We start from the raw sequence: 57,671 nt of genomic DNA, 5'->3' as shown, positions 1-57,671 counted from the left end.
CCGACCCTGCTCGCGCGTCTGCCCGACGGGCGGTTCGTGGTGTGCCTGCCCGGAAACCCCCTTGCCGCGATGATGGGCATGCTCACCGTGGTGCACCCGCTCCTCGCCGCGCTGTCCGGTCGCCCGGCGCCGGCGCGCACGCGGGTGACTGTCGCATCGCCGGTCGAGGGTCGCGATGAGACAACGTTGCTGGTGCCGTTCCGTCTCAGTGACGGGCTCGCCGTACCAAATCCCTGGCGGGGCTCGGGAATGATGCGCGGCCTCGCCTCCGCCAGCGGGGTGCTCGTGGTCCCCGCAGAGGGATTAACCGAAAACGGGAGCGCCGAAGCGCTCCCGTTGCCGTGGGTAGGTGTGACGGCGGTCTGAACCGACGCCACACCCACCGGTGTTGCTTATCGTTACTTGACGCCCAGCAGGTCGATCACGAAGATCAGCGTGCGGCCGGAGAGGCGGTGACCTCCGCCGGCGGGGCCGTAGGCAAGGTGCGGGGGCGTGATGAGCTGGCGGCGTCCACCGACCTTCATGCCGGGGATGCCCTCCTGCCAACCCTTGATGAGTCCCTGCAGCGGGAAGGTGATCGACTGGCCGCGTCCCCAGCTGGAGTCGAACTCCTCGCCGGACTCGAAGTCGACTCCGAGGTAGTGCACGTCAACGGTGGCTCCGGGCGCGGCTTCCTCGCCCGTTCCCTCTTCGATGTCAATGATGACGAGCTCGGTGGGCTCTTCGCCCTCGTAGAACTCGATCTCTGGCTTGGTCTTGGGTGAATCAGTCATGGGACTATCCAAGCACTAGTGACCGGCGCGTGTGGCCAATTCACGTGCTGCCCTGGTCGCGGCCGCGGCAACCGTTGGCTCATCGACGCGGGTGAGCTCGCCGTTCTCCACGACCGTGCGGCCGTGCACGAGGAGGCGGGTCAACGGAGGCTGGGCGCCCAGGGTGAGCGCGGCAACCGGATCCGCGATTCCCGCGTGCTCCACGCCGTCGACCTTCCACAGGGCGATGTCGGCGAGTTTGCCGACCTCGATGGAACCGATCTCGCCGTCGCGACCGAGTACGCGGGCGCCGCCCATCGTCGCGATGTAGAGGCCCTGGCGCCCGGTCATCCCGTCCGCGCCCGCACGGAGTCGGTTCATGAGCACCGCCTGCCGGATCTCGCTGCCGAGCTGGCCCGACTCGTTGGACGCGGAGCCGTCGACTCCGAGACCCACCGGAACGCCCGCGGCCAACAACTGCGGCACGGGGGCGATGCCGGCCGCCAGTCGGGCGTTGGACGACGGGCAGTGCGCGACGCCGGTGCCCGTTGCCGCGAAACGCCCGATTGCCTCGTCGTCGAGGTGCACACAGTGCGCCATCCACACGTCGTCGCCCAGCCAGCCGAGATCCTCGAGGTACTGGGTCGGGGTCTTGCCAAACTTCTCGAGGCAGAACGCGTCTTCCTCGACAGTCTCGGAGCCGTGCGTGTGCAGGCGCACGTTCTTCGAGCGGGCCAGCACGGCGGCTTCGCTGAGGAGATCGGATGTCACGGAGAACGGCGAGCACGGTGCGATGGCGATCTGCACCATCGCCTCCCGCGATGGGTCGTGGTAGAGGTCCACGGCGTCGGCGCTGGCCTGCAGTGCTGCGGAGGTCGTCTCGACGGCGAAGTCCGGCGGGAGTCCGCCCTGGGAGCGACCGAGGTCCATCGAGCCGCGGGTGCCGTGCAGGCGCACCCCCACGCGGGACGCCGCGGCCACGATGCCCCCGAGGATGTCGCCGGAGTCTTTCGGGAAGACGTAGTGGTGGTCGGCGACGGTGGAGCAGCCCGAACGGGCGAGCACCGAGATCGCTGCCTCCGCTCCCGCCTCCACGAGGTCGGCGTCGATCATCGACCACGCCGGGTACAGCGCCACGAGCCAGTCGAAGAGGATGTTGTCCTGCGCCCAGCCGCGCGTGAGCCACTGGTACAAGTGGTGATGGGTGTTGATCAGCCCGGGCGTCAGCAGGTGGCCCGTGCCATCGATGACCTCGATGTGCGGCGGGGTGGCGTAGACCTCGCCCGCGGCGCCTCCCCCACGCACCGCCCACTCCGGCGGAATTCCGGCGCCGACGGCGACGATCGTCGCGTCGTCAATTACCACGTAGCCGTCCGGATGCTCCGTGCCGAGGGCGTCCACGGTGGCGATGGTCGCCCCGGAAATGATGGTGCGTGCGGTGGGGTCGGTCATCGGGGGGCTCCTGACGTGCGGGTAGACGGGGACGGGCGCGGGACTCAGAGGGTGAGCAGCGCCGCGAGCAGGGTGGGGGCGAAGTCCTGCTCGAGGGAGAGCACCACGCGGCAGTGCGCGCCGGGTTGCTCGGGGAAGCCCACGAGATAACCGCGCAGGTCGCAGATCGTCTGGCCACGGCCGGGGCCATCGGTGTCGTCCACGAGAACACTCACGACCGGGGCGGACTTCAGCGCGATGTCGCCCACGGCGATGGCGGCGGCCAGCGGGTCGTGGAGGGCACTTGCCCGCTCCCCGTAGGTGCCGACGTAGAAGTCGAAGTAGAAGTCGAGCATCTGCCCGAGGGCGACGGGGACCGTTTGCTCCGACTCGACGAGCGCCCGCTGGTCGGACTCCTCGAAGCGGTGGCTGATGGTCACGTCAAGGGGCACGAGGGTGACGAACCAGTCAGCGGCGAGCACCTCCGCCGCGGCATCCGCATCGTTGCCAATGTTGGCCTCCGCGACCGGGGTGATGTTTCCGGGCGCCATGGCGGCGCCGCCCATGATGGTGACGGTCTTGACGAGGGTGGTGAGCTGCGGCTCGAGGCGCAGCGCTTCGGCGATGTTGGTGAGGGGCCCGATTGCTACGAGGTGCAGCTCGCCGGCGTACTCCCGTGCCATGCGCACGAGGAGCTCGGCCGCGGTCTCATCGACGACCGGTGTCGCGGATTCCGGCAGGAGCACGTCGCCGATTCCATTGGCGCCGTGCACGTGGAGGGCACCGCCGTCGAAGGTTCCGCGCTGCGGCTCGGCGTTACCGATCGCGACGGGGATATCCGCGCGGCCGGAGAGTTCCAGCAGGTCGAGGGTGTTGCGCGCGCCGCGTTCCGCGGACACGTTGCCGCTCACGGTGCCGATGCCGACCAGATCGACGGTGTCGCTGGCCAGCAGGTAGCCGAGCGCAAGGGCGTCATCGATTCCCGTGTCGCAGTCGAGGAAGAAGGGGCGGCGGGGTTCGAGGGATGCGCTCATGATGCTCCGGTGGTGAGGTGCGGCTAGTGCTGCAGTGCGGGGGTGAGAGGTGGTGCGTTAGCGGGCTGCGGCGACACCGGCGGCGACGCAGCGAGGGTGGGGCGAGGTGTCAGTGCGCGTGGACGTGCGCGCGCGCGGTTTCGCGCAGCAGGTCGATCTGGGCGGCCGGGTCATCCGCTTTAAAGACGCTGGAGCCGGCCACGAAGGTGTCGGCTCCCGCCTCGGCAGCGATGACGATGGTCTTCTCGGTGATGCCACCGTCGACCTGCAGCCAAACATCGAGACCGGTGGATGACACGGCCTCCCGCAGCAGGTGCAGTTTGGGCATCGTCGACTCGATGAAGCTCTGGCCACCGAAGCCCGGCTCGACGGTCATCACGAGCACCTGGTCGAACTCAGCAAGCAGTTCGAGGTAGGGCTCGACGGGCGTGCCGGGCTTCAGTGCAATGCCGGCGCGGGCCCCGATGTCACGGAGTTTGCGGGCGAGTGCGACCGCGTCCCGTGCGGCCTCGGCGTGGAAGGTGACCGAATAGGCGCCGAGTTCGGCGTAGCCGGGGGCCCAGCGGTCGGGGTCGTCGATCATCAGGTGAATGTCGAGCGGGATGGTGGCGAGCTCCTGCAGTCGCTCCGTCATCGCGGGTCCGAACGTGAGATTCGGAACGAAATGGTTGTCCATGATGTCGACGTGCACGAGGTCGGCGGACGCGATTCTGCCCAGCTCCCGCTCGAAGTTCGCGAAATCGGCGGCAAGAATACTGGGGTTGATACGCACAGACATGGTCTAGACCCTACCGAGTAGCTGGATGAACATGGCGTCGGTGCCGTGGCGGTGCGGCCACAGCTGCACGTGCTCGCTCTCGGGCAGGTCGAGGGGCTCGTTGGTGACGGCGCCGAGCACCTCCTGAGTGTTGATCTTCTCCATCGGGACGCCGGAGCGACGCAGGGCCGTCTGAACGATGACCTTCGTCTCGCCGAGGTGCGGTGAACAGGTCACGTAGGCGAGAATCCCACCGGGCTTGAGCGCCTTCATGGCCGACTCGATGAGCTTCTGCTGCACGTCGGCGAGCTGGGCGACGTCCTTCGGCTGCTTGCGCCAGCGGGCTTCCGGACGGCGACGGAGGGCGCCGAGGCCGGTGCACGGGGCATCCAGCAGAATGCGATCGAAGGTCTCGGGATACCTGTCGCCGATCGTGGTGCCGTCGAGCTCCCAGACCTCGGGCGCGGGGGTGAACACCGCAAGCGCCTTGCGCACCAGTTCGGCGCGGGCGGGCACGAGTTCGTTGGCGATGAGGGTCGCTCCCGCGGCGCGGGCTTCCGCCACCAGCAGGGCAGCCTTGCCGCCGGGGCCCGCACACAGATCGAGCCACACCTCGCCTTCGGTGGCCGGACGGGCACGGCTGAGGGCGAGGGCGGCGAGCTGAGAGCCCTCGTCCTGCACCCGGGCGGCGCCATGGCGCACAGCGTCGAGCTTCATGGGATCCCCGCCGTCGAGTGTCGCCCCGACCGGGGAGAACGGGCTCGGGTACGCGTCGAGCTCGGCGATCGTGGACTTGCCGGGTAGCGCGACGAGGCTGACGCGCGGCGGAACGTTGTCCGCCGACAGCAGCGAATACAGCTCTTCCTCGCGACCCTCGGCGGTCAGTGCCTGGCGGAATGCGCGGATGACCCACTGGGGGTGAGAGAACTCGAGGGACAACCGCTCGTCATCGCTCTTGGCGCTGTCGAGGACACGGACGCGCCAGTCATCCGCTTCCGTCCTCGTGATCGTGCGCAGCACGCCGTTGACGAAGCCTGTCGCCGAATTCGACCCGACCGTCTTGGCGAGCGAGACTGCCTCGTCGACGGCGGCGTGCTGGGCGACGCGCATCGAGAGCAGCTGGTGGCTGGCAAGGCGGAGCACGTCGAGGATGGCGGGGTCGATCTTGTCCGTCGAGCGCCCTGCGGCGAGCTCGATGACGCGGTCGTAGTAGCCGCGCATGCGCAGCGTGCCGTACGTCAGTTCGGTCGCGAAGCCGGCGTCGGCCTCGGAGAGCTTCGCGCGCTCGAGGCGCACGGGAAGCAGCAGGTTGGCGTACGCGTCGGATTCGCGCACCGCCATGATGACGTCGAGCGCGATGCGGCGCGCCGGCTGGATCTTCAGGTCGTTCATGAGGCTATTGATTCACTTCCCGCGGGTCGCCCGCGCCACCAGTCTGCGGCCGCCATGGCCTTCTTGCCCGCGGGATGAACCGTGAGCACGTGTATCGGATCGGTCGAGGTCCCGACGAGCAGGGCCTTTCCCGAGAGGGAGAATTCTCCGGGGGCAAGGCGCGGGGTGTCCCGCGCGATGGAGGCATCGAGGATCTTCAGTCGCGCGCCATCGAGTGTCGTGTACGCGCCCGGCTCCGGCGTCACGCCGCGGATGAGGTTGGTCACGGTGTGTGCGTCACGCGTCCAGTCGATGCGGCCGTCCTCGAGGGTGAGTTTGGGAGCGAGGGTGACGTCACCGACCTGCGGTTCCGCACGCGCAGTGCCATCCGCCATGGCGTCGACGACCCGCGTGAGCAGCTGGGCGCCGGAGTCGGCAAGCGACTCGAGCAGGTGACCGGCGGTCTCGAGCTTTCCAATGGACTGGGTCAGCTGGCCGAAGGAGTCGCCGGCATCCAGCTCCGGCACCAGCTGGAACACCGTGGCGCCCGTGAGGTCGTCGCCGGCCATGATGGACCGCTGCACGGGAGCGGCGCCTCGCCAGCGCGGCAGGAGCGAGAAGTGCAGGTTGATCCAACCCAGACGCGGGGCCGACAGCAGCGGTTCGCGCACCAGCCCGCCATAGGCGACGATGACGCCGAGGTCAGGGTTCAGGGCCGTGATGGCGTCGGTGGCCTCGCCGGCGAGGCGGTTGGCCTTGATGACGGGAAGTCCGAGCTCGTCGGCGGTGTCGGCCACGGGCGTCTGTGTGAGAATGGCGCGCCGACCCTGGGGCGAGTCTGCCCGGGTGAGTACGGCAAGCACCGTGTGCTCGCTGGCGGCGAGGGCGCGGAGGCTTGGCACTGCTGCCGAGGGGCTTCCAGCGAAGACGAGCGACAGGGGAGGCATCCGTCTATTCTCCCGCAGCGAAGTGTCGTCCGCGTGACACGGGGCGGAGCCGCCTACTCGCCGAACGGTTCGACGTCGTCAAACCGCACCCGCAGGCTCGGGGGCAGCGGCGGGCGGGGACCCTTGACCCCCGCGGATTTGCGCCGCGTGGTGGCGTTGCGGATGACCTCCGCCCGCAGTGTCGCCGCAACTTCGGCCCCATGGGAGTAGTCGAACCGCACGATGGTGCGTACCGATCCCGGGTCGGTGTCGACGGGCCCGAGAAGGTCTTCGCCGGCGACTGGGAGGGCGCCGAGCGCCGTGGTGACGGCGTCCAGGGGTCCGGTGACGGTCGCGACCCGCACGGCGGGCGGAAAGCGCAGGCGGCGGCGGTCGCCGAGTTCGGAGCGCGCATAGTCCGCGTGCCGCCAGGTGGCGAGGGTGGATGCCAGTGCGCCGCCGACACCGACGAGCACCGAGGGTGCCCCGCGCCGGGCAAGAGCGATGGCATTGGACCACCAGCGCAGGCAGTCTTCTCCCACCCGCAGGCTCTCGCGGGCGACCATGCGTTCCCCGTCGAGCAGCAGGACTGCGTGGTACCCGCCCGCCGCGATGGGTTCGGCCCCGCGCGTGGCGATCACGAGAGCGGGCTCGGACCCCACGGTGAGGATCGGACGTTCCCCGTCGGCGATGATGATCCGCACCCCCGGGAATGCCCGACCGAGGTCTTCCGCCGTGCGGCTGGCTCCCGCGCCGACGAACCGGAGCTTCGTGCCATCGCAATTGGTGCAGTGCCAGTTGGCCGCCAGGGCCCCGCACCAAGTGCAGGCGGGAGTCGAGTGTTGGGTCTTCTGCCCGAGCGGCCCCTCGCAGATCATGCACCGGGCGGACTGGCGGCAGTCGGCGCAGGCCAGCCGCGGCGCATATCCGGGTCGGGCCACCTGCACGAGCACCGGACCGTGTTCGAGGGCCGCCCGCGCCTCGCGCCACGCGCTGGAGGGGATGCGTGCCTGGGCCGCGAGCCGGTCGGTCGACTGTTGCTGCGCGGTCGGGATGACCTTGGGACGATACGTGGGAACGGGAGACACGGATGTGAGCCAGCCGAGCTCCACGAGGCGCTCGACCTCGGTGCTGCGCGAGTGACCGAGAAAGATCAGCGAGGCGCCCTGCTGTTCCTGACGGAGAAGAGCTGCATCGCGGGTGTGCACATAGGGACTGAGGGGTTCGCTGTGCAGGGGGTCGCCGTCGTCCCACACCGCGATCAGGCCGAGTCGCGCGGCGGGGGCGTACATGACCGACCGGTTTCCGACGATCGCGAGCGGCACATCGCCGAGGCACCGCAGGAATGCGCGGTAGCGATCGGGATTGGACTGCTTGGCGTCCAGTCGCACAATACGGTCCGCGGGCAACACTGCCCGCAGGGCGGACATCAACTGCTCCTGGTCGCGGTAGTCGGGCACCGCGAGTATCGCCGACTTGCCTGCCTCCAGGCTCAGCGCGGCCGCGGAAGCCATGGTGACGGCCCAGGTGCCCACCCAGACGTCCGGTTCGACCTCGTGCACAAGCGGCACCGCGTCGAGCGCGAGCCGACCGCCGGTGAGCACCGCGTGTTCGACCACGCCCGTCTCGTAGTGTTCGACCGCGGCAGCGACGACGGGTTCCGGCAGGAAGGCGTCCGCCTCCGGCGCATCGTCCGCCGCGTCCTCGGTCGGTGGGGGGCTCGTCGCGGCCAGATACGCCTTCTCGACGCGCACCTGGCGCTTGGGGATGGCGAGACGCACGATGTCGGTGGCGGAGCCGGCGGCCCGGTCCGCGGCCTTGCGCGCGAGACGGGCGATCTCGGGCGTGAGAACGGGGATGGGTGACACCACCGAGTCGAGGTCGCTCAGGACGCCGGTGTAATCCCCCGCGTCGACGAGCTCGACCAGGTAGCCGTCAGCCACCCGGCCCGCCGAACGCAACGGTACCTTGACCCTGACGCCCGGCTGGGCCGCGTCACGAAGCTCGTCGGGGACACGGTAATCGAAGAGCCGGTCGAGCTGCGGCAGGGGGGAATCGACGAGCACCCGTGCGATGGATGCTGAATGCATGAGGGGGGCCGTGCCCGCTAGAGCCTGGCGGCGGTGCGCAGCGCCTCGACGCGGTCGAGCCGCTCCCACGTGAAGTCGGGAAGCTCCCGACCGAAGTGACCGTAGGTTGCCGTCTGCGCGTAGATGGGGCGCAAAAGATCGAGGTCGCGGATGATCGCGCCGGGGCGCAAATCAAACACGTCCTTGATGGCCGTGATGATCGTCTCATCGTCGGTGTGGCCGGTGCCAAAGCTTTCGACGTAGAGACCGACCGGCGATGCCTTGCCGATGGCGTAGGCGACCTGCACTTCGAGGCGGTCGGCGAGACCCGCGGCCACCGCGTTCTTCGCGACCCAGCGCATTGCGTACGCGGCGGACCTGTCTACCTTCGACGGGTCCTTACCGCTGAAGGCGCCACCACCGTGGCGGGAGGCTCCGCCGTAGGTGTCGACGATAATCTTGCGTCCGGTGAGACCGGCATCCCCCTGCGGTCCGCCGATGTGGAAGACACCCGTGGGGTTGATGAGAATGCGCGCGTCGTTGGAGTCGAGGCTCACGCGATCCAGGACCGGGCGGATGACAAGTTCTTCGATCTGGCGGCGCAGTTCGTCCGTCGAGATCGACGGGGAGTGCTGGGTGGAGACCACCACGGTCTCGATGGAGCGGGGAACCGCTCCCTCGTAGCCGACGGTGACCTGGGTCTTGCCGTCGGGACGCAGGTAGTCAACCAGTCCGCTCTTGCGGACCTCGGCGAGGCGTTCGGCCAGTCGGTGGGCAAGCCAGATCGGAACTGGCATGAGCTCCGGGGTCTCGGTCGTCGCGTACCCGAACATGATGCCCTGGTCGCCGGCGCCCTGAAGGTCATCCGCGTCGACGCTCGAACCCTCGCGGGTCTCGATGGCGTTGTCCACGCCCTGGGCGATGTCGGGCGACTGTCCCCCAATAGACACGGACACACCGCAAGAGCGGCCGTCGAACCAGACATCGGACGAGTTGTAGCCGATGTCGGAGATGCGCTTGCGCACGATCGAGGGGATGTCGACGTATCCGCTGGTGGTGACCTCACCGGCAACGTGCACGAGACCGGTTGTTACCAGCGTCTCGACGGCAACACGGGCGTGCGGGTCGACCTCCAGCAACGCGTCGAGGATGCTGTCGCTGATCTGGTCACAGATCTTGTCGGGATGACCTTCGGTCACCGACTCGGACGTGAACAGGCGCAACGGGGTACTCATGCGGTAACTCCAACGGGTATTTCGTGGTGGTGTGATGTGCCGGAACGCGGAGGGTTCACGACACCAGATCGAGAATACGGTCGGCCACCGACAGCTTGGACCCTGAGGCCTCGCCCACTATATCCCCGGCGCTATTGAGAACGACGACTGCGTTACCCTCTGTGGCAAAACCCACCGTCCAGCCCACCGTGTTGAGGACAAGATAATCGCTTCCCTTGCGCGCGATCTTGGTGCGACCAAGCTCCAGCAGCGCGTCGCGGTCACTCTCGGTCTCCGCGGCGAAACCAACGATTACCTGTCCGTCGGGACGCGTCAGCGCCAGGTCGTGCAGGATGTCGGGGTTCTTGACGAGCGAGAGCGTCATGCGGTCGCCCGTGGAGTCCTTCTTGATCTTGCTCTCCACCACCGTCTCGGGACGGAAGTCGGCTACTGCCGCCGCCATGATGACGAGATGGGCGGATGGCGCGGACGAGTGCACCGCGTCGGACAGCTCCAGTGCCGACCCCACGTGCACGACGGTAACGCCGGCCGGGGCATCCACTTCCAGATTGGCGCCGACCAGGGTGACGTCCGCGCCTCGTGCGGCGGCGGCCGCGGCAAGCGCCACGCCCTGCCTTCCACTGGAACGGTTGCCGATGAAGCGCACGGGGTCGAGTGGTTCGCGCGTGCCGCCGGCGGTGATCAGAACACGACGGCCTGCGAGGTCGCGCGTGCGGCCGGCGATAGCCAGGGCCGCGTCGACGATGGCGTCGGGCTCGGACATGCGGCCGATACCCGAGTCCTTGCCGGTGAGCTGACCGGATTCGGGTCCGACGAGGTGGATGCCGCGGGACCGCAGCAGGGCGACGTTGGCGACGGTCGCGGGGTTGCGCCACATCTCGGTGTGCATCGCGGGAGCAAGCACGATGGGCGCGGTGCTGGCGAGAATCGTGTTGCCCAGCAGGTCGTCGGCGATGCCGGCGGCGAGCTTCGCCATGAAGGAGGCGGTGGCGGGCGCAACGACAATGAGGTCCGCCTCCTGGCCCATGGCCACGTGGCGAACCTCAGAGACCCCCTCGTAGAGGTCTGTGTTGACGGGATTGCGGCTGATCGCCTCAAACGTCGGCTTGCCGACGAAGCGAAGAGCCGCGTCGGTGGCGATCACACGAACGGAGTGACCGGCGAGTACGAGGGAACGCACAACGCCCACTGCCTTATAGGCCGCGATTCCGCCGGTGACGCCAACGACGATGTTCAGTGACGGAACCGAACTACTCGGTTTCCATCAGCGACGTGATGACGAGCTTGTCGTCGTTGATCTCACGCAGCGCGACGGAGAGCGGCTTGTCGTCGATGGTCGAGTCGACCAGCGGTCCGACGTTGTCGAAGAGGCTTCCCTCGTGCAGGTCGGCGTAGTAATCGTTGATCTGGCGGGCACGCTTGGAGGCGAAGATCACCAGGGCGTACTTCGAGTCAACCTTGGTGAGGAGCTCGTCGATGGGCGGGTCGATGATTCCGGTCTGCTTGTCAGCCACGTAGGACTCCTTGCGATAGAGCGATGCGAAAAGAAAAAAGCGAAGATTGGGCGCCGGTTCAGCCGACGGCTGTGGGCACCGTCGTCAATTCTACGACTTCTTGAGCCGCAGTGGCGACGTCACTGTTCACAACCTTGTAATCGAACTCATCCTGCGCCGCCAATTCGACGCGAGCGGTCTCGAGTCTGCGGGTCTGTTCGGCGGCGGATTCGGTGCCACGACCGATGAGCCGGCGAACGAGTTCCTCCCAGGTCGGCGGCAGCAGGAAGACGAGAACTGCCTCCGGCATTGCCTGGCGCACGAGACGCGCGCCCTGCAAGTCGATCTCGAGCATGACGCGGCGACCGGCGGCAAGGGCCGCGTCGATCGGAGGACGGGGCGTTCCGTAGCGGTAGGAATTGTGAACGATAGCCCACTCGAGCAGCTCGTTCTGCTCGATCATGCGGTCGAACTCCTCGTCGGAGACGAAGTAGTAGTGCACACCGTCGATCTCCCCCGGGCGCGGCGACCGGGTGGTGGCCGACACACTGAGGTGAATGTCCGGGTAGTTCTCGCGAATGTACGCGGAGACCGTGCCCTTGCCGACGGCGGTGGGACCGGCAAGCACGACGAGCCGACGCTGTTCCACGCCACCCTCGCGCTGCACGAGGTAGCTGCGGAGCTTCGCGCGCTGACGCACGCCCAGGCCGCCGACCCGCTTGGACTCGGCGATGTCGAGTTGGGCCATCACGCGGGCGACGCGGGTGGGGCCGAGCGTCGGGACACTGGTCAGCAGCTCACGCACGCGCAGGCTCGCCTCGGGCGAGGCGGCATCCGCCCAGCCGACGGCGAGAACGTCGGATGCGGTGCGTTCCTTGCTGGCGACGGCGTTCTTGACGGCCGCGCGCGCCCGGCGGGCGGCGATGGCCGCCCGGGAGGCGGCAACGCGGTCGACCTCCGGAGGTGTTGGTCGGGGGCTCATGCGGCGAACACCGCCGCGAGCTCGCGCGCCTGCACAGTGACCTGGTCGGCGATCCCGTAGGGACCCGCCTCCAGGATGGCGCGCGAGGAGCTCACCACGACATTGCCGGCGGCGGAGCCGTAGACCCTGTGCAGCGCATCGAACCCGATGCCCTGGTGCCCGAATCCGGGAGCGAGAATCGGCGTCACCGCGAGGTCCTCGTCGGTGATTCCGTAGTCGGACAGCCGAACGGTCGCACCGATCACCACGCCGATCGATCCAAGGGGGGCGGCGTTCCAGCTGTTCACCCCAGTAACGATACCGGCGGAGACGGATGCTCCCGTCAGTTCTCCCCGGGTGATGGTCGCGGTCTGCAGCGCCACCGATTCGGGGTTGGAGGTCGCTGTCAGCACGAACAGGCCCTTTCCGACCCGGGCGGCGAGTTCCGCGGGCTGTGTGAGCGAGCCGACTCCCTGAAAGGCACTCACCGTCATGGCATCCGCCTCGAGCGGGCTGCCCGGCGTCAGCCAGGCCTGGCCGTACGCCTCGACGCTCGTGCCCAGGTCGCCGCGCTTCGCATCGGCGATCACGAGGAGGCCGGCTGCGCGAGCCTCCCTGAGCACGTCCTCCAGCGCCGCGAATCCCGCGGATCCGTGACGCTCGTAGAAGGCGACCTGCGGTTTGACAATCCCGGCACGGCCGGCGGTGGCTTCGACCACGCGGAGCCCGAACTCGCGGACACCGGCGGCCGAGTTATCCAGCCCCCAGTCCGTCAGGAGGTACGAGTGCGGGTCGATTCCGACACAGAGGTGCCCGGCGGACGCGAACGTCTGCTGCAGCCTCTGCCCAAAACTCGGCACCGCCACCGGCGAGCCGCTCACAGGCGTGCCGCCCGGTCGAGGGCGTAGTCCTGCAGGCTGCGGACGTCGAAGCCGTGCTGCGTCGCTTCGATGGATGCCACGGCCGCCGCCACCTGCGCGATGGTGGTGAACAGCGGCTTGTCCGCCGCGACCGTCGCCGTGCGGATCTCGAAGCCATCGGCGCGCGCGGAGCGGCCGGACGGGGTGTTGATCACGACGTCCACCTCGCCGGCGTTGATGAGGTCGACGATGGACGGCTCCCCCACCTCCGAGGTCTGGCCCTGGTCGTACTTACGCACGACGCGGGCGGCGATGCCATTGCGCCCGAGGATCTCGGCGGTTCCCTCGGTGGCGAGCAGGGTGAAGCCGAGCTGCTGGAGACGGAGCATGGGAAGGATGACCGCGCGCTTGTCGCGATCGGCGACCGAGACGAACACGGCGCCGGAGGACGGAAGCCCGCCGTAGGCAGCTTCCTGGCTCTTGGCAAAGGCGCGCGGGAAGTTGGAGTCGATGCCCATGACCTCGCCGGTGGACCGCATCTCCGGGCCGAGCACCGAGTCGACGACCTGCCCCTCCTTGGTGCGGAAACGCTTGAACGGGAGGACGGCTTCCTTGACCGCGACGGGCGAGTCGATCGGCACGACGGAGCCGTCCTGCACGGGCAGCAGGCCGCTGTCGATCAGGTCGCGGATGGAGCGGTGGACCATGATGAGCGACGCGGCCTTGGCCAGCGGGATTCCCAGTGCCTTGGAGACGAACGGCACCGTGCGGGAGGCGCGGGGGTTGGCCTCGAGCACGTAGAGCACGCCCTGGCCGATGGCGAACTGCACGTTGAGCAGTCCGCGCACACCGATGCCCTTCGCGATGCCGAGGGTGGCCTCGCGCACGCGGTTGATGACGTCGCGACCGAGGGTAACGGGCGGGAGCGTGCACGCAGAGTCACCCGAGTGAACGCCTGCCTCCTCGATGTGCTCCATGATGCCGCCGATGTAGAGGTCGGTGCCGTCGAAGAGCGCGTCGACGTCGATCTCGATGGCGTCATCGAGGAAACGGTCGACGAGCAGCGGGGAGCCGGGCGCGATGATCGCCTGGTCCTTGACGCGATCGAAGTAGTCGAGCATCGTCTCGGTGTCGTAGACGATCTCCATGCCGCGACCGCCGAGTACGTGCGACGGGCGCACGAGCACGGGGTAGCCGATGTCTTCCGCGATGGTGACGGCCTCGGAGACATCCGTCGCCGTCCCGTTCTTGGGCGCAAGCAGCCCGGCGTCCGCGAGGATCTTCGAGAACAGCCCGCGTTCCTCGGCGAGGTCGATGGCCTCGGGCGAGGTGCCGAGGATGGGGACCCCGGCGTCCTTCAGGCCCTGGGCGAGCCCGAGTGCCGTCTGGCCGCCGAGCTGCACGACGACGCCGACGAGCTCGCCGCTGCCGCTCTCGGCGTGGATGATCTCCAGCACGTCCTCGAGGGTGAGCGGCTCGAAGTACAGCCGGTCGCTGGTGTCGTAGTCGGTCGAGACCGTCTCCGGGTTGCAGTTGATCATGATGGTCTCGAAGCCGGCGTCGGACAGCGCGAAGGACGCGTGCACGCAGCTGTAGTCGAACTCGATGCCCTGGCCGATGCGGTTGGGGCCGGAGCCGAGGATGATCACCTTGCGGCGGTCGCTGGGGGCGACCTCGGTTTCGAGGTCGTAGCTCGAGTAGTGGTACGGGGTCAGCGCGGGGAATTCCCCGGCGCAGGTGTCGACGGTCTTGAACACCGGACGAACACCGGCGGCCCAGCGGATGCTCCGGACCTCCGCCTCGGGAAGCGACCGCAGTTCGCCGATCTGGGCGTCGCTGAAGCCGTGGTCCTTGGCGTACCGGAAGAGGTCCTCGTCGAGCGCGGGGGCCGCAGCGATCTCGGCGGCCACCTCGTTGATGAGGATGATCTGGTCGATAAACCAGGGATCGATCTTGGTCGACTCGAACACCTCTTCGTTCGTTGCCCCGGCGCGCAACGCCTGCTGGACGGTGACGATGCGGCCGTCGGTGGGCACCGACGCGATGGCGAGCAGCTCGGCCTTGTCGCCGACCTCGCCGTTCCAGTGGAAGCTGCTGCCGCGCTTCTCGAGCGAGCGGAGTGCCTTCTGCAGCGCGGTCGAGAAGTTGCGGCCGATAGCCATGGCCTCGCCGACGGACTTCATGGTCGTGGTCAGCGTCGCGTCTGCGGAGGGGAACTTCTCAAACGCGAAGCGGGGAACCTTGACGACCACGTAGTCGAGCGTCGGCTCGAAGCTCGCGGGAGTCACCTTGGTAATGTCGTTCGGAATCTCGTCGAGTCGGTAGCCGATGGCGAGCTTCGCGGCGATCTTCGCAATGGGGAATCCCGTTGCCTTCGACGCGAGGGCGGACGAACGCGAGACGCGCGGGTTCATCTCGATGACGATGACGCGACCGTCGGCCGGGTCGATCGCGAACTGGATGTTGCAGCCACCGGTGTCGACGCCGACGGCGCGGATGATGTCGATGCCGATGTCGCGCAGGTTCTGGTACTCGCGGTCGGTCAGCGTCAGCGCGGGCGCGACGGTGATCGAGTCACCCGTGTGCACGCCGACGGGGTCGACGTTTTCGATCGAACACACGACGACGGTGTTGTCGGCCGTGTCGCGCATGAGCTCGAGCTCGTATTCCTTCCACCCGAGGATTGACTCCTCGAGCAGCACCTCGGTGGTGGGGCTCTGGTGCAGGCCATCGGTGACGATGCGCACGAGCTCCTCCACGGTGTACGCGAATCCCGATCCGAGGCCGCCCATGGTGAAGGACGGGCGCACCACCAGCGGGTAGCCGAGGTCCTCGGCGTAGCTGATGGCCTCCTCGACGGTGTGGGCAATGTAGCTGCGGGCGACGCCGGCTCCGGCATCCAGCACCAACTGCTTGAAGATCTGGCGATCCTCGCCCTTGTTGATCGCCTCAAAGTTGGCGCCGATGAGCTCGACGTTGTACTTCTCGAGAATCCCGTGGTTGTGGAGGTCGATCGCGGCGTTGAGCGCGGTCTGGCCACCGAGGGTCGGCAAAATCGCGTCGGGCTTCTCCTTGGCGATGATGGTCTCGATGACCTGCCAGGTGATCGGCTCGATGTACGTGGCGTCCGCGAAGTCGGGGTCGGTCATGATCGTTGCCGGGTTCGAGTTGACGAGGATGACGCGCACGCCCTCCTCGCGCAGCACGCGGCAGGCCTGGGTACCTGAGTAGTCGAACTCGGCCGCCTGGCCGATCACGATCGGGCCCGATCCGATGACCAGAACGGAATTGATATCGTCGCGCTTCGGCATTACTTGCTGTCCTTGTCCGTGGTGCGTGCCTGGTTTGCGAGCACCATGTCGCGGAACCGGTCGAAGAGATAGTTGCTGTCGTGGGGTCCGGCCGCGGCCTCGGGGTGGTACTGCACCGAGAAGGCGGGGATGTCGAGGGCGTTCAGACCCTCCACGACGTTGTCGTTGAGGTTGACGTGGCTGACCTCGACGAGGCCGAACCCGGCGGGAGACTCGGTGGGCTCCCCCAGCGGTGCGTCGACGGCGAAACCGTGGTTGTGGCTGGTGATCTCGGTGCGTCCCGATGTCACGTCAACGACAGGCTGGTTGATGCCGCGGTGGCCGAACGGCAGCTTGTAGGTGCCGTAGCCGAGCGCGCGTCCGAGCAGCTGGTTGCCGAAGCAGATACCGAAGAACGGGAGACCCTCGCGCAGCACCGACTGCAACAGTTCGACATGGCGGTCGGATGCCCCGGGGTCGCCGGGTCCGTTCGAGAAGAACACCGCGCTGGGCTGGGTTGCCAGCAGTTCCTCGAAGGTGATGGTCTGCGGCACGACGTTGACGTCGAAGCCGCGGGCCGACAGGTAGTTGAGGGTGGAGTTCTTCACTCCGAGGTCGAGGACGGCAACGGAACCGATCCGGTCGCCCTCGGCGGGAATTGTGTAGGCGACGGCCGTGGACACGGTGCCGGAGAGGTTCTGTCCGGTCATCGTTGCGGAGTCACGGATGAGCGCCAGCTGGTCGGCCTCGGGCAGCGAGGCATCCGCCCCGGAGAAAATCCCCGCGCGCATCACGCCCGCGTCCCGCAGACGGCGGGTGACGGCACGCGTGTCGATTCCGCTGATGCCTACGATTCCGTCGGTGACCAGCTGGTCGTCGAGGCTCGCGGTGGCGCGGTAGTTGGAGACGACGCGGGAGGGATCGCGCACGACGTAGCCGGAGACCCAGATGCGGGCCGATTCCGGGTCTTCCTCGTTCACGCCCGTGTTGCCGATGTGTGGGGCTGTCTGCACCACAATCTGGCCGGCGTAGCTCGGGTCGGTGAGCGTCTCCTGGTATCCGGTCATGCCGGTGGCGAAGACCGCTTCGCCAAAGGTGCGTCCGCGGGCGCCATAGGCACGTCCCGTGTAGCGTGTGCCGTCCTCCAGCACCAGTACGGCGCGGGTATCAGCTGCAGTGTCGAGGGCCACTAGGCCTTCCTTCCATTCGTAACGGGCAACAGTGAGTTCAGCGCGGTGATCAGCGGCTGAGACTCGGCAAGGCGGAGGTAGCTGTCCACGGGCGTGTGCCCGAGGTTCCAGCCCACGCGCACGAGTCCTCCGGACTCGACGACGCGATCGATGGTGAGGTTCGCGGTTCCCACGGAGCGGAGGGCGTCCCGCGGGATGAAGACGTCGGCGCCACCGTCGAGGGACAGGACGACGCCGGTCTCGGCCACCGTGACGACGGCGGTGGCCCGGAAGCCGAGGCCGCGGACGGCGATGCGGTTGAGCGGTTCGTCGACCACGGTGGTGGAGACGTACAGCAGGTCGAAGGTGCCGAGCACCTCGCCGAGCTGGGCGGGAACGCTCTCCGGGGCGGCGATGGATGCCTGGCGTCGCTTGCGGGCGCGCCATCCGGTGTACATCAGGAGGAACAGCACCAGCAGGAAGACGATGACGATCGTCATGAGGGTGGGTCTATCCACGGTGCACCCGCGCGCTTTCCGCGACAGTCGGTGCGTCGAGGAGTTCTCCGTCGAGCACTGTCGCATATCCATTGTGAATCGTGGCCATGACGCGGCCCGGCAGGGTGCGCTCGAGGTAGGGCGAGTTGACGCCCTTGCCGTGCAGGTGTTCGGTGCCGAAGACGCGGCTGGCACTGGCGTCATACAGGGTAAAGTTCGCGGGGCTGCCCACGACGAAGGCCGCGTCGTAGCCCGACAGCCGTCCGATCTCGGCGGGCTTGGAGGACAGTACCCGGGCGACATCGGACCAGTCGAGCTGGCCGGACGCGACAACAGAGGCGTGCACGACGCTGAGGGCCGATTCGAGCCCGACCATGCCGTTGGCCGCCTCGTCCCAGGCGCACTCCTTTGCCTCGACCGGATGCGGCGCGTGATCGGTCGCGATGATGTCGATGGTGCCGTCCGCGAGACCCTCGCGCAGCGCCATCACATCCTCCGTGCGGCGCAGTGGCGGGTTTACCTTGTACCGGGAGTCGTAGGTACGCACGAGGTCCTCGGTGAGCAACAGGTGGTGCGGCGTGACCTCGGCGGTGACCGCGATGCCGCGTGCCTTGGCCCAGCGGATGACGTCCACCGAGCCGGCGGTCGACACGTGGCAGACGTGCAGGCGCGCACCGACATGCTGTGCGAGCAACACGTCGCGGGCGATGATGGATTCCTCGGCGACCGCGGGCCACCCGGCGAGCCCGAGTTCGCCGGACAACGCGCCCTCGTTCATCTGTGCGCCGAGGGTGAGGCGCGGGTCCTGGGCGTGCTGGGCGATGACGCCGTCGAAGGTCTTCACGTACTCGAGCGCCCGGCGCATGAGGAGCGAGTCGTGCACGCAGCTGCCGTCGTCCGAGAACACCCGCACCTGCGCGCGGGACTGGGCCATGGCGCCGATCTCGCTGAGCTGTTCACCCTTCAGGCCCATGGTGACGGCGCCGATGGGGCGCACAGTCACGTACCCGGCACGAACACCGAGGGACGCTACCTGCTCGACCACCCCGGCGGTATCGGAGACGGGAGACGTGTTGGCCATCGCGAAGACGGAGGTGAATCCGCCGATCGCGGCGGCGCGGGAGCCGGTCAGCACCGTTTCGCTCTGTTCGAACCCCGGTTCGCGCAGGTGCGTGTGCAGGTCGACGAGGCCGGGAAGAGCGGTGAGCCCCGCGGCGTCGATGACGGTGGCGCCGGACTGGGAGAGGGACGAGCCTGTCTCGGCGATCACGCCGTTGTCGACGAGCAGGTCGGTGGTGGTTCCGTCGGGAAGCGTTGCCCCGGTGATTAGGTACGTCATATCAATCCTCGCTGGAGTGCGTGCTCGCTCGTCTGGCCCTGGTGTGCGGTTCGTGTCCGCGTCATAGTTCTGCCGAGCCGGACAGCAGCAGGTACAGCACAGCCATCCGCACCGAGACCCCATTGGCGACCTGTTCGAGAACCGTCGACCGACTCGAATCCGCGGCGTTCGCCGAGATTTCCAGCCCGCGATTCATGGGTCCCGGGTGCATGACCATGGTATCCGGGCGCAGGCGGGCGAGGCGTTCGTCCCCGAGCCCCCACTGGCGTGAATACTCGCGCGCGTTCGGGAAGAATGCCGCGTGCATGCGCTCCGCCTGGATGCGCAACATCATCACCACATCGGGATCGGCATCGACCGCGTCATCCAGGTCGAATCCGGCGGTCACCGGCCAGGTGCTGATGTCTGCGGGCAGCAACGTTGCCGGAGCGACGAGGCGCACCGTCGCGCCGAGGGTGTCGAGCAGCCAGACATTGGAGCGGGCGACCCGGCTGTGCAGGATGTCGCCGACGATCGTGACCGTCAGTCCGTCGAGGCTCTTGCCGCGCGAGGCGGCACCGTGCAGACGTCGGCGCATCGTGAACGCGTCGAGCAGTGCCTGGGTGGGGTGTTCGTGCGTGCCATCTCCGGCGTTCAGCACGGCGGCATCGATCCAGCCGCTCGTCGCCAGCGTCTGGGGAGCACCGGATGACGCGTGCCGGATGACAACCGCGTCGGCTCCCACCGCCGCGAGGGTCTGCGCGGTGTCCTTGAGGCTCTCGCCCTTGGACACGCTCGATCCCTTCGCACTGAAGTTGACGAGGTCGGCGCTGAGGCGCTTCGCGGCGAGCTCGAACGACGTGCGCGTGCGCGTGGAGTCTTCGAAGAACAGGTTGATGACAGTCTTGCCGCGCAGGGTCGGCAGCTTCTTGACCTCGCGGTTCGCGACATCCGCCATGTCCTCGGCGACATCGAGAATCTGGATGGCCTCGTCCCGGCTCAGGTCACGGGTGGACAGCAGGTGTCTCATGATTCGATCGTCACCTCCTCGATGCCGTCGATCTCGGTCAGGCGCACGCGAATGCGCTCGTCGGCCGAGGTGGGGAGGTTCTTGCCGACGAAGTCCGCTCGGATTGGAAGTTCACGGTGGCCCCGGTCCACCAGGACCGCGAGGCGCACGGCACGCGGTCGCCCGTGGTCGCCGAGCGCGTCGAGGGCCGCGCGGATCGTGCGCCCCGAGTACAACACGTCATCGACCAGCACGACGGTGGTGCCGTCGATTCCGCCGGCGGGGATGTGGGTGCGTGCGGGTGCGCGCGTGGGCTGCCCGGCGAGGTCATCGCGGTACATGGTGACGTCGAGTTCGCCGACGCGGCCCGACCCCGGCTCGATTGACTCGAGGATGGCGCCGATGCGATGGGCAAGCGCTACCCCGCGGGTCGGGATGCCCAGGATGATGAGGTTTTCACCTCCGCGATTGGACTCCAGGATCTCATGGGAGATCCGAGTCAACGCTCGCGTGATGTCAGCGGGCTGCAAAACGGTGCGTGCAGTCAATCTGACCTCCTTCCCCGCCTCTCTGGACGGAATTTAAAGGATGCCTAAGTTAGGTACGGGGCAAGCTTAGCGTGCCGACGCTCCGGGAATGCCCGCTGGTCACCCGGCAATCCTGCACACGCTAACGTCACGGTATGAGTTTCCGTCGTGCCGGCCGCGTGGCCGGAGATTTCGCTGTCGATTCCGCCGGATACCGCTGGTGGCTCCTCCACCCGGCTCTCCCCGCGCCCCGCCTCGTCGAATCCGCCGGGGACACCGTGATTCACGCGCGCGACGAACGGGACGAATTCCGCGCCCTCGACCGGGCGGCCCAGCACGACCTGCTCGACCGGCTGTGGACGCGCGTCGTCGACTGGGCGGGAACGCAGGGTCTCAGCGGGGCGAGCGCCGAAGCGATGGACACCCCGGGCTTCGCGCGGCTCACGCAACTCGGGTTCGACCTGCGCGACGTACGCACGTACCCGGACGGCCCGTCGTTCCGCGCCGGCTCCCGGATGGTGGACGGGGATGCCACGTCCGCCGCACTCCGCGGCGCGTTCGACATCGACGCGGTCTATCTCTGCGCCTTCTCCGCCACGCGGGATCTCGTGGTCGTGTACGACTCGACGTGGGACGCGATCCTGGTCAGCGCGGTGGCAGCTCCGACCGAGCTGCTCTGACGCGGAGCATCCGCCCCTCACACACAACAATGGCCCCCACCGATCGGTGGGGGCCATTGCGCGTGAAAATGGTGCTAGGCGGAGATCTGCGCGATCCTGCCGAGGAGTCCGTTGACGAAGCCGGCGGAGTCCTCGGTGCTCAGCACTGTCGCTGACTCCACTGCCTCGGAAATCGCCACACCGTCGGGGATCTCCGGGTTGTGCAGGAGTTCCCAGATGCCGATGCGGATGATCGCGCGGTCGACGGCGGGCATACGGTCGAGCGTCCAGCCCTGCGCGTAGGTCTCGATCATTTCGTCGATCTCGTCGCCGTGGGCGACAACGCCCTCCACGATCTGCTTGGCATAGCTCCACGAGTTTTCGCGGCGCGGGTCCGCCAGGTGACGGTTCTCCTCCGCGAGCAGCACAACGTTGATCGCTTCGCCGCGCACGTCGGCGCCGTAAAGAACGTCGAGGGCGCGCTTACGCGCCTTGCTCCGGGCGCTCACTAGGAAACGCGGCCGAGGTAGCTGCCGTCACGGGTGTCGACCTTGACCTTGGTGCCCTGCTCGAGGAACAGGGGAACCTGGATCTGGTAGCCGGTCTCGACGGTGGCGGGCTTGGTGCCGCCGGTGGAGCGGTCGCCCTGCAGACCCGGCTCGGTGTAGGTGATCTCGAGGATCACGGACGCGGGAAGCTCGACGTACAGCGGGTCACCGTTGTGCAGCGCGAGGGTGACGTTCTGGTTCTCCAGCATGAAGTTTGCGGCATCGCCGACCTGCGCCTCGGTGAGGCTGATCTGGTCGTAGTCCGAGACGTTCATGAACACGTAGGCATCGAGGTCCTTGTACAGGTACTGGAACTCGCTGCGGTCAACGACCTCGGTCTCGATCTTGGCGCCAGCGTTGAACGTGCGGTCGACGACCTTGCCGGTCATGACGTTCTTGACCTTGGTGCGCACGAAAGCGCCACCCTTGCCGGGCTTCACGTGCTGGAAGTCGATGACGGTCCAGAGCTGGCCGTCCATGTTGAGAACGACGCCGTTCTTGATATCGCTGGTGGAGGCCATGCTATTCAGTTCCATTTCGTGGGGGTTTGCGAGCGCGATTGCGCGGCCCGTACTCAACAGGCACCGTCGAGTGTACTTGCCTACGGGGCGATGCGCCCAATAGCCCAGAGGGCGAGCACGTACGAGTCGAACCCAAAACCCGCGATAACTCCGGTAGCGATGCCCGAAATAACGCTCGTGTGGCGGAATTCCTCCCGGGCGTGTGGATTGGAGATATGCACCTCAATGAGCGTGCCGCCACTCTTGGTGACGAGCGCCGCGGCATCCCGAAGCGCGTACGAGTAGTGGGTGAACGCGGCGGGGTTCAGGATCACGGGAGTCGCGCTGTCGACAGCACCGTGCAGCCAGTGGATCATCTCGGCCTCGTCATCGGTCTGACGCAAATCGATGGTGTAGCCCTCGCCGGCCTCGGCCTGGAGCAGGGCGCGCAGGGCTGCCATGTCCTGATGGCCGTACACATCGGGTTCGCGGCTGCCAAGGCGGCCGAGGTTGGGTCCGTTCAAAACCAGCACTGTAGTCACAGTCGCCCAGCCTATAGATACAGATGCGTGAGGGACGACGGATGACCCGCCGTCAGGCGCCGTCGTGGGCGCGCTGCAGCCCGGCGATGTCCAGCTTGGTCATCTGCAGCATCGCCTGCATGGTGCGGCCGGCCTTCTCGGGGTCCGGATCGCTCATCAGCTCACCGAGGATCGGCGGCACGATCTGCCAGGACAGGCCGAACGGGTCCGTGAGCCAGCCGCACTGGCCGGGTTGCCCGCCATTCGCGGTGAGCTGTTCCCAGAGGGAGTCGATCTCGTCCTGGGTGTCCGCGCGGACGGACAGGGAGATCGCTTCGGTGAACGGGTGCCCAGGTCCCCCGTTCAGCAGGATGATCTCCTGCCCATCGATCTCGATGGTCGCGGTGAGGATCGAGCCGGGCGTCCCGGGGCCCGCCTCCCCGTAGTGCGCCACGTTGGTCACCCGGGCGGCGGGAAAGACCGCCGTGTACAGCTCGACCGCGTTCTCGACGTTGTCGTCGAACCAGAGGAATGGGGTGATCGTGTTCACGGGTGATCCCTTCGATCTGCGTCGTTGCAATCCGGTCAATCCACGCTACCCGCGCACCGGTGCGCGGCGAAAGCCGCACGGGCCGCACAGACCCGGCCCCGGCTCGCGACCGCGCGAGCTGGCCCGTCAGGCGTCAGTCGCCGATCTCCTGGTAGGCAAGGAAGAGCAGTGACTCGTCCGGACCGGTCAGCACCGATGGCTTGGCGATGTCATCCAGCACGATGAAGCGCAGCATGCCTGCCCTCGTCTTCTTGTCGCGCTGCATGGTGGCGAGCAGCGTCTTCCAGCGACCGACCGGGTAGGTGGTCGGCAGGGTGAGGGATTCGAGGATGCGTCGCTGCCGATCCACCGCGGCGTCGCTGAGCGACCCCGTGAGTCGCGACAGTTCCGCGGCAAACATCATGCCGACGGACACCGCCGCTCCGTGGCGCCAGGAGTAGCGCTCCGCGTGCTCTATGGCGTGCCCGAGGGTGTGGCCGTAGTTGAGCATCTCGCGCAGGCCGGCCTCCTTGAAGTCCTCCCCCACGACCCGGGCCTTCATTGCGATGGCCAGTTCGATGAGGCGACGGAACTCGGGGGTCGTCGGATCGGTGGCGCGGTCGACGTCGGCCTCGTAGATGTCGAGGATCTCGGGCTCGGCGATGAAACCGGCCTTCACGATCTCGGCGGAGCCGGCGAGAATCTCGTTCTTGCCGAGGGAGTCGAGCATGTCGAGGTCAACGAGCACGGCGGAGGGCGCGTAGAAGGCACCCACGAGGTTCTTGCCCTCGGCGGTGTTGATGCCGGTCTTGCCTCCGATGGCCGCGTCAACCATTCCGAGTACGGTGGTGGGCACCTGCACGAGCGGTACTCCCCGCAGCCAGGTGGCTGCGACGAATCCCGCGAGGTCGGTGGTCGCTCCTCCGCCGAGACCGACGACGACGTCGGTGCGGGTGAAATCTGTCTGCCCCATGACCTGCCAGCAGAACGCGGCGACCTCGACGCGCTTTGCCGCTTCGGCGTCGGGGACCTCGGCCAGCAGCACCTCATACCGGTCGACGAGCGACTCGCGCATCGCGGCCGCCTGCGCGCCCAGGGTGGGCGCGTGCACGATCAACACCTTGGTCGCCTTCGTGCCGATCTGCTCCGCGATGCCGGCGACGAGACCGCGCCCGATGGTGATGTCGTACGGGTCCGCGCCGGTGACGGTGATGACGGTGTTCTCCGTCGCGCCCGGTGCTGTTGTCTCTGTCACTGCGCTGTTCCCGTTTCGTCTGATGTCGGTGCCGCACTGTCGGTGGCGTCGGTTTCGCGGACCCACTGCACGATCTCGTCGGCAATCTTGTCGAGTGGCCGGTGGGAGGTGTCGAAACTGCGGGTCGCCAGGGATTCGTAGATCGCCGTGCGGGCGCCAACCAGCGTCTTCCACGACTCGATACCGCTGACCAGCGGTCGCTTGCCGGAGTTGATCCGCGCCTCGACGGCCTCGGGTGTCACGGTCAACAGCACGACCCGGTGCCCGGCAAGGTCGCGCTGCGTGTCTGCATCGAGCACGGCGCCGCCGCCCAGGGCAACGACGGCAGTTTCCGTGAGTGCCTCGGCAACTGTCATCCGCTCGAGTGCCCGAAAGTGCGGTTCGCCGTGGTCGGCGAAGATCTCGGAGATGACGCCGTGGCGGGCAACAATGCGCTTGTCGGTATCGACGAACGGCGCCCCGAGGAGCTTGGCCACGCGCTTACCCAGACGGGTCTTGCCGGCTCCCGGTGCGCCGATCAGGACGATGACCGGACGCCCGTCAGCCACGGTCGTCGGCCGCCCGCGCCGTGGCGAGGTTGCTCGGAATGGCGGCGAGGTAGCCCGCGAGGTTGCGCGCGGTCTCCCCGATGGAGTCACCGCCGAACTTCTCGAGCACCGAGTTGGCGAGCACGAGGGCGACCATGGCTTCGGCGACGACCCCAGCTGCCGGCACGGCGCACACGTCGGAACGCTGGTGCTGGGCCTCGGCAGCCTCTCCGGTGGCGACGTTCACGGTACGCAACGCGTGGGGAACCGTCGCGATGGGCTTCATGCCCGCGCGCACGCGCAGAACGGTACCGGTGCTCATTCCACCCTCGGTACCGCCAGCCTTGTCGGACAGCCGTGAGATGGTCTCGCCGTCGGTCACGAGCTCGTCGTGTGCCTCGGATCCACGGCGGGTGGTGGTGAGGAAGCCGTCGCCGACCTCGACACCCTTGATCGCCTGGATGCCCATGAGCGCCGCGGCCAGCTGGGAGTCGAGGCGACGGTCCCAGTGCACGTACGACCCGAGTCCCGGGGGCACGCCGTAGGCGAGCACCTCAACGACACCGCCCAGGGTGTCGCCGTCCTCGTGAGCTTTGTCGACCTCGGCAACCATGAGGGCGGATGTCGCGGGGTCGAAGCAGCGCAGCGGGTCGGCGTCGAGGGTGTCCACGTCGCTCGGGGCGGGAAGGGTCGATCCCTCGGGAACCCGCACGGGGCCGATGGACAGGGTGTGACTGACCAGCGTGATCCCGAGCTCGCCGAGGAACGCCCGCGCGACGGCACCGAGGGCGACGCGCGCGGCGGTCTCGCGGGCGCTGGCGCGCTCGAGCACATTCCGCGACTCCTCGAAGTCATACTTCTGCATGCCGACGAGGTCGGCGTGGCCGGGGCGTGGACGGGTAAGGGCGGCGCCGCGACCCTTGGGAAGGGTCTCGAGGTCAACGGGCGATGCGCTCATGACATCGACCCAGCGGGGCCATTCGGTGTTGCCGATCCGCAGGGCGACCGGGCTCCCCATGGTGAGGCCGAAGCGCACACCACCGGAGATGTTCAATTCGTCTTCCTCGAACTTCATGCGTGCCCCGCGACCATAACCGAGCTTGCGGCGGGCGAGATCAGCGCGGATCTGATCGAGGCTCACGGGCACGCCCGCGGGCATCCCCTCAATGATGGCCACCAATTCGGGGCCGTGGGATTCACCTGCGGTCAACCAACGAAGCATGTTCAGAATTCTCCCACAGCGGTCACAGGCCGACGGCCGCGAACATCGCCGCGAGCACCACGGGCTCCTTGTCGAGCGCGGACGCGGGGTTACCGCCGACGAAGATCCGCACCTGGGCGAGCGCCTGCAGAACGAGCATGTCGAGACCCCCGATGACGGCTCCGCCCGCGGCATTCCACTCGCTCGCCAGTGCCGACGGCCACGGGTGGTAGGCCACATCGAGGAGCACGGCGGTCGAGCGGGTGTCCTCCGGGAAGACGATGCCTGTCTCGACGCCGTTGGGGATGGTGCTGATGACCGCGTCCGGACGCTTGGCGGCGGTCGGTGCATCCGCCAGCGAACCAATGATCACCGTGACACCGGCAGCCTTCCCGACATCGAGCAGTCCGGTCGCCTTGTCGGGGGTGCGCACCGACACGTGCACGGTGTGCGCGCCGAGCTGGCCGGCGGCGACGATCGCCGAGGCGGCGGTGGCGCCCCCACCGAGGATCTGCACGATCCCCAGCTTCGTGGTGCCCTGACGCCGGAACGCCTCGGTGATGCCGAAGACGTCGGTGTTGAAGCCGTGGAGGTAGCGCTTGTTGCCATCCCCACGGAAGAGCACGGTGTTGGCCGACCCTGTCGTCTGCACCAGCAGGTCGCGGCGGTCGAGCAGGGCAAGGATGTCGCGCTTGAGCGGCATCGTCAGGGACAGGCCGCGCCACGCGTCATCCCGCGACTCGACAAAGTCGGCGAGCGTGTCGTCGGTGACCTCGACGGCGCTGTACTGCCAGTCGAGACCGAGAACTCCGTAAGCCGCCAGCTGCAGGGCCGGGGATTTCGAGTGGGCGATAGGCGAACCCAGCACCGCAAGGCGCCTGGCGGGTGCGGAACTCAATTGTCGAAGTCCGGGTGGGCAGCGAGCCAACTCTGCCACTGCGCCACCGCCGCTTCATGCTGCGCGAGGGTTGTGGAGAACTTCGTCTCCCCGGTGTCGCCATTCACAAGCACGAAGTAGAGCCAATCTCCCGCTACGGGATGCAGTGCCGCGTCGATCGCGTCGTCGCCGGGAGCCGAGATCGGCCCCACCGGCAGTCCGAGGTGCACATAGGTGTTGTACGGGTTGGAGGCGTCCGCCCGTTCGGCGTCGGTGGTGCTGATGGAGGTACCGCCCGAGCCGTAGCTCACGGTGGCGTCCGACTGCAGCAGCATCTTCTGGTCGAGACGGTTCTGGAAGACGCGCGCCACCTTGTAGAAGTCCTTGGTGCTGCCGCCCTCCTTCTGGATGAGCGCGGCCATCGTCAGTACGCGCAGGCGGTCCTTCGGCGCGACGCCGGCCGCATCGAGTGACTCGTACATGCGGTCGACCATGCGCGTGAGGATCTGCTTCGCGGTCGAGCCGGGCTCGAAGGTGTACGTCGCCGGGAAGAGGAATCCCTCCGCGCTGGGGGCGTTGGCAGGAACCCCGAGCGAGACGTAATCCTTGGCAGCAGCGGTGAAGTCGGCAAGCGGCACACCCGTGCCCTTCGACAGGCGCTTGAGCGTATTGGTGATCGTGGTGCCCTCGGGGATGAGCACGTTAGAGACCACGAGGTTCTTGGGATCCAGAAGCGCGGTGAGGGCGGATGCCGCGCTCTGATGCTTCTGGAGCTTGTAGGTGCCCGGCTGGAAGACGGGCTGCTCACTCTTGGCGAGCAGGAGGTTGTAGAACGCCTCCTTCGTCATGGTGACACCCGCGGCGTGCAGGGACTCCGCGATGGTTTCGCCGACGTCTCCGGAGACGACGGTCACCGTGGTGTCCTGGCCGTTGCCGGTACCGGTGTAGTCGATCGGCAGTTCAATATTGAGAACCTTGCGGATCGGGCCTTCGAAGTTGGCCCAGGCATACGCCGCGGTTCCGCCGGCCGCACCGAAGACGACCAACAGCACCACGAGCCAGATCCAGCCGCGACGCCGGCGACGCTTCACGTCACCGCGGTCGCGCTTCGACGTTCTCGGAGGCTTCGGTGGTTTCGCGCTCCTGGTCGGCTTTGCGTTCTTGGGAGCAGCGACGTCGCGCACGGGCTCCTGACGGGCGGCCTGTTTCGGGATGCGTCCGGTCTCGGCGGCCGTGAGACGCGCTTCGCTCTCCCGCAACTGTCGGCGCGTGGGCTGCGCCGCAACCACGGGGGTAGCCGGAATCGGTGAAGCGTCGGTCACGGGCGCGGCGCTCGTGGGCAGGTCCGCGGGAACCGGGGCGGCCGGCTGCGTCGACGCTGCCGGAACGGCGTCCACCGGAGCGGCGGAGGCGTGTCCTGTCGGGGGCGGGGACGCCGCGGGCGTGGTGGCTGCGGTTGCCGCGGGAGTGATGGGGTCGTCAGCGGGCGGCGTCAGTGCCGAGGCGGGCGCGGGGGGCTGCCGCAGCGGCCAGACACCGTCATCGGTCGGCTTCGGCGCGACGGGACGCTGGGTCTCCCGGGGTGCTGGACGGGTGGCCTCGCCAAAGAGGTCTTCCCAGGTGGGCTCGTCTGCCACGATCTACTGTCCTTCGTCGGGATCAACGACAACGCCAGGGGGGCGGCCCGCTGTGCGCTCGAAGTCGAGGGCATGTTGCACGATTATAACGGCGGCAACCTGGTCAATCACAGATCGTGAGGATTTAACCGTGCGCCCCGAGGCACGCAGGGCCGCCTGTGCGGACACGGTCGACAGTCGCTCGTCAACCATCCGCACGGGCAACGGGGTCGCGTTCGCCAGCGCCTGAGCGAAACCCTGCGCGTCTTCGGTCGACGGTGTGCGTCCCCCGGACAACGACAGTGGAAGGCCCACGATCAGCTCCGTGGCATCCACTTCCGCAGCGATCGCGAGGATGCGTGCAACGTCGCCGCTGCCGCGGGGCACCGTCTCGACCGGCGTCGCCAGCATGCCGTGGAAGTCGGTGCGCGCAATGCCGATGCGCACCTTCCCCACGTCAACGCCGACGCGAACTCCCGATCGCACTATCCGGCGACGCTCGCGCTAATGGCGTCCAGCGCTGTCGGGATCGCGGCGAGGTCGGAACCGCCACCCTGGGCGAGGTCGTCCTTGCCGCCACCACCGCCACCGAGGATCCCGGCAGCAAGCTTGGCAAGCACGCCCGCGCGAACTCCCGTGGAGCGCGCGGCATCGTTCGTGGCGACGATCACGGCGGGCTTGCCCGCAACGTCCGCAGCCAGGGCGATGACCGCGGCGTCGGAACCAAGACGGTCACGAACAGTTGTCGCCAGGGAGCGCAGGTCATCGGGCGTGTTGACGCTGCCGACGTTCTGAACAACGAGGCGCACGTTTCCGACCCTGGACGCGGTCGCGACCAGCGCGGGCACGCGGTCGGCCAGTTCGGCCGCCTCGTACTGCGCAATGCGCTTCTCGGCAGACTTCAGGTTCGCAACCAGGTCCGCGATGCGGTCGGGCAGCTGCTCACGCGGGGTCTTCAGGGACGAGGTGAGCTGCGACACGATCGCGCGCTCCGTCGTGAGATCACGGAACGCGTCGAGACCCACGAGGGATTCGATGCGCCGCGCGGTCGACCCGATGGAGGATTCGCTCGTCAGGCTGATGAGCCCGATCTCCGCCGAGCGACGCACGTGGGTGCCGGCGCAGAGTTCGAGCGACCAGGGGCTGCCGATCTCCACGACACGAACGGTGTCGCCGTACTTCTCGCCGAACAGCGCCATTGCGCCGAGTGACTTCGCCTCCGCCAGCGGAAGAATGCGCGTGGTCACCTCGAGGTTGTCGCGCACCGCGTTGTTTGCGATGTTCTCGATCTCGCTGCGGGTCGCCGGAGACAGCGGCTGGTTCCAGTTGAAGTCGAGGCGCGCGTATCCCGCCTTGTTGTACGAGCCGGCCTGGTGCGCGTCATTGCCGAGCGTCTGGCGAAGTGCCGCGTGAATGAGGTGGGTCGCGGAGTGAGCCTGGGCAGCGGCGTGGCGCCACACGGGGTCGACAACGCTGGTGGCGTCATCCCCCACTCCCACTTCGCCGGACCGCACCTGCACGCGGTGGCTGACGAGTCCCTTGATGGGTCGCTGTACGTCGAGAACCTCGAGGTCGAAGCCCTTGCCGACGATGCTGCCGGAGTCTGCCTCCTGACCACCCGACTCGGGGTACAGGGCGGTCTCCGCGAGGATGATCTCGGCGATGTCGCCGACGACGGCGCGATCGACGGACGCCCCGTCCACGATGATTCCGAGGATGGTGCTGTCGGTGGTGAGCAGTTCGTAGCCCGTGAAGACCGTTTCGCCCTGCGCGCGGAAGTCGCCGTACACGGACATGTCCGCCAACGCCGTCTTCTTCGCCTTCGCGTCGGCCTTCGCCATTGCGCGCTGCTCGGACATGAGGCGGTCGAACGCGTCGCGGTCAACACTGAGTCCGGCCTCCTCCGCCATTTCGAGCGTGAGGTCGATCGGGAAGCCGAACGTGTCGTGCAGCTGGAACACCGTGTCGCCGGGAATCTCGGTCGCGCCGGAGTTCTGCGTGGACGCAACCGCGAGGTCGAGGATGCTCGTGCCGCTGGCCAGGGTACGCAGGAAGGTTTCTTCCTCGCCCAGCGCCAGTCGTGAGATGCGGTCGAAGTCGGTCTCGACCTCCGGGTACGCGGCCTTCATGGCATCGCGCGACGCGGGGAAGAGCGATCCGAAGGTGGGGTCTTCGACGCCGAGAAGACGCATGGAGCGGATGCTCCGGCGCAGGAGCCTGCGGAGGATGTACCCGCGGCCCTCGTTGCTGGGGCGAACACCATCGGACATCAACATCAGGGACGACCGGACGTGGTCCGCGATGACGCGCATCCGCACGTCGTCGTCGTGGTCGGCGCCGTACCGGCGGCCCGACAGCTCCGCGGCCATGTCGAGGACCGGGCGCACCTGGTCGATCTCGTACATGTTCTGTACGCCCTGCTTGAGGAACGCGACGCGCTCGAGTCCCATGCCGGTGTCGATGTTCTTCTTCGGCAGGTCGCCGAGGATGGGGAAGCTGTTCTTGGTTCCCTCGCCGCGCAGATACTGCATGAAGACCAGGTTCCAGATCTCCACGTAACGGTCGTCATCGGTTGCGGGACCGCCATCGACGCCGTACTCGGGTCCGCGGTCGAAGAAGATCTCCGAGCAGGGGCCGGCGGGGCCGGGCTGGCCGGTCGACCAGTAATTGGTGTCCATGTCGAGGCGCTGGATGCGCTCGTCGGGCAGTCCGGCGATCTCTTTCCAGAGCAGAGCAGCTTCGTCGTCGTCCTTGTAGACGGTGACCCAGAGGTCCTTTTCGTCGAATCCAAAGCCACCGGATGACTCGGATGACGTCAGCAGCTCCCACGCATACTCGATCGCCTCGCGCTTGAAGTAGTCGCCGAACGAGAAGTTACCGTTCATCTGGAAGAACGTGCCATGACGGGGCGTCTTGCCCACTTCTTCGATGTCGTTGGTGCGGATGCATTTCTGCACGCTGGTCGCCCGGGGGTACGGCGCGGGCACGAGACCCGTGAGGTACGGCACAAACGGCACCATGCCGGCGACGGTGAAGAGCAGGGTGGGGTCGTCGCTCACGAGTGAGGCCGATGGCACCACCGTGTGTCCGCGGTCGCCAAAGAAGTTGAGCCAGCGGCTCTGAATGTCTGCGGTCTGCATGAGTTCCCGATTGTGTTGCAGGTGGTACGGCCGTTCAGGCCGCAGGGTGTTTCGTCTCTCGGCGCGGAGCGCGGAGTTACTTGATCTTTTTTGCTGCCTTTGTGGCGGCGTCTTCGATGTCCGATACGGCGGAGCGCAGCTCGGCCTCGCGCTGCTTGTAGCCGTCAACGATCGCGGAGGCGAAGTCGTGGGACTTACCGTTCACGTCGTCGAAGAACTTCTTGCCACCGGGAGTCTTCGATACCTCGTGAGCCACGACGAATCCGACGGCAATTCCGACGATGAGCCAAAATACGTTCTTCATGACGTCTCCCTAACCTGTGGCGAGCAATTATCCGATCCAGCTTACTTGCTGGCACGCGCGCGCGATGTTGCCGGGCCATACGCAAAATGCGGGCCGCCCGAAGGCGACCCGCATTTTCCGTGCTGCGTGCTAGTGACTAGCGAGCTGCGTAGTACTCAACGACCAGCTGAACTTCACAGGTCACGGGGACCTCTGCGCGCAGCGGACGACGGATGAGACGAGCCTGCAGCTTGTCCAGCTCCACCTCGAGGTACGGCGGCAGCTTCGGAAGCAGGTCGACGTGACCGCCGGCAGCTGCAACCTGGAACGGCTCGAGGCCCTCGCTGGAAGCGTGAACGTGAACGAGCTGTCCCGGCTTGACGCGGAACGACGGGCGGTCAACGCGCTGTCCGTCAACAAGGATGTGACGGTGAACGATGAGCTGGCGAGCCTGAGCCGTGGTGCGGGCGATGGCGGAGCGAACGAGGATGGCGTCGAGACGCATCTCGAGCAGCTCAACCAGGTTCTCACCGGTCAGTCCCTGGGCGCGACGCGCTTCCTGGAAAGCGATCTTCAGCTGGGCCTCGCGAATGCCGTACTGGGCGCGCAGACGCTGCTTCTCACGCAGACGGACGGCGTAGTCGCTGTCCTGCTTGCGCTTGGTGCGGCCGTGCTCACCCGGAGCGTACGGACGCTTCTCGAGGTATTTGGCCGCCTTCGGCGTGAGGGCGATGCCCAGCGCGCGCGAAAGGCGGGTCTTGCTACGTGTACGTGACTTGGTAGACACAGTGTCCTTATTCTCTAAGTTAATGAATGGCAGCCCGGCCTCTCGCGCTCACGCATGAACGCGCAGCAGGATGCCCGGATTAATTCAGAGGGATTTGCCGCGGAACCTGGTCGGCTACAGACCTGAGTTTCCTTGACCGGATTCCCGCAGCAGCCGTGCGCGGTAAACCAGTGTTTGGCAGCGTCTAGGTTAGCACGACGAGGAACGGTTCCGGCCAACGATTTCTCCGCGGGTCGCCGCACCGCCGAGCGACCGATGACACCCATTACTTGCCGCGGATGATCCGGCGGAGCTTCTCCCACCGCGCCGACACATCCCGCTCGTTCCCGTGCTCGGTCGGACGGTAATAGGCGGTGTTGCGCAGCTCGGTGGGGAGGTACTGCTGTTCCACCACACCGAGGTCGGAGTCGTGGGAGTACTTGTATCCCTTGCCGTGACCGAGGCGCTTCGCCCCGGGATAGTGGGCATCGCGCAGCGGCTTGGGGACGCGACCGAAGTTTCCCGCGCGAACATCGGCGATCGCGGCATCCAGCGCCATATACGACGCATTCGACTTGGGAGCCGAGGCGAGGTAAACGACTGCCTCGGCGAGAGGAATCCGCCCCTCGGGCATCCCGATGAACTGCACCGCGTCGGCCGCGGCCACGGCGATCACGAGCGCTTGGGGATCGGCCATACCGATGTCCTCCGACGCACTGATGATGATCCGCCGAGCAATGAACCGCGGGTCTTCCCCCGCCTCGATCATGCGGGCGAGGTAGTGCAGGGCGGCATCCACGTCCGAGCCGCGCACCGACTTGATGAAGGCACTGATCACGTCGTAGTGCTCGTCCCCCTGGCGGTCGTACCGCAGGAGGGCCCTGTCCACCGCCAACGCCACCGTGTCGTCGGTAACGACCGGCTTGCCATCATCCGCCGTCGATGTGGCAGACAGCGCGGCTGCCTCCAGCGCGGTCAGCGCACGCCGGGCATCGCCCGAGGAGAGGCGAATGAGGGCGGCGCGGGCCTCGGGCGCCAGGGTGATCGCGCCCTTAAGTCCCCGCGGATCGGCGACCGCCCTGTCGATGACGATGCCCAGGTCGTCGTCGCTCAGCTGTTCCAGCGTGAGAAGAAGGGAGCGGGACAGCAGCGGCGAAATGATGGAGAACGAGGGATTTTCCGTTGTCGCTGCGATGAGAATGACCCAGCCGTTCTCCACGCCGGGCAAGAGCGCATCCTGCTGGGCCTTGCTGAAGCGGTGGATCTCGTCCAGGAACAGAACGGTCGTCGTGCCGTAGAGGTCACGGTTGGACAGCGCCTGCTCCATCACCTTGCGCACATCTGCAACGCCCGCGTTGACGGCGCTGAGTTCCACGAAGTTACGACCGGAACTGTGGGCGATCGCCTGGGCGAGCGTCGTCTTGCCCGTGCCGGGCGGCCCCCAGAGGATCACGGAGACCGAGCCCTGCTCCCCCGACTTATCGGAGGCGAGGCTCACCAGGGGGGAACCCGGGCCAAGGAGATGACGCTGGCCCGCGACCTCATCGAGTGACGTCGGGCGCATGCGGACCGCCAGCGGCGTCGCGCCACCGCGCAATCCCTGCCGCATCTCCATCCCGCAATGCTAACCGCGACCCACGACACCGCCGGGCACCCGGTCACGAAGCTCGTGCGCATTTGGCCCGCCTCACGGCGGCACCGTAAAGTTCATCAGGGCATCCCGCACCGCACTTACGGAGGACACGTGGCACCGAGCAAGAACACTGCACGCGAGGTACGCGAGGCGCGAGAGCGACTTCGTCGGTACAACGCGCGACAGGCCGTGCACACGCAGCAGGTGACGCGCCGCAAGCGCGACAACATCATCGCCGTCATCGGCGTCGTCGTCATTGTCGCGCTGGCCACCCTCACGCAGGTCTTCTACTTCACCGGTGGTCCCGGCAAGCCTCTGCCTCTGCCGTCCTCGTCGGCCTCGGCTACCCCGACGCCGACGGCGACCCCCACGCCAACGCCGACCGCCGACGCGAACGTGGGCGCCATTCCCTCCCCGTCCGTCGCGGAGAACCGCACGTGGACGGGTGACCTCACCCTCAACAAGGTGGCGCTCGGAATCTCGCTGGACGGCGCCGCTGCCCCGCAGGCAGTGGCATCCTTCGTCACCGACACCAAGTCGGGCTACTACACGGGCAAGACCTGCCACCGGCTGACAACCGGTGCCGGCCTCCTGGTGCTGCAGTGCGGTTCCCTGACCGGCGACGGCCAGGGTGATCCCAACTACAGCTACGGCCCCGTCGAGAACGCGCCGGCCGATGGCGTCTATCCCGTCGGAACCATCGCCCTGGCGCGGAGCGACTCGCAGTACTCGCAGGACCACCAGTTCTTCATCGTGTACGGCGACACCACGCTCCCCACGGACGGCGGCGGCTACACGGTCATCGGTAAGGTCACGAGCGGACTCGATGCGCTGCAGAGCCAGATCATTTCCAGCGGCGTGGCCGCATCCGCGACAACTCCCACCGATGGGCCTCCCGCCATCGCGACGACGATCACCGCCGTCAGCGTCAAGTAACTTTCCCAAGAACTCCTCTTTACCCAAATCGAACGAGCTCGCCGATTGCGGCGTGCAATAGGCTGGTGCCCGGTCGGTTAGAGGCAATCGGCCCGAGCAGCAAGGTGAAATTAACGTGGCTACAGACGATCAGACCCCATGGGGACGCGTCGACGAGACGGGAACCGTTTACGTCCGCGAGGCGACAGGCGAGCGTGCCGTCGGTCAATACCCCGACGGAACTCCCGAAGAGGCGCTTGCCTACTTCGAGCGCAAGTTTGTTGAATTGGCCGGACAGGTCACTCTTCTCGAGCAGCGCGCGAAACGTGGCGCACCCGCCAGCGACATCGCCAAGACGGTGGCGAGCCTCACGGCGACGCTGGCCGACGCTAACGCCGTTGGCAATCTCGCAGCGTTGCGAACGCGACTCGAGGCGCTGGGTGGCGCCGTCACCGAGTTGACGGAGAAGCAGACCGAAGAGGCCAAGGCGGCAGTCAGCGAGGCCCTCGCAGAGCGCGCGGCCCTCGTCGCGGAAGCTGAGGCGCTTGCGGCCCAGGACCCGGCGAAGGCTCAGTGGAAGCAAGTCACCGCCACACTCGATGACATCTTCGCCCGCTGGCAGAAGCACCAGCAGGAAGGCCCACGCCTTCCGAAGAACGAGAGCAACGAGCTGTGGAAGCGATTCCGTGCCGCGCGCAGCACGATCGATACGCACCGCAAGGCGTTCTTCGCCGAGCTGGACAGCACCCACAAGGACGCCCGCACCCGCAAGCAGGAGCTCGTCGCCAAGGCGGAGGCGCTCATTCCCAAGGGCGTCGACGGCATCCCCGGCTACCGGTCACTTCTGGACGACTGGAAGTTGGCGGGCCGCGCCGGAAAGAAGCTGGACGACGCCCTGTGGGCGAAGTTCAAGGCGGCGGGCGACGTTCTCTACTCGGCGAAGTCCGAGGTGGAGGCGATCGACAATGTTGAGTTCGAGGCGAACCTCGCCCTGAAGCTCGAACTCCTCACCGAGGCGGAGCCGCTCCTCACCGAGACCGATCGGGTCAAGGCGAAGGACACCCTCCTGTCGATCCAGCGCCGCTGGGACAAGATCGGCAAGGTTCCCCGCGACAAGGTCAAGCCCATCGAGGACCGCCTGCGCAAGGTCGAGACCGCGGTTCGCAAGCTCGACGAGGATCACTGGCAGAAGAGCAACCCCGAGAAGCAGGCGCGCAGCGAGGGACTGGCCAGCCAGCTCCACAACGCCATCGCCAAGCTCGAGGAAGAACTGGCGGAAGCCAAGGCCAGCGGCAACACCAAGAAGGTCAAGGACGCCCAGGAAGCACTGGACGCCCGCAAGATCTGGCTGGACGCCCTCGGCTCCTAGGTTCGCTCCCCCTCCACAGGGGGCCCGCGTCCACAAATAGCTGTTTCCCGCATCGGGGACGGTCGTGCTCGTCGCACAATTGCGACATGGCGCGGCTGTCCCCGATTTTGCGTACCGACGACTTTCCCTCGACAGAGCTCAGCGCCCTCCGTCTCGACGGGGTCGTTTACCCGCTCGGGGACAGCTACTGCGTGATCGACGAGGTATCCGATGTGCGTCTTCGCGCGACATCCCTCGTGCCCGTTCTGTCTACCCGTCTCATTGCCGCGCGGCTGTCGGCAGCGTGGGTGTGGGGCGCCATCGCGTCCGCGCCCGCTCGCCCGCAGGTGTGCGTTGCGGCGCACGCGCGTCGTCGTCCGGCGGCAACGGCCCGGGTCACCGTGCACGAGGCGGTGCTCACCGCGGCGGACGTAGTAACAGTCGCGGGAATCGGCATCACGACGCCGCGACGAACCGCGATCGACATCGCCCGATTTTCGCTCCGTTTCGGGACACCCGAGGCGACGTGCGGGGCACTGTTGATGAGACTTGCGGGGTTCTCCGCCGCCGAATGCATCGATGAGATGGAGCGCAACAGGAACCTGCCCAACAAGATCCGCGCGGCCAGGCGACTGCGGTCTGCCGAACAACTGCTTCTCGGTGACCTGCGGGAAGAGGAACTATCCGGAGCTGACGCGATACACGTCGTAGACCGCGTCAATCCGCCGTACGGCATTGAGCACACGGTCGAGGTGAGTGGTGTCGCCCATCTCGAAGACGAACCTGCTGAGCGCAAGGCGGTCGCTTGAGGTCGACACGGACGCGGAGAGGATGTTGACGTGAGACTCGCTGAGTACCCGGGTGACGTCCGACAGCAGTCCCGCACGGTCAAGCGCCTCGACCTGGATCTGGACGAGGAACACGCTCTTGGAGGAGGGCGCCCACTCCACGTCGATCATGCGTTCCGGCTCGGTGAGCAGGGATGCCACGTTGTGGCAGTCCGCGCGGTGCACCGAGACACCCGAGCCGCGGGTAACGAATCCGACGATCTGGTCTCCAGGAACGGGCGTGCAGCACTTGGCGAGTTTGACGAGGATGTCAGGAGCGCCGCGCACCAGCACACCGGAATCGCTGTGCCGAAGCTGGCGGCTCTGGCCCTTGGGAGTGAAGGGGATGTCAGCGTCTTCGGTGTCCGCTTCGGACTGCAGCGATGACACAACCTTTTCCAGCACGGACTGGGTGGACACGTGGCCCTCGCCGACCGCGGCATAGAGTGCGGATACGTCCTCGTAGCGCAGCTGGGCCGCGACCTCCGAGAAGGAGTCCTGACTCATCAGCTTCTGTAGCGGGAGGTTCTGCTTGCGCATCGCGCGGGCAATGGAGTCCTTGCCCTGCTCGATCGCCTCCTCGCGACGTTCCTTCGTGAACCACTGGCGAATCTTATTGCGGGCTCGCGGCGACTTGACGAAGTTCAGCCAGTCCTGGCTGGGGCCGGAGTCGGGGTTCTTCGAGGTAAACACCTCGACGGAGTCACCACTCTGCAGCTCGCTCTCCAGCGGCACGAGACGACCGTTGACCTTCGCGCCCATGGTGCGGTGGCCGACCTCGGTGTGCACCGCGTAGGCGAAGTCGACGGGCGTCGCGCCCGACGGCAGGCCAATCACCTTGCCCTGCGGCGTGAAGACGTAGACCTCTTTCGCGCCGATCTCGAAGCGGAGCGAGTCGAGGAACTCTGCGGGGTCGCTCGTGTCGGCTTCCCAGTCGGAGATGTGGGCTAGCCACGCCATGTCGGAGTCTTTTTGCGTAAACGAGTCGGCTCCCTTGCCGCCGTTGACACGCTGCTTGTACTTCCAGTGCGCGGCAACGCCGAACTCCGCACGCTGGTGCATCTCCGGTGTACGGATCTGGATCTCGACGGCGCGACCTTGGGGACCAATGACCGTCGTGTGCAACGACTGGTACAGGTTGAACTTCGGGGTGGCGATGTAGTCCTTGAAACGACCGGGAATCGGATTCCAGCGTGCGTGGATCGATCCCAGCACGGCGTAGCAATCGCGCACCGAGTTCACCAGCACTCGAATGCCGACCAGGTCGTAGATCTCGTCGAAGTCGCGACCTCGCACGATCATCTTCTGGTAGATCGAGTAATACTGCTTGGGACGTCCGACGACGGAGCCGCGGATCTTCGAGGACTTGAGGTCATCCTTGACCGCATCGATGACCTGCTGCACGAATTCTTCGCGCTGCGGGGTGCGCTGGCGAACCAGCGACTCGATCTCCACATACAGCTTCGGATAGAGAACCGAGAAGGACAGGTCTTCCAGCTCCCACTTGATGGTCTGGATACCCAGCCGGTGCGCGAGGGGCGCGTAGATCTCGAGGGTCTCCTGCGCCTTGCGCTCAGCATTGGCCGTGGGAACGAAGCCCCACGTGCGTGCGTTGTGCAGGCGGTCGGCGAGCTTGATCACCAGCACGCGGATGTCCTTCGACATCGCCACAACCATCTTGCGCACGGTCTCCGCCTGCGCGCTGTCGCCGTACTTCAGCTTGTCGAGTTTGGTGACGCCATCGACGAGCATGGCGACCTCGTCGCCGAAGTCCTTCCGCAGCATCTCGAGCGTGTAGTCGGTGTCCTCGACGGTGTCGTGGAGGAGTGCGGCGGCGAGGGTCTTAGAGCCGATGCCGAGGTCGGCGAGAATCTGGGCCACCGCAACCGGGTGCGTGATGTACGGCTCGCCACTCTTACGCTTCTGACCCCGGTGCGCCTTCTCGGCAGCGGCGTACGCACGCTCGATCAGGGCGATGTCGGCCTTGGGGTGGTGCAGCTTGACGGTCTTAATCAGACGATCGACGGCCCCGGCCGGCTGGGCCTTCGAGAAGATGCGAGGGATAAGAGTGCGCAGCGACGACGTGTTTTGCGTCGTCGTTTCCGTCATCTACAAACCCTTCCGAGTTCAGTCTAAACGAGAGCGGAGCCGGTGCCGTCGACGACGACTACGCCTCCAGCGGACTGCCACCCCATCATGCCGCCGGCGACGTTGACCACGTCGTATCCCTCCTGCGAGAGGAAGTCCACGACCCGGGCGGAGCGCGCGCCACTATGGCAGATGACCATTACCGGCTTGTCGGCAGGGATCTCGTCGACGCGGGACTGCAGCTCGGACATCGGGATCAGGTGCGCGGTGGGGGCATGGCCCCTGTCCCACTCATCCTGCTCACGTACGTCCAGCAGCCAGCCACCGTCGGCGGTGGCGGCGATCGCCTCCGCTGAAGTGAGCTCAGCGGAGGCGGACGCAGATGATTCGGCCACGGTGACTACTTGGCGATCGTCGCGGCGGAGCGAGCCGTGTTCAGTCGCAGAGCCTGCTTCTTGAACTGTGGCTCACCCTCGCGCAGCTGCGAGTAGAACGGCGCAGCGATGAAAATCGTCGAGTAAGTGCCGACAAGGATTCCGATGAACAGCGACAGCGAGATGTCAACAAGGGTGCCGGCTCCCAGCAGGGCTGCGCCGATGAACAGGATCGCGCCGACCGGGAGGGCGGCGACGATACCGGTGTTGATGGAGCGCACCAGTGTCTGGTTGACGGCGAGGTTGACCGATTCGGCGAACGTGCGACGCGACTCAGGCCCGTTCTCGGCGGTGTTCTCACGGATCTTGTCGAACACCACCACGGTGTCGTAGAGGGAGTAACCGAGGATGGTGAGGAATCCGATGACGGCGGCCGGCGTGATTTCCAGCCCCAGGATGCCGTACACACCCGCGGTAATGATCATGTCGTGGGCGAGTGACACGATGGCAGCCAGCGACATCTTCCAGGTACGGAAGTACAGGGCCATGACGATGGCGGCCAGGATCACGAACACCACGAGGGCACGGATCGCGGAACCGGTGATGTCCGCACCCCACGAGGGTCCGATGAACGACGCCGACACGTTGTCGTTGGAGACGTCAAAGGTCTTGGCGAGAGCCGATCGAACCGCGTCCGAGTCAGCCTCCGACAGCTGCGTGGTCTGGACACGCAGTCCGTTGCCACCAACGACGGACACGCGCGGGGACGCATCAGACACGGTCGCGTCAACGGCGTCGGACGCCTCGTTCTGGAACTTCGCGCTGTTATCCGCGAGATCTGCAATCTTGGAGACGTTGAATTCGGACCCACCACGGAACTCGATACCGAGGACAAACCCTCCGCGGGCGATCGGGATGATGATCGCCGCAGCAAGCATGATCGCCGCGATGATGTACCAGAGGCGGCGACGGCCGACGAAGTCGTAGGAGCGGGCTCCCGTGTAGAGGTCATTGCCGAACTTGGCGAAGCTAGCCATCAGGAGTCCTTCCCGTCAACGGTGGTATCGGAATTCGGCGCGGACTGGCCGGACGCCTTGCGCTCGGCGATGGTCTGGCGACGCGCAGCCTCGCGGCTTGCACCGGCCTTTGCACCCGCTGCCGGTGAACGGAACTGCGCGCGGCCGCGGTAGATAGCACCGAGGGCGTTCGGGTCAAGGCCACTCATCTTGTGACCGCTCGAGAAGTACTTCGTCGTCGCGAGAAGCTGCAGCACGGGGTGGGTGAAGAGCACCACAACAATGACGTCGATGATCGTGGTGAGACCAAGCGTCAGCGCGAAGCCGCGGACGTTGCCGATGGCGAGGATGAACAGCACCGCGGCCGACAGAAGGTTGACCGACTTGGCGGCGTAGATGGTGCGCAGTGCGCGCTTCCAGCCGGCTTCGACGGATGACACGAGGCCGCGCCCATCACGCAACTCATCGCGTATTCGCTCGAAGTAGACGATGAAGGAGTCGGCAGTAAATCCGATTGCCACGATCAGACCCGCGACACCGGCGAGGGAGAGACGATATCCCTCCCGCCACGACAGGATCCCGATGGCCAGGTAGGTGATGACCGCGGCGACCACGAGGGATGCCACCGTGACCAGGCCGAGCAGGCGGTACTGGAACAGGGAGTAGATCACGACGAGCAGCAGACCGATGAGGCCCGCGATCAGGCCGCTGGCGAGCTGCGTCTGGCCGAGTGTGGCGGAGATGACCTGCGAGCTCTGCACCTGGAAGCCGATCGGCAGCGCGCCGAACTTCAGCTGGTCGGCGAGGGTCTTCGACGACTGCTGCGTGAAACTACCGGTGATCTGCGGCTTACCGTCGGTGATGATCGCGTTGGTGGTCGGAGCGGAAATTACCGTGCCGTCGAGGACGATGGCGAACTGGTTCTGTGCTCCGGTCAGTCCGTGCAGTCGCGTGGTGACAGCGGCGAACTGCTTGGTTCCCTCGGAGTTGAAGACGATGTTGACGCCCCACTGGCCGGTGCTGACGCCCTGGCTGTTGGACACGAGCGAGTTGGTCGCGTCGCTGATGGTCGAACCGGCGACCTCAACGGGTCCGAGGATGTACTTGTACTGCACTCCCCCGGCGGCCGTGGTGTCACAGGTGACGAGGGGCTGGTCGGCGGGAGCGACGCTCGCGGCACCGTTCTCGACGTCTTTACAGTCGAAGTTCGTGTACTGGTAGGCCAGTGCGTCGGTGACGTAGTTCAGGTCGCTGGCGTCGGTCGGCTTTACCGTCGGCGTGGCATTCAGCGATGCCGTCGCAGTCGGCGTGGGAGTCGGGGTCGCGGTCGGCGAATCTCCGACGGCACTGGTCGCGGTCGCTTCGGTGACGAGCACCGGGCGGAACTCGAGCTTTGCCGAGGACTTGATGCGCGCGAGCGTCTCCGCATCGGGAACACCGGGGATCGAGACAACGATGGTCTCGTTCGCGCCGCTGCCCTGCGTGGTGATCTCCGGCTCGGAAACGCCGCTGGCGTCGATGCGCTGGCGGATGATCGTCACCGCCTGGCTGAGCTGCTCAGAGGAGACGGTCTGTCCGCTCTCGAGCTTCGGCTCGAGGACGATCTGCGTTCCACCCTCGAGGTCAAGAGCCAGTTTCGGCGCCCAGGTTGCGCCAGCCCACAGGACTCCGCCCCCCAGCAAAGCGGTCATGCCGACGATGATGACCAGTAGCCAGGTCAGTGACCGCCAGGCCTTCTTGACCGGAGTCGATTTTGCCAACTGCAAACTCAGCTTTCTATGAGCGTGCCTGCGCGGTCATCGCGCAGACACGGGAGAGCGGACCGACTTTCGCCGGGCCGCACACAAGGCTAGTGGTTACTCGTCAACCTTCTTGGCCTGCGTCGTGTCGGTGGGCTCGACGCGCTCACCGAATTCGGGCTCGTGCGAAGAGATCTCATCCTTCTTGGCCAGCGCCTCGCGCTCCGCTTCCTCGCGGTTGGCACGCTCGATGGCTTCCTCGACGGAGCGGGGAGCATCGCCTTCGATGTCGCTGCCGGTGACGACCTTCGAGATGGTCTGGCGGTGAACACGGATGATGTTGCCCGGCGACACCTCAACCTCGGCGACGTTGGAGGGCTCATCGATCGAGATCAGCTTTCCGAAGAGACCGAAGTTGGTCATGATCTCGGCGCCGGGAACGATCTGGGAGCGAAGCTCCTCCTGCTGTGCCTTGCGCTTGCGGCTGTTGCGGAACATGAAGAATACGAGAACTGCGAGTACTGCGATTAGCGCGATATTAGCGAAATCCATGGGAAAGCCTTCCGAAGAGAATGAGGGGCCGAATCAGTCGAGAGTGACTGCCTGTGCGGCCATAGGGAATTATAGGTCATCGCCGAACAGGCCACCTGTGGACTGTCTCGTCAAGCCGAAGTGCGCCCACGCCTCGCGGGTGGCGACGCGACCGCGGGGCGTCCTGATCAGCAACCCTATGCGCACGAGGAACGGCTCCACAACGGATTCGATGGTCTCGGCCTCTTCCCCGACGGACACCGCCAGGGTGTTGAGGCCAACGGGACCCCCGTCAAAGCGGGTGAGGATGATCATCATCACGGCACGGTCGAGACGGTCAAGACCGAGGGGGTCGACGTCATAGAGTTCGAGCGCCGCGTGCACTGCTTCGAGGCCGGCACGCGTGTTGTGCACGAGCGCGTAGTCGCGCACCCGGCGCAGCAGACGGTTGGCGATTCGGGGGGTTCCGCGGCACCGGCCGGCGATCTCGGCGAGGGCTTCCTTGTCAATGTCCAGCTCGAGCAGGGCGGCGGCGCGGTACAGCACCTGCTCCAGTTCGGGCTCGTCGTAGAACTCGAGGTGTGCGGTGAAACCGAAGCGATCCCGCAGGGGGTTGGGCAGCATTCCCGACCGGGTGGTCGCGCCCACGAGGGTAAATGGCGCCAGGTCGAGGGGGATGGATGTCGCGCCCGCTCCCTTCCCGACCATGATGTCGATCCGGAAGTCCTCCATCGCCAGGTAGAGCATTTCCTCCGCGGAGCGTGCCATGCGGTGGATCTCGTCGATGAACAAAACTTCACCAGGTGTTAAGGAAGACAGCAGCGCGGCAAGGTCTCCCGCGTGCTGAATAGCCGGTCCACTCGACATCCGCAGCGGCCTGTTGCTCTCATGGGCGATGATCATCGCGAGCGTCGTCTTGCCGAGTCCCGGAGGGCCGGCGAGCAGGATGTGGTCGGGGGTGCGGTTCTGGATGGCAGCGGCCTGCAGCAGCAGTTGCAGCTGCCCGCGCACCTTCGTCTGGCCCACGAACTCCGCGAGCGACTTGGGACGGAGCGCTCCCTCGAAGGCGAGTTCCGCCTCCGACTCCGGGATGGGGCTCAGGATCTCGTCGAGGGCGTCGTCGTTCGATGGCGTCACTGGTCGGATCCTCCGGATTGCTGTGCGGGACCGAGCTTGGTCAGGGCGAGGCGAAGCAGCGCGGGCACGGCCGCGAGTTCGGTCTCAGTGGCGCTGGATACCGCGTCTTCAACGGCGAGACCGGCGACCTTCTCGTTCCAGCCGAGGCCCACGAGCGCGACGAGCACGCTGTCGGCGACGGAGGCAGACTTCGATACCGGAGCGCGACGGGTCGCGGAAATACCGATGAGCTTTCCCGTCAGCGACAGGATGATCAGCTTGGCCGTCTTCGGACCGATACCGCTGACCTTGCGGAAGGCGGCGTCGTCCTCGAGCGCGACCGCCTGGGCGACCTGACCGGGATCGAGTGCCGCCAGAACGCCCATCGCGGACTTCGGGCCGACACCGGTGACACCGCGGAGAGCGTCGAACACAACGAGTTCGTCGGCGTCGGCAAAGCCGAACAAACTGAGATCGTCTTCGCGAACGATCAGCACGGTCAGCACGCGGGCTTCGCTGCCGACCCGCAGGCCGAGGGCGTGCTGTGGAGTCACCTGTACGGACAGGCCCACTCCCCCGACCTCGATAACGACCATGGTCCCCGCGGCAGAAAGCACGGTGCCCCGGACGGAAGAAATCACGAGCGGCGCCTTGAAGAAATCATTGGCCCAGCCTACGAGCGACCACTGACTTCTCGGCCTTGCGCCACGCCTCCTGCGCCGGGGTTAGACCCGACATGCTGGGTGCGGGCGCCGATGAGTCGACGGCGCGCATCGTTCCATTGGAGCGCCATGCGTGACACAGGGCGAGGGCGAGTGCGTCCGAGGCATCCGCGGGCGTTGGAGGCGCGTCCAGCCGCAGGATGCGCTGCACCATGGTGGCGATCTGCTTCTTGTCCGCGGAACCGTAGCCCGTGACCGCGGCCTTGACCTCGCTCGGCGTGTGCAGCCCGACGGACAGCCCACGGGCGGCGGCCGCGTGCATCGCAACACCACTGGCCTGCGCTGTGCCCATGACCGTGCGCACATTGTTTTGCGCGAAGACACGCTCGAGAGCGACGGCCGCGGGCTGGAACTCGTCCAGCAGCGCGGCGATTCCCTCGCCAATGGCGAGCAGTCGTCGTTCGAGGGGCATGTCGGTGGGCGTGCGGATGACGCTCACGTGCACGAGGACGGCGGAGCGGGATGCCTCGACGTCAACGATTCCGACACCGCACCGGGTGAGGCCGGGGTCGATCCCCAGCACCCGGAGCGACACGGACTACTACTCTTCTTCGTCGAGCGCGGCCTGCACGTCGGCGGGAATCTCGAAGTTGCCGTACACGTTCTGTACGTCGTCGTTGTCTTCGAGCGCGTCGATGAGGCGGAAGATCTTCTGCGCGGTCTCGAGGTCGACGGCGATGGTCACGCCGGGGACGAACTCGACATCGGCGGAGTCGTAGTCGATTCCCGACTCCTGCAGGGCTGTGCGCGCCGGCAGCATGTCGTGCGGTTCGGTGATGATCTCGAAGCCCTGGCCGCGGTCATTGACCTCTTCGGCACCCGCATCGAGCACGGCACCGAGAATGTCGTCTTCGGTGACACCGTCGGTCTTCGTGACCGAGATGACGCCCTTGCGGCTGAAGTTGTACGCGACACTTCCGGGGTCGCCCATCTGCCCGCCATTGCGGGTCATGATGGTGCGCACATCGGCGGCCGCGCGGTTGCGGTTGTCCGTGAGGCACTCGATCAGCAGGGCAACGCCGCCCGCCGCGTATCCCTCATACATGATGGTCTGGTAGTCGACGACTTCGCCGAGCTGACCGGAACCACGCTTGACGGCGCGGTCGATGTTCTCGTTCGGGACCGAGGTCTTCTTCGCCTTCTGGATGGCGTCGACGAGGGTCGGGTTACCCGAGAGGTCTGCACCACCGATCTTGGCTGCGACTTCGATGTTCTTGATGAGTTTGGCGAACGACTTGGCACGACGCGAGTCTTTGACTGCTTTTTGGTGCTTAGTGGTTGCCCATTTGGAGTGGCCTGACATGACTCACATTCTAGCGAGAGGTGCGCGGGGCTCCAGCCCCGCACGCGGGTGGGGGAAAATCCGTGCCGCGGTCAGCGCGAACGGATCTTCTCGAGGAAGTACTCGTGGAAACGGTAGTCGCGAGTCACCTCGGGATGGAAGGAGGTGCCGAGAAGGTTTCCCTGCTCGACCGCGACGATCCTGCCGTCGTCCAGGGTGGCAAGCGCCGTCACGGACTCGCCGATGTCCTCGACCACCGGTGCGCGGATGAAGACCGCGTGCATCGGCGGGTCTCCGAGCTCGGGGATGTCGAGGTCGGTCTCGAAGGAGTCGAGCTGCGACCCGAACGCGTTGCGGCGGACCGTGACATCCAGTCCCCCCAGCGTCTGCTGGCCATCGATCGCATCCCGCACGCGGTCGGCGAGCATGATGAGCCCCGCGCAGGTGCCGTACACGGGAAGTCCCGACGCGACCGCAGCCTTCAGCGGCTCCGCCAGGCCGAACAGGCGGCTGAGCTTGTCCATGACCGTCGACTCACCGCCGGGAATGACCAAGCCTGCCACGCGCTCCAGTTCTTCGGGGCGGCGAACGGGGATGGCGTCCGCTCCCAGGGCGCTCAGCACAGCAATGTGCTCGCGGAAATCGCCCTGGAGAGCGAGGACGCCGACGGGCGCGTGCTGTGCCGAGTGACTACCAGCCACGCTCGGAGAGGCGGTGGGGAGCCGCGAGGTCGGACACGTTGATGCCGACCATTGCCTCGCCGAGTCCGCGTGACGCATCGGCGATGACCGACGGGTCGTCGAAGAAGGTGGTCGCCTTGACGATGGCTGCCGCACGCTGCGCGGGGTTGCCCGACTTGAAGATTCCGGAACCGACGAAGACACCATCGGCACCCAGCTGCATCATTAGTGCTGCATCGGCGGGGGTTGCGACTCCGCCGGCGGTGAAGAGTACGACGGGCAGCTTGCCGGTGCGGGCGACCTCGACGACGAGGTCGTACGGTGCCTGCAGTTCCTTGGCGGCGACGTACAGCTCATCGGCCGTCTTGGCGGAGAGGGCAGCGATCTCGCCCTTGATGGTGCGGATGTGCTTGGTGGCCTCGGACACGTCGCCGGTTCCGGCCTCGCCCTTGGAGCGGATCATCGCTGCACCCTCGGTAACGCGGCGCAGCGCCTCGCCCAGGTTGGTGGCACCACAGACGAAGGGAACCGTGAACTTCCACTTGTCGATGTGGTTGATGTAGTCGGCCGGGCTCAGAACCTCGGACTCGTCGATGTAGTCGACACCGAGTGCCTGCAGCACCTGCGCCTCGACGAAATGACCGATGCGGGCCTTGGCCATGACGGGAATGGACACCGCGGCGATGATGCCGTCGATCAGGTCGGGGTCGCTCATGCGTGCGACGCCACCCTGCGAGCGGATGTCCGCGGGAACGCGCTCGAGCGCCATGACGGCTACGGCGCCGGCGTCCTCGGCGATCTTCGCCTGCTCGGCGTTGACGACGTCCATGATGACACCGCCCTTGAGCATCTCGGCGAGTCCACGCTTGACGCGGCTCGTGCCCAACTGTTCTGACGTAGTGGTGTCGCTCATGGTCCTAAATTCTACTTGTTTGGAAAATTTCTGGGGTGCGGGCGGATGACCCGCGCTGTCGCTATTTCGACCAGGCCGCGGCGACCTCGGCCCGAACCTCGCCGAGCAGGCGGGGAATCGCCTTGGTGCCGGCGATGATCGGGAAGAAGTTCGAGTCCTGGGCCCAGCGCGGCACGACGTGCTGGTGCAGGTGTTCCGCGATACCCGCACCGGCAATCCGGCCCTGGTTCATCCCGATGTTGAACCCGTGCGCTCCCGACGTTGCGGTGAGCACGCGCATTGCTTCCTGGGTGAGGCTGGCGATCTCGGCGACCTCCTCCGGCGTTGCGAGGTCGTAGGTCGACACGTGGCGGTACGGGCAGACAAGCAGGTGGCCGCTGTTGTACGGGAACAGGTTCAGCAACACGTAGGCGTGTGTTCCGCGGGCCACGATCAGCGCGGTCTCATCGTCCAGCGTGGGCGCGATGCAGAACGGGCAGACGTCCTCCCCCGGCGGCTGTCCGTTCTCGATGTAGACGTACCGGTGCGGCGTCCACAGGCGCTGGAAGGCATCGGGCACCGCGGCAAAGTCCGACGAGGATTCGACCTCGTAGACCTTGCCGTCGATATCGCGCTTCTCTTCCACGACTAGACCTGGGCCTTCGTGGCGATCGCTTCCAGAATGCGTTCGATCGCGACATCCACGGGGATGCCGTTCTCCTGGTGCCCGTCACGGAAACGGAAGGACACCGCTCCCGCGGCGCGGTCCTCTTCACCCGCGATGAGTTGGAAGGGGATCTTCTGCAGCGTGGCGTTGCGGATCTTCTTCGGCATGCGGTCGCTGGACAGGTCGATCTCGGCGCGGACGCCCTGCGTCTTGAGGCGGCCAACGATCTCGCCCAGGTAGTCGGCGTATTCCTCGGCGACGGGGATACCCATGACCTGTACGGGCGCGAGCCATACCGGGAACGCTCCCGCGTAGTGCTCAAGCAGGATCGCGAAGAACCGCTCGATCGAGCCGAGCAGCGCACGGTGAATCATGACGGGCTGCTGGCGCGTGCCGTCCTGGGCCGTGTACTCCAGCTCGAAACGCTCGGGCTGATTGAAGTCGAGCTGCACCGTCGAGAGCTGCCAGGTGCGTCCGATCGCATCGCGCGCCTGCACGGAGATCTTCGGACCATAGAAGGCAGCTCCGCCCGGGTCTGCGACAAGCTCGAGTCCGGATTCTTCTGCGACCTGACGCAGCGTCTCCGTGGCATCCGCCCACGTCTGATCGTCACCGACGTACTTCTCGGGGTCCTTGGTGGACAACTCGAGGTAGAAGTCGGTCAGACCGTATCCGCGAAGGGTCTCGAGAACGAACTCGAGCTGGCTCGCCACCTCGGCCTTGACCTGCTCCGGCGTGACATACACGTGGGCGTCGTCCTGGGTCAGACCGCGCACGCGGGTGAGTCCGGAGAGCTGACCGCTCTTCTCGTAGCGGTAGACGGTTCCGAACTCCGCGAGGCGCAGCGGAAGCTCACGGTAGCTGCGGCCGCGCGCCTTGAAGATGAGGTTGTGGAACGGGCAGTTCATGGGCTTCAGGTAGTAGTCCTGGCCCTGGCGCGTGATGTGGCCCTCGTCGTCGACTTCCTCATCGAGGTGCATCGCGGGGAACATGCCGTCCTTGTACCACTGGAGGTGACCGCTGGTCTCGAACAGCGTGCCCTTGGTGATGTGCGGCGAGTAGACGAGCTCGTACCCGTTCTTGAGGAGACGCTCCTGCATGTACCGCTCGATCTCCGCGCGCACGATTCCGCCCTTGGGGTGGAACACGGCGAGGCCGGAACCGATCTCATCCGGGAACGAGAAGAGGTCGAGGTCGTTGCCGAGCTTGCGGTGATCGCGCTTGGCGGCCTCCTCCAGACGGGTCTGGTGGGCACGCAGCTCGTCCTTGGTGGGCCAGGCGGTGCCGTAGATGCGCTGAAGCTGCTTGTTCTTCTCCGAGCCACGCCAGTAGGCGGCTGCCGAACGCGTCAGAGCGAAGCCGTTGCCGATCATGCGGGTGCTGGGCAGGTGGGGTCCACGGCAGAGGTCCTTCCAGATGACCTCGCCCGTCTTGGGATCAACGTTGTCGTAGATCGTCAGCTCGGCACCGCCGACCTCGACCGACTCGTTGTCGGAACCCAGCTCGAGGTTTTCCTCGTGGCTGGAGCCGACGCCGGGTGTCGTGTCGCTTTCTCCACCCTTGAGGCCGATGAGCTCGAGCTTGTAGGGCTCGCCAGCGAGTTCGGCGCGCGCCTCGTCGTCGCCGACGACGCGGCGGGTGAAACGCTGACCCTGCTTGATGATGCGCTCCATGGCCTTGTCGATGGCCTTGAGGTCTTCAGGGGTGAAGGGAGTCTCGACGTCGAAGTCATAGTAGAAGCCGTCGGTGATGGGCGGACCAATTCCGAGCTTCGCGTCGGGGTTGATCGACTGCACCGCCTGCGCCATCACGTGGGCGGCCGAGTGACGAAGAATGTTGAGGCCGTCGGGCGACGTGATGTCGACGCCCTCGACCGTGTCGGTATCAGCGACGGTGGCCGCCAGATCCTTCAGCTCTCCATTGACGCGCATGGCGACGATGCTTCGTTCTGTGAACAGGTCGAATCCGGTTTTCGGGGCACTCATTCCCCCAACTTTAGTGCCGCGGCGGCGGCGGCGTTGTGCCCTGCCTGAATGAGCGCTGAACACGTCCGGTTGGGTGTCCCCGGCGCGGGGCAAACAAAAAGGCCCCGGATTTCTCCGGGGCCTTTTCTCGTGTGAGCGATACTGGGATCGAACCAGCGACCTCTTCCGTGTCAGGGAAGCGCGCTACCGCTGCGCCAATCGCTCAAGCATTTTTTCTTATTATTCCGAGGTGGCGACGGGATTTGAACCCGTGTGGACGGCTTTGCAGGCCGCTGCCTCGCCTCTCGGCCACGCCACCATGGTGGTTGCCCACTGTGGTGAATCTTGCTTCGTATAACTTTCCTTCGAGCGGATGACGAGATTCGAACTCGCGACCCTCACCTTGGCAAGGTGATGCGCTACCACTGCGCCACATCCGCACTGCAAGCATTTCTGCGTGCTTGGAAACTGTAGCCCACGTGTGCCCACATAACCAATTCGACGCGCAAAACCATGCAACCCGGGCGTGTTCGACGGCACCGTATGCACGCAAACGTATGGCAGGATTGTCTTGTTGGGGCGATTGGCGCAGTTGGTAGCGCGCTTCGTTCACACCGAAGAGGTCATCGGTTCAAGTCCGGTATCGCCCACACGAAAAAGCCCCCGGGATCATCCCGGGGGCTTTTGTCGTTCGCGGCCTGTGCTACTTGCCGTCGAGGTATCCGTTGGGGTTCAGCACGTACTTGGTCGCTGCTCCCGCATCGAACTCGGCGTACCCGCGCGGGGCGTCCTCGAGCGAGATCGCCTTCGCGTTGACGTTGTTGGCGATGTGCACCTTGTCGTGAAGGATCGCCATCATCAGCCCACGGTTGTACTTCATCACGGGGCACTGACCGGTCGTGAAGGACAGCGACTTCGCCCATCCGGTGCCGAGACTGAGGCTCAGCGAGCCCTTCTGCGCCGCGGCGTCGATTCCACCCGGGTCACCGGTGACATACAGTCCCGGGATGCCGAGGGCTCCCCCGGCTGCCGTGATGTCCATCAGCGAGTTGAGCACCGTCGCGGGGGCCTCGTGGCCGGAGTCCGAGCCGTGGCCCTTTGCCTCGAATCCCACCGCATCGACAGCACAGTCAACCTCCGGCACTCCGAGGATTTGTTCGATCTGCTCGGCCGGGTCTCCCTTGCTGAGGTCGATCGTCTCCGCGCCAAAGCTGCGTGCCTGGGCCAGACGGTCGGCGTTCATGTCACCGACGATCACGGCAGCGGCGCCGAGGAGCATCGCGCCGGTCGCGGCGGCAAGGCCGACGGGCCCGGCACCGGCGACATAGACAGTTGAGCCGACGCCGACACCCGCCGTGACGGCACCGTGGAAGCCGGTCGGGAAGATGTCCGACAGCATCGCCAGGTCGAGAATCTTCTCAAGCGCCTGATCGCGATCCGGGAACTTCAGCAGGTTCCAGTCGGCGTAGGGAACGAGCACGTACTCGGCCTGGCCACCAACCCAGCCACCCATGTCGACATACCCGTAAGCGCTACCCGGGCGGTCCGGGTTGACGTTGAGGCACACGCCGGTCTTGCGCTCCTTGCAGTTACGACAGCGACCGCACGAGATATTGAACGGGACCGAGACGATGTCACCGACCTTGATGAACTCGACTCCGGGACCCACCTCGACGACTTCGCCGGTGATCTCGTGCCCGAGCACAAGGTCGGAGGGGGCAGTCGTCCTGCCCCGCACCATGTGTTGGTCAGAGCCGCAGATATTGGTGGCAACGGTGCGGAGAATGGCTCCGTGGGGCACCTTGCGACCCACGTTGGCCGGGTTGACGCCCGGACCGTCTTTCAATTCGAAGGTCGGATAGTCGATGTCAATGACCTCGACGACTCCTGGGCCTTTGTAGGCAACTGCTCTGTTTCCTGACACGTTGATCCTCCTCGATCACGTGGGCCCCCCGGCCTTACGGAAGGCCCGATTTCTTTCCAGCCTATGTCGGCAGCGCCCTGCGGCACACGGGTGGATTCCGGCGCCGAGGTGTGAGAGGGCAGAGCCTTACGGGCGGTGGAGACGATGGCGCCGGCGAAGGAACACCAGCACGAACTGCGACAGCACCGCCGAGACGAGAATCGACCATCCGCTCACCACGACGACGGTGGCAACCTGCGCGGACAGCACCCCCACCTGCCCGGTGAAGATGAACCCGGGTCCCGTTGCGAAGAAGCCCGCCAGCACGAGACCGATCGCGGCGGGAAGAAAATGCGTGCTGAACAGGAACCACGAGCGACGCAGCGGCGAACGAAGACGCGCCACCGTCAGGAGGCATCCGAACGCCCCCGCTGCCACGCCCGTGACTATCGCCCACGTTGGCTCCAGGAACCCCGCCGTCGGAGTCACGGCCACCAGCCCACAGACGAGCCCGCTCACCGCTCCCTGCAGGGACGTGGTGTGGGTGCGAATCCGCTGGATGACAAGCCAGGCGACAGTGGATGCCACGGGCGCAAGCACACTGTTCAGCACGATCTTGCCCGTGACCTCGTCAAACGCGAGCTCGAGCCCGACCAGCCCGCAGGTCCAGCCTGCCCACAGCAGAAGACCGAGGACCACCATTGCCCACGTCACGGGGCGCACGCGACGTTGCTCGGGCCTGTCCCCCTTGCGGGCCATGATGATCCACGCCGTGGCCGAGCTGCCCACGGCGATGTGCACGGGAATGGCGCCGCCGAGGTCCAGGGCGCGGTCACCCGGAGCCACGCCCACGACGGCCGGGTACAACACCACGAGGGCCACGGGCACGAACACGAGAATCGTCCAGGCCAGGCACCAGCCAACGGCGGCGCGAACGCTCCCGGTGCGGTCGCGCACGGGGAGGGTGCAGAGCACACCGGCCAACGCTGCCAGCGCCGCAGTCGGGAGCCAGAGGGCCGTGAGGCCCACCCCGGGAATGAAGCCCGTGGCGAGCAGCCACACGCCGGCGGAGACTGCCGCGACGGAGACGGTGAGTTCGACCGAGGCGCGGGAGCCCGGACGGCCGATGTATTCGCGGTACAGAAGTGCGAGGGCGGGGATGATCACCACGATCGCGAGAGACGACAGCACAGCCATCATGACGAAAGAGTCATCCCCCAGTCGGTATGCGACACGTGTCGTTACTAATTCATTCGATCACAGAATAAGGGGCGCCGTCCGATGGACGACGCCCCTTATCCGCAGAGCTGCTGTGTTTGTACTATGTCGTGCTTAGTTCACGTTTCCCGAACTAGCGGGCGTCGACGAGGACGTAGCCCTCTTCGCCGTGAACCGCGGAGTCGACACCGGCGACCTCGTCCTCGTTCTTGATGCGGAAGCCCATCGTCTTCTGGATGACGAAGGCGATGATGTACGCGAGAACGAAGGAGTAGACCATGACGGACAACGCTGCGATGGCCTGCACCAGGAGCTGCGTGAACTCACCGCTGTAGACGAGGCCGGTGTTGTTCGCGAAGAAGCCGAGGAACAGGGTTCCGATGACACCACCGATGAGGTGGATACCAACGACATCGAGCGAGTCATCGAAGCCAAGCTTGAACTTGAGGTCGATGGCAACGGCACAGACGGCTCCGGCGAGGAGGCCGAGGACGATGGCGTAGCCGGGGGTCAGCGAGCCACAGGCGGGGGTGATGGCAACGAGGCCGGCAACTGCACCTGACGCGGCGCCGACCGAGGTCGGCTTGCCGTCCTTGATCTTCTCAACGATGAGCCAGGCGAGCAGTGCTGCTGCCGGAGCGGCGATCGTGTTGATGAAGGCGAGGGAGGCGGTGCCGTCGGCGGCGAGCTCGGAACCAGCGTTGAAGCCGAACCAGCCGAACCAGAGGAGACCGGCGCCGAGCAGAACGAACGGCGGGTTGTGAGGAACCGTGAGGCCCTTGGCGAATCCGACGCGCTTTCCGAGGACGAGAGCCAGGGCGAGACCGGCCGCACCGGCGTTGATGTGAACGGCGGTTCCACCGGCGAAGTCGATCGTGCCGACGCCAAAGACGTCCTGCAGGCCGTGGGTGAGCCATCCGCCGTAGGCGAAGGATCCGTCATCAGCGAGGCCGAAGTTGAAGACCCAGCTCGCGACGGGGAAGTACACGACGGTCGCCCAGATGCCGGCGAAGACCATCCACGCACCGAACTTCGCGCGGTCGGCGATAGCACCGGACACGAGAGCGACGGTGATGATCGCGAACGTGGCCTGGAAGGCTGCGAAGGCGAGCGGCGGGTAGGACGCGTCCTCCGGAACGGCGACCAGGCTGTTCAGGCCGAGCTCGTTCCAGTCGATCGTCCACGGGGCGATGGTTCCGGTGGCCGCCGGGAACGCGATGGCGTATCCGTACAGAACCCACAGAACGCCAATGAGTCCCAATGCGCCAAAGCTCATCATCATCATGCTGATAACGCTCTTGGCCTTGACGAGTCCTCCGTAGAAGAACGCAAGGCCGGGAGTCATCAGCAGGACGAGAGCCGCGGCGAGAAGGAGGAAGGCTGTATTGCCCTGGTCCATGTGTAGTACCTCTCATACGTTTGCAAGGGATGCACCGCGAGGTCCACATACGTTGGGAGCAGGCGAATCGTCGGGTACGACAGCCAGTCTGGGAGACTGACGTTTCAGTACGTAGGTCAGCGTGTTTCACGGATGTTACGCAAATGGGCCGAATGTAAACATCATGTTTCGGGATGCCACTGAACCGCTGCACGATCGACGTGAATCGTCACCCCTAGGCTGGGGCACACGATGAGTATCTTCCGGTCCGAGCGATTTGCCGCGATTCTGCTCGTCGCCGCTGCCGCCGCGGGACTGGTTCTCGCCAACACCGCCGTCGGACCGGACCTGCTCGGCTTCGTCGACCTTCACCTCGGCATCCCCGGCCTGGGGTTCGACCTGACGCTCCGCCACTGGGTGACCGACGGCTTGCTCGCCGTCTTCTTCTTCATCGCGGCCATCGAGCTCAAGCACGAGCTGACCCACGGCGAACTCAACTCGGTGGGAAAGGCGCTGGTGCCCGCCATGGCCGCGGTCGGGGGCGTCGTTGCTCCTGCCCTCGTCTACCTCGTCGTCACCCGCGATCCCGCGCTCTCAATGGGGTGGCCGATTCCCACGGCGACGGATATCGCTTTCGCCCTCGGTGTGCTCGCCATCGTCGGCCGCGGACTCCCGTCCCGAGTACGGGCGCTGCTGCTCGCGCTGGCCGTCATCGACGACCTGATCGCCATCGTCATCATCGCCTTCTTCTTCACCGACGGGCTGAAGCCCCTCCCGCTGGTGGGTGCCGTCGTCGTGATCGCCGCCTTCGCCGTGCTGAGCCGCCGCGCCACCATCGGCCCATGGGTCATCACCGGTCTCGTCGCGCTCGGTGTTCTCGCCTGGGCCCTCGTCTACCTGTCCGGGGTGCATTCCACCATCGCGGGGGTCAGCCTCGGACTCGTCATGGCCGCGCGGCCGGCCGGACGCGCGCGGCACGGCCTCGAACCGTTCTCGAATGGCATCATCCTTCCCGTCTTCGCCTTCGTCGCGGCGCTGGTGCCCCTCCCGTCGGTTGGAATCACCAACCTCAGCCCGGCGTTCTGGGCCATCGTCATAGCCCTGCCCGTCGGCAAGCTCATCGGGATCACCGGAGGCGCGGCCCTCGCCGCACGATTCACCCGGGGCACACCGGCACTCCCCCTCGCGGACCTCGTCGCGATCGCCGGCCTCGGCGGCATCGGATTCACCGTGTCACTGCTGATGAATGAACTGGCCTGGGGCGAAAACGTGACGCTCGCGAACGAGGGAACCCTCGCCGTCATCACCGGGTCACTCATCGCGGCCGTCGTCGGCGCCGCGCTCATCGGCGCCCGCGCCCGGCACTACCGTCGAAGGGTTCCGGTCACCGACTGAGGCGGGTCAGAGCCCCACGCCCGAGGTCAGCGCGACGAGCCGCGATACCGCCCGCAGGTACTTCTTGCGGTAGCCGCCCGCCAGCATGTCATCGGGGAAGATCTGGTCGAGGGCGGTTCCTGTCGCGACCACTCGCACCTGCGCGTCATACAGGCGGTCGACGAACGCGACGAACCGCAGCGCGTCGGTCTGGCTGCTGAACGGTGCGACGTCGGTGAGCACGACGGCGTCGACGTCTTCGACGAGGCGCACATAACGGGACGGATGCACCGTGGCGAGGTGCTCGAGCACGGCGGCGAACTCGTCCCGGGTGACAGTTCCCTTGAGCCCCGCGATCACGCCGTCCAGCGACTCTGCGTCGGTGACGATCGCGTGGCCCTCGGAATCGCGCCGGCGGAAGTCGAGGCCGTCGATACGCAGTGTGTCGAACTGGGCGGAGAGGGCGTCGATTTCGCGGAGGAAGTCCTGCGCGGCAAACCGTCCCTCGCCCAGCGCGTTCGGAGGGGTATTCGACGTGGCGGCGATCCGGGTACCCGTGGCGGCCAGCTCGGTGAGCAGCCGGGACATGATGCGAGTGTCGCCCGGGTCATCCAGTTCAAACTCATCGATGCACAGCAGCGACGCGCCCTTCATCAACTGGGCCGTTGCCGCGTATCCGATTGCGCCCACCAGCGCCGTGTACTCGATGAAGGTGCCGAAGTACTTGCGACCGGGGGCAGCGTGCCAGAGCGCTGCCAGCAGGTGGGTCTTGCCCACGCCGAAACCGCCGTCGAGGTAGATTCCCGGCAGCACCGCGGGTGCCTTCTTGCGGGAAAAGATGCTGGCGCGCGGGGCCGTCCAGTTGGCAACGAAGTGCCGGATC

The 57,671-nt window shown here is 66.4% G+C and carries 54 protein-coding genes, 4 tRNA genes and 1 pseudogene (2 of these 59 cut by a window edge); 7 read left to right on the top strand and 52 right to left on the bottom strand.

The window, feature by feature from the left end; translation table 11 throughout:
* Positions 1 to 366, top strand: the final stretch of a protein-coding gene (locus HB677_RS05720; RefSeq protein WP_213814717.1) for a molybdopterin molybdotransferase MoeA. It extends 846 nt beyond the left edge of the window; 366 of the gene's 1,212 nt are visible here — the last part of the coding sequence; its start codon lies off the left edge, out of view; its stop codon occupies positions 364 to 366.
* Positions 367 to 398: 32 nt separating this feature from the next.
* Here the strand turns inward: HB677_RS05720 and HB677_RS05715 are convergent, their stop codons facing one another.
* The 18 genes from HB677_RS05715 to pyrR all read right to left on the bottom strand — a co-directional run bounded on the left by HB677_RS05715 (position 399) and on the right by pyrR (position 20,720).
* The gene (locus HB677_RS05715) at positions 399 to 773 is read right to left on the bottom strand and encodes an FKBP-type peptidyl-prolyl cis-trans isomerase (protein WP_213814716.1); all 375 of its coding nucleotides are present in this window, start codon (positions 771 to 773) and stop codon (positions 399 to 401) included.
* A gap of 15 nt (positions 774 to 788) precedes the next feature.
* Positions 789 to 2,204, bottom strand: coding sequence for an 8-oxoguanine deaminase (locus HB677_RS05710; protein WP_213814715.1), 1,416 nt, complete (start codon positions 2,202 to 2,204; stop codon positions 789 to 791).
* Positions 2,205 to 2,248: 44 nt separating this feature from the next.
* Positions 2,249 to 3,217, bottom strand: coding sequence for a nucleoside hydrolase (locus HB677_RS05705; protein ID WP_213814714.1), 969 nt, complete (start codon positions 3,215 to 3,217; stop codon positions 2,249 to 2,251).
* A gap of 109 nt (positions 3,218 to 3,326) precedes the next feature.
* A complete protein-coding gene (rpe, locus tag HB677_RS05700; RefSeq protein ID WP_213814713.1) occupies positions 3,327 to 3,995 on the bottom strand; it encodes a ribulose-phosphate 3-epimerase in 669 nt (222 codons plus the stop codon).
* Between the two features lie 3 nt (positions 3,996 to 3,998).
* Positions 3,999 to 5,366, bottom strand: a complete 1,368-nt coding sequence (locus HB677_RS05695; protein WP_213814712.1) for an RsmB/NOP family class I SAM-dependent RNA methyltransferase — start codon at positions 5,364 to 5,366, stop codon at positions 3,999 to 4,001.
* On the bottom strand, positions 5,363 to 6,283 hold the full coding sequence (fmt, locus tag HB677_RS05690; protein ID WP_213814934.1) for a methionyl-tRNA formyltransferase: 921 nt from the start codon (positions 6,281 to 6,283) through the stop codon (positions 5,363 to 5,365). The genes HB677_RS05695 and fmt overlap by 4 nt, the downstream gene beginning before the upstream one ends.
* Positions 6,284 to 6,345: 62 nt before the next feature.
* A complete protein-coding gene (locus HB677_RS05685; RefSeq protein ID WP_213814711.1) occupies positions 6,346 to 8,361 on the bottom strand; it encodes a primosomal protein N' in 2,016 nt (671 codons plus the stop codon).
* A 17-nt stretch (positions 8,362 to 8,378) separates the two neighbouring features.
* Positions 8,379 to 9,575, bottom strand: coding sequence for a methionine adenosyltransferase (metK, locus tag HB677_RS05680; protein WP_213814710.1), 1,197 nt, complete (start codon positions 9,573 to 9,575; stop codon positions 8,379 to 8,381).
* A 55-nt stretch (positions 9,576 to 9,630) separates the two neighbouring features.
* Positions 9,631 to 10,812 (bottom strand): bifunctional phosphopantothenoylcysteine decarboxylase/phosphopantothenate--cysteine ligase CoaBC, encoded by a 1,182-nt coding sequence (coaBC, locus tag HB677_RS05675; protein WP_213814933.1) that lies wholly within the window; start codon positions 10,810 to 10,812, stop codon positions 9,631 to 9,633.
* 13 nt (positions 10,813 to 10,825) lie between these two features.
* On the bottom strand, positions 10,826 to 11,089 hold the full coding sequence (rpoZ, locus tag HB677_RS05670) for a DNA-directed RNA polymerase subunit omega (RefSeq protein WP_213814709.1): 264 nt from the start codon (positions 11,087 to 11,089) through the stop codon (positions 10,826 to 10,828).
* Positions 11,090 to 11,147: 58 nt separating this feature from the next.
* A complete protein-coding gene (gmk, locus tag HB677_RS05665; protein WP_213814708.1) occupies positions 11,148 to 12,050 on the bottom strand; it encodes a guanylate kinase in 903 nt (300 codons plus the stop codon).
* Positions 12,047 to 12,910, bottom strand: a complete 864-nt coding sequence (pyrF, locus tag HB677_RS05660) for an orotidine-5'-phosphate decarboxylase (protein ID WP_307852495.1) — start codon at positions 12,908 to 12,910, stop codon at positions 12,047 to 12,049. The genes gmk and pyrF overlap by 4 nt, the downstream gene beginning before the upstream one ends.
* Positions 12,907 to 16,200: a carbamoyl-phosphate synthase large subunit gene (carB, locus tag HB677_RS05655; protein ID WP_213814707.1), complete on the bottom strand. Its 3,294-nt coding sequence runs from the start codon at positions 16,198 to 16,200 to the stop codon at positions 12,907 to 12,909. Before carB ends, pyrF begins: the two co-directional genes overlap by 4 nt.
* Positions 16,200 to 17,369, bottom strand: a complete 1,170-nt coding sequence (gene carA, locus HB677_RS05650; protein ID WP_307852494.1) for a glutamine-hydrolyzing carbamoyl-phosphate synthase small subunit — start codon at positions 17,367 to 17,369, stop codon at positions 16,200 to 16,202. The genes carB and carA overlap by 1 nt, the downstream gene beginning before the upstream one ends.
* Positions 17,369 to 17,848, bottom strand: coding sequence for a hypothetical protein (locus HB677_RS18305; protein WP_255546247.1), 480 nt, complete (start codon positions 17,846 to 17,848; stop codon positions 17,369 to 17,371). Before HB677_RS18305 ends, carA begins: the two co-directional genes overlap by 1 nt.
* Before the next feature lie 10 nt (positions 17,849 to 17,858).
* Positions 17,859 to 19,184 (bottom strand): dihydroorotase, encoded by a 1,326-nt coding sequence (locus HB677_RS05645; RefSeq protein ID WP_213814705.1) that lies wholly within the window; start codon positions 19,182 to 19,184, stop codon positions 17,859 to 17,861.
* Positions 19,185 to 19,245: 61 nt separating this feature from the next.
* Complete coding sequence (locus HB677_RS05640; protein ID WP_213814704.1) at positions 19,246 to 20,193, bottom strand: aspartate carbamoyltransferase catalytic subunit; 948 nt, start codon at positions 20,191 to 20,193, stop codon at positions 19,246 to 19,248.
* On the bottom strand, positions 20,190 to 20,720 hold the full coding sequence (pyrR, locus tag HB677_RS05635) for a bifunctional pyr operon transcriptional regulator/uracil phosphoribosyltransferase PyrR (protein WP_213814703.1): 531 nt from the start codon (positions 20,718 to 20,720) through the stop codon (positions 20,190 to 20,192). The genes HB677_RS05640 and pyrR overlap by 4 nt, the downstream gene beginning before the upstream one ends.
* 134 nt (positions 20,721 to 20,854) lie before the next feature.
* Between pyrR and HB677_RS05630 the strand changes: the two genes are divergently transcribed.
* Positions 20,855 to 21,379 (top strand): hypothetical protein, encoded by a 525-nt coding sequence (locus HB677_RS05630; protein ID WP_213814702.1) that lies wholly within the window; start codon positions 20,855 to 20,857, stop codon positions 21,377 to 21,379.
* A gap of 74 nt (positions 21,380 to 21,453) precedes the next feature.
* Here the strand turns inward: HB677_RS05630 and nusB are convergent, their stop codons facing one another.
* From nusB to HB677_RS05560, 14 genes are all read right to left on the bottom strand, one after another.
* The gene (gene nusB, locus HB677_RS05625; protein ID WP_213814701.1) at positions 21,454 to 21,867 is read right to left on the bottom strand and encodes a transcription antitermination factor NusB; all 414 of its coding nucleotides are present in this window, start codon (positions 21,865 to 21,867) and stop codon (positions 21,454 to 21,456) included.
* The gene (gene efp / locus HB677_RS05620; RefSeq protein ID WP_213814700.1) at positions 21,867 to 22,427 is read right to left on the bottom strand and encodes an elongation factor P; all 561 of its coding nucleotides are present in this window, start codon (positions 22,425 to 22,427) and stop codon (positions 21,867 to 21,869) included. Before efp ends, nusB begins: the two co-directional genes overlap by 1 nt.
* Before the next feature lie 80 nt (positions 22,428 to 22,507).
* The gene (locus HB677_RS05615; RefSeq protein ID WP_213814699.1) at positions 22,508 to 22,948 is read right to left on the bottom strand and encodes a type II 3-dehydroquinate dehydratase; all 441 of its coding nucleotides are present in this window, start codon (positions 22,946 to 22,948) and stop codon (positions 22,508 to 22,510) included.
* Positions 22,949 to 23,000: 52 nt separating this feature from the next.
* Positions 23,001 to 23,477, bottom strand: coding sequence for a VOC family protein (locus tag HB677_RS05610; protein ID WP_213814698.1), 477 nt, complete (start codon positions 23,475 to 23,477; stop codon positions 23,001 to 23,003).
* 133 nt (positions 23,478 to 23,610) lie between these two features.
* Complete coding sequence (gene aroB / locus HB677_RS05605) at positions 23,611 to 24,711, bottom strand: 3-dehydroquinate synthase (RefSeq protein ID WP_213814697.1); 1,101 nt, start codon at positions 24,709 to 24,711, stop codon at positions 23,611 to 23,613.
* Positions 24,708 to 25,259 (bottom strand): shikimate kinase, encoded by a 552-nt coding sequence (locus tag HB677_RS05600; RefSeq protein WP_213814696.1) that lies wholly within the window; start codon positions 25,257 to 25,259, stop codon positions 24,708 to 24,710. The genes aroB and HB677_RS05600 overlap by 4 nt, the downstream gene beginning before the upstream one ends.
* Complete coding sequence (aroC, locus tag HB677_RS05595) at positions 25,252 to 26,460, bottom strand: chorismate synthase (RefSeq protein ID WP_213814695.1); 1,209 nt, start codon at positions 26,458 to 26,460, stop codon at positions 25,252 to 25,254. Before aroC ends, HB677_RS05600 begins: the two co-directional genes overlap by 8 nt.
* A 22-nt stretch (positions 26,461 to 26,482) precedes the next feature.
* Positions 26,483 to 27,337 carry a shikimate dehydrogenase gene (locus HB677_RS05590; RefSeq protein WP_213814694.1) on the bottom strand — a complete coding sequence of 285 codons (855 nt, stop codon included), beginning with the start codon at positions 27,335 to 27,337 and terminating at the stop codon, positions 26,483 to 26,485.
* Positions 27,334 to 28,953 carry an endolytic transglycosylase MltG gene (gene mltG / locus HB677_RS18775; protein WP_213814693.1) on the bottom strand — a complete coding sequence of 540 codons (1,620 nt, stop codon included), beginning with the start codon at positions 28,951 to 28,953 and terminating at the stop codon, positions 27,334 to 27,336. Before mltG ends, HB677_RS05590 begins: the two co-directional genes overlap by 4 nt.
* Before the next feature lie 3 nt (positions 28,954 to 28,956).
* Positions 28,957 to 29,418 (bottom strand): Holliday junction resolvase RuvX, encoded by a 462-nt coding sequence (ruvX, locus tag HB677_RS05580; RefSeq protein ID WP_213814692.1) that lies wholly within the window; start codon positions 29,416 to 29,418, stop codon positions 28,957 to 28,959.
* Entirely contained in the window at positions 29,418 to 32,072 is a 2,655-nt protein-coding gene (gene alaS / locus HB677_RS05575) for an alanine--tRNA ligase (protein ID WP_213814691.1), read from the bottom strand. The genes ruvX and alaS overlap by 1 nt, the downstream gene beginning before the upstream one ends.
* Before the next feature lie 76 nt (positions 32,073 to 32,148).
* Entirely contained in the window at positions 32,149 to 32,376 is a 228-nt protein-coding gene (locus HB677_RS05570) for a hypothetical protein (protein WP_213814690.1), read from the bottom strand.
* A gap of 136 nt (positions 32,377 to 32,512) precedes the next feature.
* Positions 32,513 to 33,142, bottom strand: a complete 630-nt coding sequence (gene rpsD, locus HB677_RS05565; RefSeq protein WP_213814689.1) for a 30S ribosomal protein S4 — start codon at positions 33,140 to 33,142, stop codon at positions 32,513 to 32,515.
* A gap of 265 nt (positions 33,143 to 33,407) precedes the next feature.
* A complete protein-coding gene (locus HB677_RS05560; RefSeq protein ID WP_213814688.1) occupies positions 33,408 to 34,736 on the bottom strand; it encodes a replication-associated recombination protein A in 1,329 nt (442 codons plus the stop codon).
* A gap of 129 nt (positions 34,737 to 34,865) precedes the next feature.
* Between HB677_RS05560 and HB677_RS05555 the strand changes: the two genes are divergently transcribed.
* The 3 genes and pseudogenes from HB677_RS05555 to HB677_RS18295 all read left to right on the top strand — a co-directional run.
* Positions 34,866 to 35,690 carry a peptidylprolyl isomerase gene (locus tag HB677_RS05555; protein WP_213814687.1) on the top strand — a complete coding sequence of 275 codons (825 nt, stop codon included), beginning with the start codon at positions 34,866 to 34,868 and terminating at the stop codon, positions 35,688 to 35,690.
* Between the two features lie 115 nt (positions 35,691 to 35,805).
* Positions 35,806 to 37,038, top strand: coding sequence for a DUF349 domain-containing protein (locus tag HB677_RS05550; RefSeq protein WP_213814686.1), 1,233 nt, complete (start codon positions 35,806 to 35,808; stop codon positions 37,036 to 37,038).
* Between the two features lie 86 nt (positions 37,039 to 37,124).
* Positions 37,125 to 37,520: pseudogene (locus tag HB677_RS18295) on the top strand (type IV toxin-antitoxin system AbiEi family antitoxin); the annotation flags it as partial.
* Between the two features lie 177 nt (positions 37,521 to 37,697).
* Here HB677_RS18295 and HB677_RS05545 read toward each other — a convergent pair.
* The 16 genes from HB677_RS05545 to HB677_RS05470 form a co-directional block, all read right to left on the bottom strand.
* Positions 37,698 to 39,953: a bifunctional (p)ppGpp synthetase/guanosine-3',5'-bis(diphosphate) 3'-pyrophosphohydrolase gene (locus tag HB677_RS05545; protein WP_213814685.1), complete on the bottom strand. Its 2,256-nt coding sequence runs from the start codon at positions 39,951 to 39,953 to the stop codon at positions 37,698 to 37,700.
* 23 nt (positions 39,954 to 39,976) lie between these two features.
* Positions 39,977 to 40,327 (bottom strand): rhodanese-like domain-containing protein, encoded by a 351-nt coding sequence (locus HB677_RS05540; RefSeq protein ID WP_307852493.1) that lies wholly within the window; start codon positions 40,325 to 40,327, stop codon positions 39,977 to 39,979.
* 5 nt (positions 40,328 to 40,332) lie between these two features.
* A complete protein-coding gene (secF, locus tag HB677_RS05535) occupies positions 40,333 to 41,343 on the bottom strand; it encodes a protein translocase subunit SecF (RefSeq protein WP_213814684.1) in 1,011 nt (336 codons plus the stop codon).
* Positions 41,343 to 43,082, bottom strand: coding sequence for a protein translocase subunit SecD (gene secD, locus HB677_RS05530; protein ID WP_213814683.1), 1,740 nt, complete (start codon positions 43,080 to 43,082; stop codon positions 41,343 to 41,345). The genes secF and secD overlap by 1 nt, the downstream gene beginning before the upstream one ends.
* A 96-nt stretch (positions 43,083 to 43,178) precedes the next feature.
* Positions 43,179 to 43,613 carry a preprotein translocase subunit YajC gene (yajC, locus tag HB677_RS05525; RefSeq protein WP_213814682.1) on the bottom strand — a complete coding sequence of 145 codons (435 nt, stop codon included), beginning with the start codon at positions 43,611 to 43,613 and terminating at the stop codon, positions 43,179 to 43,181.
* Between the two features lie 69 nt (positions 43,614 to 43,682).
* Positions 43,683 to 44,729: a Holliday junction branch migration DNA helicase RuvB gene (gene ruvB, locus HB677_RS05520; RefSeq protein ID WP_307852492.1), complete on the bottom strand. Its 1,047-nt coding sequence runs from the start codon at positions 44,727 to 44,729 to the stop codon at positions 43,683 to 43,685.
* Positions 44,726 to 45,349: a Holliday junction branch migration protein RuvA gene (gene ruvA / locus HB677_RS05515; RefSeq protein ID WP_213814681.1), complete on the bottom strand. Its 624-nt coding sequence runs from the start codon at positions 45,347 to 45,349 to the stop codon at positions 44,726 to 44,728. Before ruvA ends, ruvB begins: the two co-directional genes overlap by 4 nt.
* Before the next feature lie 19 nt (positions 45,350 to 45,368).
* On the bottom strand, positions 45,369 to 45,965 hold the full coding sequence (gene ruvC, locus HB677_RS05510) for a crossover junction endodeoxyribonuclease RuvC (RefSeq protein ID WP_213814680.1): 597 nt from the start codon (positions 45,963 to 45,965) through the stop codon (positions 45,369 to 45,371).
* A 6-nt stretch (positions 45,966 to 45,971) separates the two neighbouring features.
* A complete protein-coding gene (locus HB677_RS05505) occupies positions 45,972 to 46,733 on the bottom strand; it encodes a YebC/PmpR family DNA-binding transcriptional regulator (protein WP_213814679.1) in 762 nt (253 codons plus the stop codon).
* 71 nt (positions 46,734 to 46,804) lie between these two features.
* Positions 46,805 to 47,413 carry a pyridoxal 5'-phosphate synthase glutaminase subunit PdxT gene (gene pdxT, locus HB677_RS05500; protein ID WP_307852491.1) on the bottom strand — a complete coding sequence of 203 codons (609 nt, stop codon included), beginning with the start codon at positions 47,411 to 47,413 and terminating at the stop codon, positions 46,805 to 46,807.
* Positions 47,403 to 48,305 (bottom strand): pyridoxal 5'-phosphate synthase lyase subunit PdxS, encoded by a 903-nt coding sequence (gene pdxS / locus HB677_RS05495; protein WP_213814677.1) that lies wholly within the window; start codon positions 48,303 to 48,305, stop codon positions 47,403 to 47,405. Before pdxS ends, pdxT begins: the two co-directional genes overlap by 11 nt.
* Before the next feature lie 61 nt (positions 48,306 to 48,366).
* Positions 48,367 to 48,930 (bottom strand): HIT domain-containing protein, encoded by a 564-nt coding sequence (locus tag HB677_RS05490; RefSeq protein ID WP_213814676.1) that lies wholly within the window; start codon positions 48,928 to 48,930, stop codon positions 48,367 to 48,369.
* Between the two features lie 2 nt (positions 48,931 to 48,932).
* Positions 48,933 to 50,936, bottom strand: coding sequence for a threonine--tRNA ligase (gene thrS / locus HB677_RS05485; RefSeq protein WP_213814675.1), 2,004 nt, complete (start codon positions 50,934 to 50,936; stop codon positions 48,933 to 48,935).
* A 132-nt stretch (positions 50,937 to 51,068) separates the two neighbouring features.
* Positions 51,069 to 51,140 (bottom strand) — tRNA-Val (locus HB677_RS05480).
* 23 nt (positions 51,141 to 51,163) lie between these two features.
* Positions 51,164 to 51,234 (bottom strand) — tRNA-Cys (locus HB677_RS05475).
* Between the two features lie 49 nt (positions 51,235 to 51,283).
* Positions 51,284 to 51,355 (bottom strand) — tRNA-Gly (locus HB677_RS05470).
* Between the two features lie 137 nt (positions 51,356 to 51,492).
* Here HB677_RS05470 and HB677_RS05465 point away from each other — a divergent pair.
* Positions 51,493 to 51,565: transfer RNA gene (locus HB677_RS05465), tRNA-Val, on the top strand.
* A gap of 53 nt (positions 51,566 to 51,618) precedes the next feature.
* Here HB677_RS05465 and fdhA read toward each other — a convergent pair.
* The 3 genes from fdhA to HB677_RS05450 all read right to left on the bottom strand — a co-directional run bounded on the left by fdhA (position 51,619) and on the right by HB677_RS05450 (position 55,435).
* The gene (fdhA, locus tag HB677_RS05460) at positions 51,619 to 52,839 is read right to left on the bottom strand and encodes a formaldehyde dehydrogenase, glutathione-independent (protein ID WP_213814674.1); all 1,221 of its coding nucleotides are present in this window, start codon (positions 52,837 to 52,839) and stop codon (positions 51,619 to 51,621) included.
* A gap of 126 nt (positions 52,840 to 52,965) precedes the next feature.
* Complete coding sequence (locus HB677_RS05455) at positions 52,966 to 54,018, bottom strand: hypothetical protein (protein WP_213814673.1); 1,053 nt, start codon at positions 54,016 to 54,018, stop codon at positions 52,966 to 52,968.
* Between the two features lie 151 nt (positions 54,019 to 54,169).
* Entirely contained in the window at positions 54,170 to 55,435 is a 1,266-nt protein-coding gene (locus HB677_RS05450) for an ammonium transporter (RefSeq protein WP_213814672.1), read from the bottom strand.
* A 231-nt stretch (positions 55,436 to 55,666) separates the two neighbouring features.
* On the opposite strand from HB677_RS05450, the gene HB677_RS05445 reads away from it, so the two are divergent.
* Entirely contained in the window at positions 55,667 to 56,809 is a 1,143-nt protein-coding gene (locus HB677_RS05445) for a Na+/H+ antiporter NhaA (protein ID WP_213814671.1), read from the top strand.
* Positions 56,810 to 56,815: 6 nt separating this feature from the next.
* Here the strand turns inward: HB677_RS05445 and zapE are convergent, their stop codons facing one another.
* Positions 56,816 to 57,671: the 3' portion of a cell division protein ZapE gene (gene zapE, locus HB677_RS05440; protein ID WP_213814670.1), read on the bottom strand. It continues 170 nt past the right edge of the window; only the last 856 of its 1,026 coding nucleotides appear in the window; the start codon falls outside the window, past its right edge — the gene reads right to left on this strand; it ends in the stop codon at positions 56,816 to 56,818.

Origin of the sequence: Glaciihabitans sp. dw_435, assembly GCF_018449675.1 — a bacterium.
Lineage (GTDB): Bacteria > Actinomycetota > Actinomycetes > Actinomycetales > Microbacteriaceae > Glaciihabitans.
This window is presented reverse-complemented; position numbering and strand designations above follow the sequence as displayed.

Coding starts and splice junctions, on each gene's coding strand:
- yajC (WP_213814682.1), bottom strand. CDS start 43,613: ATGGATTTCGCTAATATCGCGCTAATCGCAGTACTCGCAGTTCTCGTA.
- HB677_RS05715 (WP_213814716.1), bottom strand. CDS start 773: ATGACTGATTCACCCAAGACCAAGCCAGAGATCGAGTTCTACGAGGGC.
- HB677_RS05560 (WP_213814688.1), bottom strand. CDS start 34,736: ATGGAGATGCGGCAGGGATTGCGCGGTGGCGCGACGCCGCTGGCGGTC.
- gmk (WP_213814708.1), bottom strand. CDS start 12,050: ATGAGCCCCCGACCAACACCTCCGGAGGTCGACCGCGTTGCCGCCTCC.
- aroC (WP_213814695.1), bottom strand. CDS start 26,460: ATGCTTCGTTGGTTGACCGCAGGTGAATCCCACGGCCCCGAATTGGTG.
- HB677_RS05450 (WP_213814672.1), bottom strand. CDS start 55,435: ATGGACCAGGGCAATACAGCCTTCCTCCTTCTCGCCGCGGCTCTCGTC.
- HB677_RS18305 (WP_255546247.1), bottom strand. CDS start 17,848: ATGACGATCGTCATCGTCTTCCTGCTGGTGCTGTTCCTCCTGATGTAC.
- metK (WP_213814710.1), bottom strand. CDS start 9,575: ATGAGTACCCCGTTGCGCCTGTTCACGTCCGAGTCGGTGACCGAAGGT.
- pdxS (WP_213814677.1), bottom strand. CDS start 48,305: ATGAGCGACACCACTACGTCAGAACAGTTGGGCACGAGCCGCGTCAAG.
- thrS (WP_213814675.1), bottom strand. CDS start 50,936: ATGAGTGCCCCGAAAACCGGATTCGACCTGTTCACAGAACGAAGCATC.
- HB677_RS05710 (WP_213814715.1), bottom strand. CDS start 2,204: ATGACCGACCCCACCGCACGCACCATCATTTCCGGGGCGACCATCGCC.
- HB677_RS05445 (WP_213814671.1), top strand. CDS start 55,667: ATGAGTATCTTCCGGTCCGAGCGATTTGCCGCGATTCTGCTCGTCGCC.
- efp (WP_213814700.1), bottom strand. CDS start 22,427: ATGGCCTCCACCAGCGATATCAAGAACGGCGTCGTTCTCAACATGGAC.
- HB677_RS05640 (WP_213814704.1), bottom strand. CDS start 20,193: ATGAGACACCTGCTGTCCACCCGTGACCTGAGCCGGGACGAGGCCATC.
- HB677_RS05705 (WP_213814714.1), bottom strand. CDS start 3,217: ATGAGCGCATCCCTCGAACCCCGCCGCCCCTTCTTCCTCGACTGCGAC.
- HB677_RS05455 (WP_213814673.1), bottom strand. CDS start 54,018: ATGATGGCTGTGCTGTCGTCTCTCGCGATCGTGGTGATCATCCCCGCC.
- HB677_RS05645 (WP_213814705.1), bottom strand. CDS start 19,184: ATGACGTACCTAATCACCGGGGCAACGCTTCCCGACGGAACCACCACC.
- carB (WP_213814707.1), bottom strand. CDS start 16,200: ATGCCGAAGCGCGACGATATCAATTCCGTTCTGGTCATCGGATCGGGC.
- HB677_RS05545 (WP_213814685.1), bottom strand. CDS start 39,953: ATGACGGAAACGACGACGCAAAACACGTCGTCGCTGCGCACTCTTATC.
- HB677_RS05695 (WP_213814712.1), bottom strand. CDS start 5,366: ATGAACGACCTGAAGATCCAGCCGGCGCGCCGCATCGCGCTCGACGTC.
- HB677_RS05630 (WP_213814702.1), top strand. CDS start 20,855: ATGAGTTTCCGTCGTGCCGGCCGCGTGGCCGGAGATTTCGCTGTCGAT.
- alaS (WP_213814691.1), bottom strand. CDS start 32,072: ATGCAGACCGCAGACATTCAGAGCCGCTGGCTCAACTTCTTTGGCGAC.
- HB677_RS05505 (WP_213814679.1), bottom strand. CDS start 46,733: ATGTCAGGCCACTCCAAATGGGCAACCACTAAGCACCAAAAAGCAGTC.
- secF (WP_213814684.1), bottom strand. CDS start 41,343: ATGGCTAGCTTCGCCAAGTTCGGCAATGACCTCTACACGGGAGCCCGC.
- HB677_RS05570 (WP_213814690.1), bottom strand. CDS start 32,376: ATGAAGAACGTATTTTGGCTCATCGTCGGAATTGCCGTCGGATTCGTC.
- HB677_RS05685 (WP_213814711.1), bottom strand. CDS start 8,361: ATGCATTCAGCATCCATCGCACGGGTGCTCGTCGATTCCCCCCTGCCG.
- rpe (WP_213814713.1), bottom strand. CDS start 3,995: ATGTCTGTGCGTATCAACCCCAGTATTCTTGCCGCCGATTTCGCGAAC.